Source organism: Prauserella oleivorans, from assembly GCF_042685745.1.
GTDB classification, from domain to species: Bacteria; Actinomycetota; Actinomycetes; order Mycobacteriales; family Pseudonocardiaceae; genus Prauserella_A; species Prauserella_A oleivorans.
Window position 1 is genome coordinate 2,642,692 of the sequence record NZ_JBHUNT010000001.1, and the last position, 56,211, is coordinate 2,698,902.

At 71.1% G+C, this 56,211-nt stretch carries 51 protein-coding genes (2 of these 51 cut by a window edge); 23 read left to right on the plus strand and 28 right to left on the minus strand.

Translation table 11 applies throughout. The features are described from left to right. The 3 genes in view from ACFSZT_RS13065 to ACFSZT_RS13075 are tightly spaced (at most 6 nt apart) and all read right to left on the minus strand, a layout consistent with a single transcriptional unit that may run on beyond the window. Window positions 1–5 carry the 5' portion of an ABC transporter ATP-binding protein gene (locus ACFSZT_RS13065; protein ID WP_377394113.1) on the minus strand. Its footprint begins 778 nt before the window's first position, so 5 of the gene's 783 nt are visible here — the first part of the coding sequence; the start codon lies at window positions 3–5; its stop codon lies off the left edge, out of view. Further along, complete coding sequence (locus ACFSZT_RS13070; RefSeq protein WP_377394111.1) at window positions 2–1,048, minus strand: FecCD family ABC transporter permease; 1,047 nt, start codon at window positions 1,046–1,048, stop codon at window positions 2–4. The genes ACFSZT_RS13065 and ACFSZT_RS13070 overlap by 4 nt, the downstream gene beginning before the upstream one ends. A 6-nt stretch (window positions 1,049–1,054) precedes the next feature. Continuing rightward, window positions 1,055–1,999 (minus strand): ABC transporter substrate-binding protein, encoded by a 945-nt coding sequence (locus ACFSZT_RS13075; RefSeq protein WP_377394109.1) that lies wholly within the window; start codon window positions 1,997–1,999, stop codon window positions 1,055–1,057. A 481-nt stretch (window positions 2,000–2,480) separates the two neighbouring features. Between ACFSZT_RS13075 and gltB the strand changes: the two genes are divergently transcribed. Then, window positions 2,481–7,052 (plus strand): glutamate synthase large subunit, encoded by a 4,572-nt coding sequence (gltB, locus tag ACFSZT_RS13080; protein ID WP_377394553.1) that lies wholly within the window; start codon window positions 2,481–2,483, stop codon window positions 7,050–7,052. 77 nt (window positions 7,053–7,129) lie between these two features. Then, window positions 7,130–8,638: a glutamate synthase subunit beta gene (locus tag ACFSZT_RS13085; RefSeq protein ID WP_377394107.1), complete on the plus strand. Its 1,509-nt coding sequence runs from the start codon at window positions 7,130–7,132 to the stop codon at window positions 8,636–8,638. A gap of 60 nt (window positions 8,639–8,698) precedes the next feature. On the opposite strand, the gene ACFSZT_RS13090 is transcribed toward ACFSZT_RS13085, so the two are convergent. From ACFSZT_RS13090 to ACFSZT_RS13115, 6 genes are all read right to left on the minus strand, one after another. Further along, window positions 8,699–9,337 carry a hypothetical protein gene (locus tag ACFSZT_RS13090; protein WP_377394105.1) on the minus strand — a complete coding sequence of 213 codons (639 nt, stop codon included), beginning with the start codon at window positions 9,335–9,337 and terminating at the stop codon, window positions 8,699–8,701. A gap of 4 nt (window positions 9,338–9,341) precedes the next feature. Further along, on the minus strand, window positions 9,342–9,644 hold the full coding sequence (locus ACFSZT_RS13095; protein ID WP_377394103.1) for a hypothetical protein: 303 nt from the start codon (window positions 9,642–9,644) through the stop codon (window positions 9,342–9,344). Between the two features lie 69 nt (window positions 9,645–9,713). Next, on the minus strand, window positions 9,714–10,025 hold the full coding sequence (locus ACFSZT_RS13100; protein WP_377394101.1) for a hypothetical protein: 312 nt from the start codon (window positions 10,023–10,025) through the stop codon (window positions 9,714–9,716). 1 nt (window position 10,026) lies between these two features. Further along, window positions 10,027–10,674 (minus strand): hypothetical protein, encoded by a 648-nt coding sequence (locus tag ACFSZT_RS13105; protein WP_377394099.1) that lies wholly within the window; start codon window positions 10,672–10,674, stop codon window positions 10,027–10,029. A gap of 14 nt (window positions 10,675–10,688) precedes the next feature. Beyond that, window positions 10,689–11,900, minus strand: coding sequence for a hypothetical protein (locus ACFSZT_RS13110; protein ID WP_377394097.1), 1,212 nt, complete (start codon window positions 11,898–11,900; stop codon window positions 10,689–10,691). Window positions 11,901–11,977: 77 nt separating this feature from the next. Beyond that, a complete protein-coding gene (locus ACFSZT_RS13115) occupies window positions 11,978–12,301 on the minus strand; it encodes a WXG100 family type VII secretion target (protein WP_377394095.1) in 324 nt (107 codons plus the stop codon). Between the two features lie 153 nt (window positions 12,302–12,454). On the opposite strand from ACFSZT_RS13115, the gene ACFSZT_RS13120 reads away from it, so the two are divergent. Both ACFSZT_RS13120 and ACFSZT_RS13125 read left to right on the plus strand, forming a co-directional pair. Next, complete coding sequence (locus tag ACFSZT_RS13120) at window positions 12,455–13,432, plus strand: trypsin-like serine peptidase (protein WP_377394093.1); 978 nt, start codon at window positions 12,455–12,457, stop codon at window positions 13,430–13,432. A gap of 189 nt (window positions 13,433–13,621) precedes the next feature. Beyond that, a complete protein-coding gene (locus tag ACFSZT_RS13125; RefSeq protein ID WP_377394091.1) occupies window positions 13,622–15,013 on the plus strand; it encodes a class II 3-deoxy-7-phosphoheptulonate synthase in 1,392 nt (463 codons plus the stop codon). 55 nt (window positions 15,014–15,068) lie between these two features. On the opposite strand, the gene ACFSZT_RS13130 is transcribed toward ACFSZT_RS13125, so the two are convergent. Beyond that, on the minus strand, window positions 15,069–16,388 hold the full coding sequence (locus ACFSZT_RS13130; protein WP_377394089.1) for a wax ester/triacylglycerol synthase family O-acyltransferase: 1,320 nt from the start codon (window positions 16,386–16,388) through the stop codon (window positions 15,069–15,071). A 287-nt stretch (window positions 16,389–16,675) separates the two neighbouring features. After that, complete coding sequence (locus ACFSZT_RS13135) at window positions 16,676–18,628, minus strand: Stk1 family PASTA domain-containing Ser/Thr kinase (RefSeq protein ID WP_377394087.1); 1,953 nt, start codon at window positions 18,626–18,628, stop codon at window positions 16,676–16,678. Window positions 18,629–18,737: 109 nt separating this feature from the next. Between ACFSZT_RS13135 and ACFSZT_RS13140 the strand changes: the two genes are divergently transcribed. Then, window positions 18,738–19,106: an Rv2175c family DNA-binding protein gene (locus tag ACFSZT_RS13140; RefSeq protein WP_377394085.1), complete on the plus strand. Its 369-nt coding sequence runs from the start codon at window positions 18,738–18,740 to the stop codon at window positions 19,104–19,106. Here the strand turns inward: ACFSZT_RS13140 and ACFSZT_RS13145 are convergent. Then, entirely contained in the window at window positions 19,075–20,268 is a 1,194-nt protein-coding gene (locus ACFSZT_RS13145) for an MFS transporter (RefSeq protein WP_377394083.1), read from the minus strand. The two genes, ACFSZT_RS13140 and ACFSZT_RS13145, sit on opposite strands and share 32 nt — an antisense overlap. A 23-nt stretch (window positions 20,269–20,291) precedes the next feature. On the opposite strand from ACFSZT_RS13145, the gene ACFSZT_RS13150 reads away from it, so the two are divergent. After that, window positions 20,292–20,813: a CGNR zinc finger domain-containing protein gene (locus ACFSZT_RS13150; RefSeq protein WP_377394081.1), complete on the plus strand. Its 522-nt coding sequence runs from the start codon at window positions 20,292–20,294 to the stop codon at window positions 20,811–20,813. Here ACFSZT_RS13150 and ACFSZT_RS13155 read toward each other — a convergent pair. From ACFSZT_RS13155 to ACFSZT_RS13170, 4 genes are read right to left on the minus strand one after another with little or no spacing between them, the layout of a single operon-like run. Continuing rightward, window positions 20,810–21,595, minus strand: coding sequence for an LLM class F420-dependent oxidoreductase (locus ACFSZT_RS13155; RefSeq protein WP_377394079.1), 786 nt, complete (start codon window positions 21,593–21,595; stop codon window positions 20,810–20,812). The genes ACFSZT_RS13150 and ACFSZT_RS13155 overlap by 4 nt on opposite strands. Continuing rightward, on the minus strand, window positions 21,592–22,464 hold the full coding sequence (locus tag ACFSZT_RS13160; protein ID WP_377394077.1) for a phytoene/squalene synthase family protein: 873 nt from the start codon (window positions 22,462–22,464) through the stop codon (window positions 21,592–21,594). The genes ACFSZT_RS13155 and ACFSZT_RS13160 overlap by 4 nt, the downstream gene beginning before the upstream one ends. Beyond that, window positions 22,461–23,936 carry a phytoene desaturase family protein gene (gene crtI / locus ACFSZT_RS13165; RefSeq protein ID WP_377394075.1) on the minus strand — a complete coding sequence of 492 codons (1,476 nt, stop codon included), beginning with the start codon at window positions 23,934–23,936 and terminating at the stop codon, window positions 22,461–22,463. The genes ACFSZT_RS13160 and crtI overlap by 4 nt, the downstream gene beginning before the upstream one ends. Beyond that, entirely contained in the window at window positions 23,936–25,027 is a 1,092-nt protein-coding gene (locus ACFSZT_RS13170; RefSeq protein WP_377394074.1) for a polyprenyl synthetase family protein, read from the minus strand. The genes crtI and ACFSZT_RS13170 overlap by 1 nt, the downstream gene beginning before the upstream one ends. Before the next feature lie 45 nt (window positions 25,028–25,072). Between ACFSZT_RS13170 and ACFSZT_RS13175 the strand changes: the two genes are divergently transcribed. From ACFSZT_RS13175 to ACFSZT_RS13185, 3 genes are all read left to right on the plus strand, one after another. Next, window positions 25,073–25,957 carry a methylenetetrahydrofolate reductase gene (locus tag ACFSZT_RS13175; protein ID WP_377394072.1) on the plus strand — a complete coding sequence of 295 codons (885 nt, stop codon included), beginning with the start codon at window positions 25,073–25,075 and terminating at the stop codon, window positions 25,955–25,957. A gap of 18 nt (window positions 25,958–25,975) precedes the next feature. After that, window positions 25,976–27,640, plus strand: a complete 1,665-nt coding sequence (locus ACFSZT_RS13180; RefSeq protein WP_377394070.1) for a DUF885 domain-containing protein — start codon at window positions 25,976–25,978, stop codon at window positions 27,638–27,640. Window positions 27,641–27,918: 278 nt separating this feature from the next. Then, window positions 27,919–28,821 (plus strand): DMT family transporter, encoded by a 903-nt coding sequence (locus ACFSZT_RS13185; RefSeq protein ID WP_377394068.1) that lies wholly within the window; start codon window positions 27,919–27,921, stop codon window positions 28,819–28,821. A gap of 44 nt (window positions 28,822–28,865) precedes the next feature. Here the strand turns inward: ACFSZT_RS13185 and ACFSZT_RS13190 are convergent, their stop codons facing one another. After that, window positions 28,866–29,531 carry a response regulator gene (locus ACFSZT_RS13190; RefSeq protein ID WP_377394066.1) on the minus strand — a complete coding sequence of 222 codons (666 nt, stop codon included), beginning with the start codon at window positions 29,529–29,531 and terminating at the stop codon, window positions 28,866–28,868. Further along, window positions 29,524–30,669, minus strand: coding sequence for a sensor histidine kinase (locus tag ACFSZT_RS13195; RefSeq protein ID WP_377394064.1), 1,146 nt, complete (start codon window positions 30,667–30,669; stop codon window positions 29,524–29,526). The genes ACFSZT_RS13190 and ACFSZT_RS13195 overlap by 8 nt, the downstream gene beginning before the upstream one ends. A gap of 131 nt (window positions 30,670–30,800) precedes the next feature. On the opposite strand from ACFSZT_RS13195, the gene ACFSZT_RS13200 reads away from it, so the two are divergent. Beyond that, complete coding sequence (locus ACFSZT_RS13200) at window positions 30,801–31,712, plus strand: ABC transporter ATP-binding protein (protein ID WP_377394062.1); 912 nt, start codon at window positions 30,801–30,803, stop codon at window positions 31,710–31,712. Further along, window positions 31,709–32,458 (plus strand): ABC transporter permease, encoded by a 750-nt coding sequence (locus ACFSZT_RS13205; RefSeq protein ID WP_377394061.1) that lies wholly within the window; start codon window positions 31,709–31,711, stop codon window positions 32,456–32,458. Before ACFSZT_RS13200 ends, ACFSZT_RS13205 begins: the two co-directional genes overlap by 4 nt. Before the next feature lie 25 nt (window positions 32,459–32,483). On the opposite strand, the gene ACFSZT_RS13210 is transcribed toward ACFSZT_RS13205, so the two are convergent. After that, complete coding sequence (locus ACFSZT_RS13210) at window positions 32,484–33,050, minus strand: GNAT family N-acetyltransferase (RefSeq protein WP_377394059.1); 567 nt, start codon at window positions 33,048–33,050, stop codon at window positions 32,484–32,486. Beyond that, window positions 33,047–33,571: a YbaK/EbsC family protein gene (locus ACFSZT_RS13215; protein WP_377394057.1), complete on the minus strand. Its 525-nt coding sequence runs from the start codon at window positions 33,569–33,571 to the stop codon at window positions 33,047–33,049. Before ACFSZT_RS13215 ends, ACFSZT_RS13210 begins: the two co-directional genes overlap by 4 nt. Before the next feature lie 242 nt (window positions 33,572–33,813). Here ACFSZT_RS13215 and ACFSZT_RS13220 point away from each other — a divergent pair, with 242 nt between their 5' ends. The 4 genes from ACFSZT_RS13220 (at window position 33,814) to ACFSZT_RS13235 (ending at window position 37,179) form a co-directional block, all read left to right on the plus strand. Further along, on the plus strand, window positions 33,814–34,386 hold the full coding sequence (locus tag ACFSZT_RS13220) for an SAV_6107 family HEPN domain-containing protein (protein ID WP_377394055.1): 573 nt from the start codon (window positions 33,814–33,816) through the stop codon (window positions 34,384–34,386). Then, window positions 34,386–35,153: a maleylpyruvate isomerase family mycothiol-dependent enzyme gene (locus ACFSZT_RS13225; protein ID WP_377394053.1), complete on the plus strand. Its 768-nt coding sequence runs from the start codon at window positions 34,386–34,388 to the stop codon at window positions 35,151–35,153. Before ACFSZT_RS13220 ends, ACFSZT_RS13225 begins: the two co-directional genes overlap by 1 nt. Window positions 35,154–35,205: 52 nt before the next feature. Further along, window positions 35,206–35,928 carry a VOC family protein gene (locus tag ACFSZT_RS13230; RefSeq protein ID WP_377394051.1) on the plus strand — a complete coding sequence of 241 codons (723 nt, stop codon included), beginning with the start codon at window positions 35,206–35,208 and terminating at the stop codon, window positions 35,926–35,928. A 153-nt stretch (window positions 35,929–36,081) separates the two neighbouring features. After that, window positions 36,082–37,179 carry a GNAT family N-acetyltransferase gene (locus tag ACFSZT_RS13235; protein ID WP_377394049.1) on the plus strand — a complete coding sequence of 366 codons (1,098 nt, stop codon included), beginning with the start codon at window positions 36,082–36,084 and terminating at the stop codon, window positions 37,177–37,179. A 453-nt stretch (window positions 37,180–37,632) separates the two neighbouring features. Here ACFSZT_RS13235 and ACFSZT_RS13240 read toward each other — a convergent pair whose 3' ends face one another. The 3 genes from ACFSZT_RS13240 to ACFSZT_RS13250 all read right to left on the minus strand — a co-directional run bounded on the left by ACFSZT_RS13240 (window position 37,633) and on the right by ACFSZT_RS13250 (window position 43,627). Next, complete coding sequence (locus tag ACFSZT_RS13240) at window positions 37,633–38,289, minus strand: hypothetical protein (protein ID WP_377394047.1); 657 nt, start codon at window positions 38,287–38,289, stop codon at window positions 37,633–37,635. Between the two features lie 181 nt (window positions 38,290–38,470). Next, window positions 38,471–38,971 carry a peptide deformylase gene (gene def / locus ACFSZT_RS13245; RefSeq protein WP_377394045.1) on the minus strand — a complete coding sequence of 167 codons (501 nt, stop codon included), beginning with the start codon at window positions 38,969–38,971 and terminating at the stop codon, window positions 38,471–38,473. A 48-nt stretch (window positions 38,972–39,019) separates the two neighbouring features. Next, on the minus strand, window positions 39,020–43,627 hold the full coding sequence (locus ACFSZT_RS13250; protein WP_377394043.1) for an ATP-dependent helicase: 4,608 nt from the start codon (window positions 43,625–43,627) through the stop codon (window positions 39,020–39,022). Window positions 43,628–43,765: 138 nt separating this feature from the next. Between ACFSZT_RS13250 and ACFSZT_RS13255 the strand changes: the two genes are divergently transcribed. After that, a complete protein-coding gene (locus ACFSZT_RS13255) occupies window positions 43,766–45,664 on the plus strand; it encodes an Hsp70 family protein (RefSeq protein WP_377394551.1) in 1,899 nt (632 codons plus the stop codon). Window positions 45,665–45,669: 5 nt separating this feature from the next. On the opposite strand, the gene ACFSZT_RS13260 is transcribed toward ACFSZT_RS13255, so the two are convergent. Continuing rightward, window positions 45,670–45,792, minus strand: a complete 123-nt coding sequence (locus ACFSZT_RS13260) for a hypothetical protein (RefSeq protein ID WP_377394041.1) — start codon at window positions 45,790–45,792, stop codon at window positions 45,670–45,672. Between the two features lie 42 nt (window positions 45,793–45,834). Between ACFSZT_RS13260 and ACFSZT_RS13265 the strand changes: the two genes are divergently transcribed. The 3 genes from ACFSZT_RS13265 (at window position 45,835) to ACFSZT_RS13275 (ending at window position 47,877) form a co-directional block, all read left to right on the plus strand. Then, complete coding sequence (locus ACFSZT_RS13265; RefSeq protein WP_377394039.1) at window positions 45,835–46,029, plus strand: DUF3046 domain-containing protein; 195 nt, start codon at window positions 45,835–45,837, stop codon at window positions 46,027–46,029. 214 nt (window positions 46,030–46,243) lie between these two features. Further along, complete coding sequence (gene recA, locus ACFSZT_RS13270; RefSeq protein ID WP_377394037.1) at window positions 46,244–47,284, plus strand: recombinase RecA; 1,041 nt, start codon at window positions 46,244–46,246, stop codon at window positions 47,282–47,284. Between the two features lie 80 nt (window positions 47,285–47,364). Continuing rightward, a complete protein-coding gene (locus tag ACFSZT_RS13275) occupies window positions 47,365–47,877 on the plus strand; it encodes a regulatory protein RecX (protein WP_377394549.1) in 513 nt (170 codons plus the stop codon). A 103-nt stretch (window positions 47,878–47,980) separates the two neighbouring features. Here the strand turns inward: ACFSZT_RS13275 and ACFSZT_RS13280 are convergent, their stop codons facing one another. From ACFSZT_RS13280 to edd, 3 genes are read right to left on the minus strand one after another with little or no spacing between them, the layout of a single operon-like run. Then, complete coding sequence (locus tag ACFSZT_RS13280; RefSeq protein ID WP_377394035.1) at window positions 47,981–49,432, minus strand: lipase maturation factor family protein; 1,452 nt, start codon at window positions 49,430–49,432, stop codon at window positions 47,981–47,983. Between the two features lie 25 nt (window positions 49,433–49,457). Continuing rightward, a complete protein-coding gene (eda, locus tag ACFSZT_RS13285) occupies window positions 49,458–50,084 on the minus strand; it encodes a bifunctional 4-hydroxy-2-oxoglutarate aldolase/2-dehydro-3-deoxy-phosphogluconate aldolase (RefSeq protein WP_377394033.1) in 627 nt (208 codons plus the stop codon). Beyond that, window positions 50,081–51,973 (minus strand): phosphogluconate dehydratase, encoded by a 1,893-nt coding sequence (gene edd, locus ACFSZT_RS13290; protein ID WP_377394031.1) that lies wholly within the window; start codon window positions 51,971–51,973, stop codon window positions 50,081–50,083. The genes eda and edd overlap by 4 nt, the downstream gene beginning before the upstream one ends. 213 nt (window positions 51,974–52,186) lie before the next feature. Here edd and ACFSZT_RS13295 point away from each other — a divergent pair, with 213 nt between their 5' ends. The 4 genes from ACFSZT_RS13295 to ACFSZT_RS13310 are packed head-to-tail and all read left to right on the plus strand — an operon-like array spanning window position 52,187 to window position 55,975. After that, window positions 52,187–52,456 (plus strand): hypothetical protein, encoded by a 270-nt coding sequence (locus ACFSZT_RS13295; RefSeq protein ID WP_377394547.1) that lies wholly within the window; start codon window positions 52,187–52,189, stop codon window positions 52,454–52,456. Between the two features lie 15 nt (window positions 52,457–52,471). Further along, window positions 52,472–53,281, plus strand: a complete 810-nt coding sequence (locus ACFSZT_RS13300; RefSeq protein ID WP_377394029.1) for a hypothetical protein — start codon at window positions 52,472–52,474, stop codon at window positions 53,279–53,281. An 18-nt stretch (window positions 53,282–53,299) separates the two neighbouring features. Further along, window positions 53,300–55,216 carry a fumarate reductase/succinate dehydrogenase flavoprotein subunit gene (locus ACFSZT_RS13305; RefSeq protein WP_377394027.1) on the plus strand — a complete coding sequence of 639 codons (1,917 nt, stop codon included), beginning with the start codon at window positions 53,300–53,302 and terminating at the stop codon, window positions 55,214–55,216. Window positions 55,217–55,219: 3 nt separating this feature from the next. Next, the gene (locus ACFSZT_RS13310; protein ID WP_377394025.1) at window positions 55,220–55,975 is read left to right on the plus strand and encodes a succinate dehydrogenase/fumarate reductase iron-sulfur subunit; all 756 of its coding nucleotides are present in this window, start codon (window positions 55,220–55,222) and stop codon (window positions 55,973–55,975) included. 61 nt (window positions 55,976–56,036) lie between these two features. On the opposite strand, the gene ACFSZT_RS13315 is transcribed toward ACFSZT_RS13310, so the two are convergent. Then, window positions 56,037–56,211, minus strand: the 3' portion of a protein-coding gene (locus ACFSZT_RS13315) for an amino acid ABC transporter permease (RefSeq protein ID WP_377394023.1). 698 nt of this gene lie beyond the right edge of the window; only the last 175 of its 873 coding nucleotides appear in the window; its start codon lies beyond the right edge, outside the window; the stop codon is at window positions 56,037–56,039.

Consider the following 56,211-nt stretch of genomic DNA (forward strand, 5'->3'; position numbering starts at 1 on the left):
GTCATGCCACCCGCCTCCCGCTGGTACGCAGCACTACCGCGAAGAACGGCGCACCCGCGAACGCCGTCACCACGCCGAGCGGTAGCTCTCCCGGCATGATCGTGCGTGCCACGAAGTCGGCGAGGATCAGGAACACGGCCCCGCCGATGAGCGACAGCGGCACGATGACCCGGTAGCTGGCCCCGGCGAGCAGCCGGACGAGGTGCGGCACGACGATGCCGACGAAGCCGATCAACCCGCTCACCGCCACCGCCGCCGCCGTCGCCAGCGACGCGGCCGCGAGCAGCACCAGCCGCACCCGGCCGGGATGCAGACCGAGCGAGGCGGCCTCGGCGTCGCCGAGCGTCAGGACGTCGAGCAGCCGCGAGGCCGCCGTCAGCACCACGGCTGCCAGTGCGATGTAGGGCAGGGCGAGCCAGACGTCGGTCCAGCCGGTGACGTTCAGCCCGCCGAGCGTCCACGTGTAGACCTGCTTGATCGTGTCGGTGTTGAGCTGCTGCACGAACGTCTGGATCGCGGTGAGGAAGGCCGTCACCGCGACGCCGGCGAGCAGCAGCGTCGCCGTGCCCGAGCCGCCCGCGGACCGGCCGAGCAGCCAGCTCAGCCCCACCCCCGCGAGCGCGCCCGCGAACGCGGCGAGCGGCAACGGTCCCACGAGCCAGGTCGTGACCGCGGGGGCGAACACGACGACGATCGTCGCGGCCATGCCCGCCCCGGCGGCGGCGCCGAGCAGGTAGGGGTCGGCGAGCGGGTTGCGGAACACACCCTGGAACGCCGCACCCGCACCGGCCAGCGCCGCGCCGACGAGCCCGGCGAGCAGGACGCGCGGCATGCGGAGTTCCCACACGATGGCCGCTTCGCGCTCGGACAGCGGCGATGTGCCGCCGGTGAGCTGCGCGCCGATCTCGGCGAGCACGCGCGACCAGCCAAGCTCACCCGATCCGGCCACCAGGGCGAAGACGAGCGTGGCCGCGAGGGCGGCCAGCGCCAGCACGAGGGCCAGGGGGTGCAGCCGCGTCGTCGACGGCCGGGAGCGGGCCCGCAGCATGGACCGTCACCTGCCGCTCACGGCGTCGGCCACCGTGCGCGCGAACTCCACCAGCCGAGGGCTCCAGCGCGACACGACGTCGTCGTCAAGCGCGAACACGCGGTTCTTCCGCACGGCGGTGAGGGTGTCCCAGCCGGGTCGAGCGGCGACGGTGTCCGGGTTCTGCCCGCAGCACTTGCTGTCGGCCAGGAAGATGAAGTCCGGGTCCGACCGCAGAATGTGCTCGGCCGAGAGCTGCGGGTAGCCGCCCATGGCCTTCGGGTTGCCCTGGTCGGCGATGTTGGCCAGCCCGAACCGTCCGTAGACCTCGCCGAGGAACGTCGCCGACGTGACGCTGTAGAACGTCCCGTCGAGCTCGTGGTAGTAGGTGAGCCGGCCCTCCGGGACACGCGCGCCGGCGACGAGCTTGTCGATGTCCGAGGAGACCCGGCGGGCGAGATCCTTGCCCTCCCGCGCGTGCCCGGTCGCCTGCCCGACCAGTTCGAACTGCCGGTAGGCGGCGTCGAGCGTGGTGGGCGCGGGAAGCACGAGCGTGGTGATCCCGGTCCGGCGGAGGGCGTCGGCGAGCTTGCCCTCGGTGTCCGACTCGACGATGACCAGGTCGGGATTGTGCGCGGCGATGGCCTCCGGATCCGGGTCGAGGCCGCTGAGCGCGGTCTTCGGCGCGTGGGCGGGGAAGTTCGACAGCTCGTCGACGGCCGCCACCTGCTTGCCCGCGCCGACGGCGTAGAGCGTTTCGGTGACCGAGGGGACGAGCGAGACGATGCGTTCGGGGCGCTGCTCGATGGTGACGGCGGGGGCGCCCTCGGGGCGCACCTCGACGGGGAAACCCGCCGCGGCTTCCTGCTGGCCGGACGACGCGGGCTTGCGGTCGGCGCAGCCGGTGAGGAGCAGAACACCGAGCAGGGGGAGTAGGGCGAGCAGCCGCCGGTGGCGGGACACGCGGACCATGGGGACCTCGACTGTTCGGCCGGCGCTGGGCCGCGGCCCGGCCGGTGGCCGAGGACGCCGCACCCCTGCGCCGGAGGCGGAATGGCGTCGGCGCGAGGGCAGGCGACCTGACTCGGCCCGCTCGCCCGGACCTGCCGATCACGGTCGTCGCGGGGCCATCACAGTTGCGGCACAGCGCCGGATTCCCACCGGACTTCGCTACCGCTCGCGTCGAGAGGAAACTACCAGCTCCGAACTGGGTAAACTGGAGTAACCCGGTGCGGGCTTGAACGTCGGGTAGACTGGCCCGAGAGCGACCGCTCACGAGCCCATCAAGAACACCATCGTTCCGAACCGCCGGATTGTTACAGTTCGGATGAAATTCGCACCATGACTCTGGTGCTTCCAGGTTTCCCTGATGTTAAGGTCGCGCTAATAGGCGGGCCATCGTCGTCCCGTGCCCAGCACTGAACCGAGCACGACGACGACGCAGGAGGTCCCTTTGATCTTCTCCGCGATTCCGTCTCGGCAGGGCCTGTACGACCCTGCGACGGAACAGGATTCCTGCGGTGTGGCCATGGTTGCCCACGTCCGTGGTATTCGCACCCACAGCATCGTCACCGACGGTCTGAACGCGCTCACGAATCTGGACCACCGCGGCGCCGCGGGGGCCGAGCCGACCAGCGGCGACGGCGCCGGAATCCTGGTGCAGCTCCCCGACGAGCTGCTGCGGGACGAGGTGGACTTCGAGCTGCCCCGGCCGGACGCCTTCGGGCAGCACCACTACGCGGCGGGCATCGCGTTCCTGCCCGCGGAGGCCGAGCAGCGCCGCAAGGCGGTCGAGATCATCGAGCGCATCGCGAGCGAGGAGAGCCTCAGGGTGCTCGGCTGGCGCGAGATGCCCACTGACGCCGACGCCGCCGACATCGGGCCGACGGCCCGCTCGGTGATGCCGCACTTCGCCATGCTCTACGTCGCGGGCGAGCCGGACGCCGACGGCCGCACGCCGGGCGGCATCGAGCTCGACCGGCTGGCGTTCTGTCTGCGCAAGCGTGCCGAGCACGAGAGCGAGTCGGCCGGTTGCGGCGTGTACTTCCCGTCGCTGTCGGCGCGCACGCTCGTCTACAAGGGCATGCTCACACCCGAGCAGCTGCCCCTGTTCTTCCCGGACCTGCGCGACGAGCGGCTGGTGAGCGCGATCGCGCTGGTGCACAGCCGCTTCTCCACGAACACCTTCCCGTCGTGGCCGCTGGCGCACCCGTTCCGGTTCGTCGCGCACAACGGCGAGATCAACACCATCCGCGGCAACCGCAACCGGATGAGGGCGCGCGAGGCGCTGCTGGACTCGGACCTGATCCCGGGCGACCTCACGCGGCTGTACCCGATCTGCTCGCCGGACGCCTCGGACTCCGCGTCCTTCGACGAGGTGCTCGAGCTGCTGCACCTCGGCGGCCGCAGCCTCCCGCACGCGGTGCTGATGATGATCCCGGAGGCGTGGGAGAACCACGCCACCATGGACGAGCAGCGCCGCGCCTTCTACCAGTTCCACGCGAACCTGATGGAGCCGTGGGACGGCCCCGCCTGCGTCACGTTCACCGACGGCACCCTCGTGGGCGCCGTGCTCGACCGCAACGGCCTGCGCCCCGCGCGCTGGTGGCGCACTGCCGACGACCGCGTCGTCCTCGCCAGCGAGGCCGGGGTCCTCGACGTGCCGCCGGAGGAGGTGATCGCCAAGGGCAGGCTGAAGCCGGGCCGCATGTTCCTCGTGGACACCGAGGCGGGCCGGATCGTCAACGACGACGAGATCAAGGAAACCCTGGCGAACGAGGCCCCGTACGACGAGTGGCTGCACGCCGGCCTGCTGTCGCTGTCGGAACTGCCCGACCGCGACCACATCACGCAGACGCACCAGTCCGTGCTGCGGCGCCAGCTTTCCTTCGGCTACACCGAGGAGGAGCTCAAGATCCTGCTCGGTCCGATGGCCGCCAAGGGTGCGGAGCCGGTCGGCTCGATGGGCACCGACACCCCGCCCGCCGTGCTGTCGAAGCGGCCGCGGCTGCTCTACGACTACTTCAAGCAGGGCTTCGCGCAGGTCACCAACCCGCCGTTGGACGCGATCCGCGAGGAGCTGGTCACCTCGATGAGCCGGATCATGGGGCCGGAGCAGAACCTGCTCGCGCCCGGACCGGCGTCGTGCAGGCACATCCAGCTGCAGTACCCCGTGGTCGACAACGACGAGCTGGCGAAGCTCATCCACATCAACGACGACGGCGACTTGCCGGGCTTCGCGTGCGCCGTGCTGTCCGGCCTGTTCGAAGTGGACGGTGGAGGCGCCGCGCTGGCCGAGGCGATCGAACGCGTCCGCCGCGAGGCGTCGGAGGCCATCGCCGCGGGGGCGCGCACGCTGGTGCTCTCGGACCGCGACTCCGACCACCGCATGGCGCCGATTCCGTCGCTGCTGCTGGTCTCGGCCGTGCATCACCACCTCGTGCGGACCAAGGAGCGGCTCAAGGTCGCGCTGGTCGTCGAGACCGGTGACGCCCGCGAGGTGCACCACATCGCACTGCTGCTCGGGTACGGCGCCGCCGCGGTGAACCCGTACCTGGCGTTCGAGACGATCGAGGACATGATCGCCCAGGGCGCGATCAGCGGCATCGAGCCGGGCAAGGCCGTTCGCAACTACGTGAACGCGCTCGTCAAGGGCGTCCTGAAGATCATGTCCAAGATGGGCATCTCGACCGTCGGCGCCTACACGGCGGCGCAGGTGTTCGAGTCGTTCGGCCTGTCGCAGGAGGTGCTCGACGAGTACTTCACCGGCACGGTCTCCAAGCTCGGCGGCGTCGGCCTCGACGTGCTCGCCGAGGAGGTCGCCGCCCGGCACCGGCGCGCCTACCCGGAGAATCCGACCGAGCGCGCGCACCGCGGCCTGGAGACCGGCGGCGAGTACGCCTACCGCCGCGAGGGCGAGCTGCACCTGTTCACCCCGGAGACGGTGTTCCTGCTCCAGCACGCGAGCAAGACCCGGCGCGAGGAGGCCTACCGCGCCTACACCGAGGAGGTGAACCGCCTCAACCGGGAGGGTGGCGCGCTGCGTGGCATGTTCCGCTTCCGCAAGGAGAAGCGCGAGCCGGTGCCCATCGACGAGGTGGAGTCCATCGAGTCGATCTGCAAGCGCTTCAACACCGGCGCCATGTCCTACGGCTCGATCTCGGCCGAGACGCACGAGACGCTCGCCATCGCCATGAACCGCATCGGCGGCCGGTCCAACACCGGCGAGGGTGGCGAGGATCCCGAGCGGCTCTACGACCCGGAACGGCGCAGCCGGATCAAGCAGGTCGCGAGTGGACGGTTCGGCGTGACGAGCGAGTACCTCGTCAACGCCGACGACATCCAGATCAAGATGGCGCAGGGCGCCAAGCCCGGCGAGGGCGGACAGCTGCCGCCGAACAAGGTCTACCCGTGGATCGCCAAGACCCGGCACTCCACGCCCGGGGTGGGCCTGATCTCGCCGCCGCCGCACCACGACATCTACTCGATCGAGGACCTGGCGCAGCTGATCCACGACCTGAAGAACGCCAACGAGCGGGCGCGCGTCCACGTCAAGCTCGTCAGCTCCCTCGGCGTCGGCACGGTCGCGGCGGGTGTGTCCAAGGCGCACGCCGACGTCGTGCTCATCTCCGGGCACGACGGCGGTACCGGTGCCTCGCCGCTGAACTCGCTGAAGCACGCGGGCACGCCGTGGGAGATCGGGCTGGCCGAGACGCAGCAGACGTTGCTGCTCAACGGTTTGCGCGACCGCATCACGGTGCAGGTGGACGGTGCGATGAAGACCGGCCGGGACGTGCTGGTCGCCGCGCTGCTCGGTGCCGAGGAGTACGGCTTCGCCACCGCGCCGCTCGTCGTGGCCGGCTGCATCATGATGCGCGTCTGTCACCTCGACACCTGTCCGGTGGGCGTCGCGACGCAGAATCCCGAGCTGCGCAAGCGCTACACCGGCCAGGCCGAGCACGTGGTGAACTACTTCCGGTTCGTGGCGCAGGAAGTGCGTGAGTTGCTGGCCGAGCTCGGTTTCCGGACTCTCGACGAGGCCATCGGCCGGGTGGACGTGCTCGACGTCGACGAGGCCGTGGAGCACTGGAAGGCGGAAGGGCTCGACCTGGCGCCGATCTTCGAGATGCCCACCGACACCCCGTACGGCGGGGCGCGGCGCAAGATCCGCGAGCAGGACCACGGGCTGGAGCACGCCCTGGACCGCACGCTCATCCAGCTCGCCGAGGCGGCGCTGGAGGACGCGCACCCGGTGCGGCTCGAACTGCCCGTGCGCAACGTCAACCGCACGGTCGGCACGCTGCTGGGTTCGGAGATCACGCGGCGCTACGGCAGCGCGGGCCTGCCCGACGACACCATCCGGATCCTGCTGACGGGTTCGGCGGGCCAGTCGCTCGGTGCCTTCCTGCCGCCGGGCGTGACGATCGACATGGTCGGCGACGCCAACGACTACGTCGGCAAGGGACTGTCCGGTGGGCGGATCATCGTGCGCCCGCATCCGGACTCGCCGTTCGCGGCGGAGGGCCAGGTCATCGCGGGCAACACGATCGCTTACGGGGCGACCAGCGGTGAGCTGTTCATCCGCGGCCAGGTCGGCGAAAGGTTCGGGGTGCGCAACTCGGGCGCCCTGATCGTCGCGGAAGGTGTGGGCGACCACGCCTTCGAGTACATGACCGGCGGTCGCGCCGTGGTGCTCGGCCGGACCGGGCGCAACCTCGCGGCCGGAATGTCCGGCGGCGTGGCGTACGTGCTCGATCTGGACCAGGCCCAGGTCAATCCGGGCATGGTGGAGCTGGAGCGTCCGACCGCCGACGAGCTGGCCTGGCTCAAGGACATCGTCGTCCGCCATCACGAGCTGACGCGGTCGGCGGTGGCCGCGTCCCTGCTCGGTGACTGGCCGCGCCGGTCGGCGGCGTTCACCAAGGTGATGCCGCGTGACTACAAGCGCGTTCTGGAGGCGACCAAGGCCGCGCGGGCGGCGGGTCGCGATGTGGACGAGGCGATCATGGAGGCGGCTCGTGGCTGACGATCGCGGAGCATGCGGAGCTTGGGCCATGGCTGCCGACCGGGTGCGGGTGCCCCGCAGGGAACAGGAGGCGGCTCGTGGCTGACCCGACGGGTTTCATGAAGTACGAGCGCTCCGAGCCGCCCAAGCGGCCCAAGTCCGAGCGTGTACACGACTGGCACGAGGTCTACGCCGATCAGGGCCAGGAGCAGCGCAACGAGGCGGTGCGCACGCAGGCGACGCGTTGCATGGACTGCGGTATCCCGTTCTGCCACTCGGGCAGCGCGGGCTGCCCGCTGGGCAACCTGATCCCGGAGTGGAACGACCTCGTCCGCCGCGGTGACTGGGAAGAGGCGAGCGAGCGGCTGCACGCGACCAACAACTTCCCGGAGTTCACCGGCAAGTTGTGCCCCGCGCCGTGTGAGGCCGGGTGCACGTTGTCGATCTCGCCACTGTCCGGCGGCCCGGTGACCATCAAGCGCATCGAGGAGACGATCTCGGCGCAGGCGTGGGAGTCGGGCTACGTGCAGCCGGCGATGGCGGCGGAGTCCACGGGCAGGCAGGTTGCCGTGGTCGGTTCGGGTCCGGCGGGGCTCGCCGCCGCCCAGCAGCTGACGCGCGCCGGCCACGACGTGACCGTCTTCGAGCGGGACGACCGGCTCGGCGGCCTGCTGCGGTACGGCATCCCCGAGTTCAAGATGGAGAAGAAGGTCCTCGACCGCAGGCTCGCGCAGCTGCGCAAGGAGGGCACGAAGTTCGTCACCGGCTGCGAGGTCGGTGTCGACATTACTGTCGAGGAACTTCGGGAGCGCTACGACGCCGTGGTGCTCGCGGTGGGCGCCTTGCGTGGCCGCGACGACCGGACGACTCCGGGCCGTGACCTCGGCGGGATCCACCTGGCCATGGAGCACCTCGTGCCCGCCAACCGGCAGTGCGAGGGCGACGGCCCGCCGGAGGTCGATGCCAAGGGCAAGCACGTCGTCATCATCGGCGGCGGCGACACCGGCGCGGACTGCTACGGCACCGCGATCCGGCAGGGTGCTGTGTCGGTGACGCAGCTCGACCAGTACCCCCAGCCGCCGACCACGCGTGACGACGAGCGCTCGCCGTGGCCGACGTGGCCGTACATCCTGCGTACCTACCCGGTGCACGAGGAGTTCGGTGAGCGGAAGTTCGCGGTGGCGGTGAAGCGGTTCCTCGGTGACGAGGACGGCAACGTGCGCGCGATCGAACTGCACACGGTGCGGGTGGAGAAGGATCCGGAGACGGGCCGTCGTGAGGTTGTGCCGACCAGCGATCACGTCGAGGAGCTTCCCGCCGACCTCGTGCTGTACGCGATCGGTTTCGAGGGCGTCGAGCACATGCGGCTGATCGACGACCTCGGTCTGAGGTTGAGCAAGCGCGGCACGATCTCGTGCGGCCCGGACTGGCAGACCGAGGCCCCCGGCGTGTTCGTCTGCGGTGACGCCCACCGTGGCGCGTCGCTGGTGGTGTGGGCGATCGCGGAGGGCCGCTCGGTGGCGGCCGCCGTCGACGCCTACCTCACCGGTGCCTCTGACCTGCCGAGTCCGGTGCACCCGACGGCGCTGCCGCTCGCGGTCGTCTGATGACTCAGGGCGGGCGGTGAGGGAGTCTGTCCCTTGCCGCCCGCCCTGCCACGACCTCGGTCACTGTCCACTCCGGAACACCGCTTGCACCACGTGTTCGTACGCCTGCTTGTACGGTGCGAGCGCGGCTTTTCTGGCGCGGTGCCGGCGAGTGAGGCCAATGCTGCCGACGACTGTGGCAAGCGCGAGCAGTGACCAGAGTCCAATGAGGACGATCGCGGTCGTTCCGCCGTCGGCGAGTTGTCGCCCGGTCAGGGATGCGACCGCGAGCAGGAGGAGCCCGGGCAGCGTGGCCAACGCGGCCCAGCGGTTGCAACTCTTGCTGTCCGCACGGTACCTCGATGCCGCGTCGTTGAATGCCTTCTGGGACAAGGCATTCACGCCGAATCGGCGTTCCGCCTCTGCGGCCGCTTCGTGCGCGGCGGAGTAGCGGCGCAGCTCCTCCAGGCCTGGTCCCTTGAGGAAGTAGTAGTCGTTGCGGGGTACCGTCGCGCTGCCCTGGCGGGAGAGGACGAACTGAGTCTTGCCGAGATCGCGCTCCGGGCCTCGGTACGTCCACCCGTGCGCCTCGGCGAGCCGGCGAAGCTCCTTCCATGTGGACGGGTGGAAGTCGCTGATGTCGATCCGTGCGGTGCCACTGATGTCGGGGGTGAGCTCGGCGAGCCGGGCGAGGAACCGGGATTGATCGGGCGTGGTCACGATGTCACTCCTGGCCGGGGAGTCGTCGTTGGAAGGTCAGGTGATGGCCGTCCCTGCCGGTGTAGCGGTAGCCTGCCGACTCCGCCAATTCCCGTGCGTCCTCGGGCGTGATGCCGGACAACAAGCCTCTGTGGACATACGTCGCGCCGGTTACGGTCTCGTTGTGCCGGATCTTCGCCAGAACTCGGCGCTTCCGTACCTCCAGCGGGGTGCGCTTCCGTATGATGGCGTCGTAGACGAGAGCGGCCATTGCCGCGGCACTTACTGTCGCACCCAGTCCGGCCACGATCCACAAGGCTAGTGTCATGTCACCCATTAAGCCGGCGATCATACTGGTAGGCGAGTTCGATCATTCCGAAGTCTGTCCATGTTGTCACTACTGGAATTTCGACAGTCGGCGCTGGAAGTTCAGGCGGCGATCGTTGCGCCCGGAGTAGCCGGTCCACTCGTAGCCGATTTCGCGGGCTAGTTCGCGGACCTTGTCGTCGTCGACGCCGATGAGGTGGCCCGAGAGAATCGACGTCGCGCCGCTGGACGTTTCGGATTCGCGCAATTTCTGCCTCACCTGCTCATATCGCTGTTCCATTTGTGTTCGCAGCTGCCCGATGACGCCGATCCCCGCTACCACCAGGACCGCGACGACGAGGAGCGCGACCAAGCCGCCGACAATGTAAAGTGCGATGTCCACGTCACCCGTCCAGTACGTTGCTGATGGATGAGCCGCCGGTGTCGGCCCAGCGTATCGATGTGCAGATTTCGGCCATGATTCTCACGTATTCGTCCCAATCCCGCAGGCATTCCGTGCTGATGGTGAAGAATGCCAACTGTCCTCGGTCCACGAGCGGAAAGATCAACTGCAGTTGCCGGACGTGATGAGTGACGCCGGTGTGTCGGCCCAGTAGATCGGTGAGGGTCTGGAAGCGGTTGTCCTCCATGACGGCGAGGCAGCGTCCGATCGGCAGGTCGACAAGCTGGGTGTGGGCTCGTGGTCGTTCGGAACGGAGAGCGTCCGTGATCGTTTCGAGTGGCCTGCCTCCGCGGGCGGCCGAGTCGTGAACCATCACCGTGAACTGCGCGGTCGTCGCTGTTGTCGGATTCCGGTCCGATCGACCGAGGAAGGTCGCCGCGTAGATCACGCCCTCGGTGAGCATGCGCTCAACCGCGTACTGATTCGCGAGAAGCAGGTGGAGCCGTTCGGCCTCCGACACGTTTGGCGCGGCGCTTGCGAGCTGATTATGCAGCCGTTTCATCCGGGTTTCGAAATCGGCAGAGAGGTCGATCGGGGTGAACTTGGCAGGAAGACCGAACCTGAGTGGAAACGTCATCGCGGTGGCCACTGGCCACACTCGAATCAGTTCACGGCCCTGGCGAAGTCCGCCAGCGAACGACCGAGGTTGCCGATACCGGACCTGGCGTCACTCCATTGGCCGACGCTGCCACCGGCGGCGGCTGCGCCGGCGAAGTATCCGGTGCCGTCCTTGATCGCCTTGCTCGTCTCGTTGCCGACGACGAGGTCGCCCAGAACGGGGGCCTGCACGCCGAGGTTGACGGTGTTCTGTGTTGCCACGGCGATTGTCTCGGCATTTCCGCCGATCATCTCGGCTGTCTTCCTTCCGACCCAATCGAACATCTTGGCGGGCTCGGCCACCTTGCCGACTTCGTCGAGAAATACGCGCCCGCCGGCAGCGGCGGCCGAGCCGATGCCTTCCACCGACTGCAGTGAGGCAGTTGCCATCGATCCTCCCTTGGCCACCGCTCCGACGCCGGGGAGCACGCCAAGCACATCCGTGCCCAGACCGACCCGCGCGGTCGGATCGTCCCACTTGCCTTCCTTGACCATCTCGCCACCATGCGCCAGCAAGGCGACTCCGCCGGCCGCGATCGCTATAGGTCCGGTGAAGGGCGCCAGTCCGGGAATGAACGACAGCGCGCCGGCGACCGCCGAAATCATCCCCGCCACGTCGCCGATCTTGCCGAGGTTGTTCATCACCCAGTCGCCGGCATCGGCGAAGGCGTCACCGATGGATTCGAGAAGGCCCTTGTCCGGGGCCAGTTCCGCGGCGCGGTTCAGCGCATCGGCGCAGGCGCGGGCGTCGTCCTCCCACGTCTCCTTCAGTTGCTCGGCCTGCCTGCGGATCTCGTCGACCCGCGCCCACGCCTCACCGGCCGCCCGGTTGGCCTGTGCGGCGGCGGCTTTCTGCTGCACCTCCCGCTGCGCGGCACTCACCGACGCAGGGCTGCCGTCGTGCATGACCGGTGTGTTGGCGGAGGCGTTGGCGTGTTGGGCGGCCGCATCGGCCTGCTCGGCCGCGTCGATGGCTTGGCGGGCTTGCTCCTCCAGTTCGCGGGCGCGCTTCTGGTGTGCCTCGAGCCGGTCGCCCCAGGTGTTCAGCGCCTTGCCCGCGTCACGCAGGGACGTGTGTGCGCTGTCGACGTAGCCGGGCAGCTCACCGAGCCGTTCGGCGAACGCTCTGGACGCCTCACCAGTCCAGACGTCCTTCTTGCTCTCGATGGACCTGAGGACCTCGTGCGCCTCGCGGGCGTACGTGGCGGTGTCGGACATCTGTTTCGCCAGGTTGCGGACGGTGCCGACGTTGCCGCGTGCCGGATCGAAGCCGAGAGCCGGGTAGTTCGCAGCACTCACGACTTGGCGACTCCCGCCGCCTCGAGGTCACCCGCCATCTTCGCCAGGCTGTCCTGGAGGGCAGCCTCGGCCTCGGCGTAGGCGGTCTTCGCCTTGTCGAGCCCTTCCCGGATCTCGCTCACGGCGTCGCGCAGCTTCTCCAAGCCCTCCTCCCAGTCCGACCGGAAGTCCGCGCACGCCTCGTCGAGCGTTTCGGGCCCGATCGAATCGGGTCCGGCGTCCTCGAGACGTTTCGTCGCGTTCTCGATGTTCTCGACCGTGCGATCGAGGTTCTTCCCCAGCGCGTCCAGTCCACCGATGTCCACGGTGAAATCCGGCAACAGTCCCTCCCTGACGTAGAGCGACGGACACCTTACGGATCACGGCCGCCGTCGCCAGTACGGGTTGTACACCGATTGGGCCGACTGGCGGTACACGCGCGGCTCCGGACGGTGCAACCTCGGCACGGTCGGGGTCCGGCGGAAGGAGTCGCGATGAGGCGAGGAATGTTCCGCATGACGGTGATGCTGGCGGCGAGCGTGGCCGCGGCCTCGGTCGTGACGCCCGCGGTGGCCGAGCCCGCGGACGTCGTGGTGCACGTCGCGGATGGTGGCGAGCGCCCGACGGACCACTGGACGCCGGACCGGATGCGTGCCGCGACGCCCTTGGACGACCTCCTCGCCGTGCCCGGCAACCCCGACGGCGAGGCCACCCGCGGCATGCCCGAGGTGATCCCGCCGGTGCGTGGCCGGACCGGCAAGTCGACAGGAGAGCCGTGGACCGGCGGCGGCGAGGTGACCACGACCGCCGGGCGGGTGTTCTTCACTTTCGCCGGGTCGCCGGCCTCGTGCAGCGGCAACGCGGTGACCAGCGAGAACCGCAGCGTCGTCATCACAGCGGGGCACTGCGTGAAGTACGAGGGCAGCTGGCACACCGACTGGATCTTCGTGCCCGGCTACCACGACGGCCGGGCGCCCTACGGAGAGTGGCCCGCGACCCGGACCCTCACGACGCGGGAGTGGGACGAGCGGGAGGACCTCGACTTCGACGTCGGCGCCGCGGTGGTGGAGCCGGTGCAGGGCCGCGCGCTCACCGACGTCGTCGGCGGGCAGGGCATCGCGTTCAACGGTGAGCGCAACGAGCACATGTACGCCTTCGGCTACCCGGCGGCGGCGCCCTACGACGGCAGCGAGCTTGTCTACTGCAGCGGTCCGACGTTCACCGACGTGCTCGAGACGCGCGACCACGGCATGCGGTGCGACATGACCGGCGGCTCCAGCGGCGGCCCGTGGTTCCGGAACTTCGACGAGCGCGCCGGGCTCGGGGTGCAGGCGTCGGTGAACAGCTTCGGCTACACGTTCCTGCCCGGCCACATGTTCGGCCCGTACTTCGGCACCGAGGTCCAGCAACTCCACGAGCACGCGGAGAACACCGTCCCGGAGTCTCCTGTGGACGTCGGCGCACGAGGGTGACGCCGCGGCGGCGTGGCTCCCGGCCGGGCTCGCCCCGCGGGGGACCGGGCTTGCCGGCCGGCCCGGCGAGATGCACCTCACGTCGGACCCGTCCAGGCGCCGCTGAGGCGACGGCCGACCTGCCGACCGCGTGGGCGGGCAAGCTCGGGCCGTGACCGGGGCAACTGCACGCGTTCGTATGCTGGGGTTGTGAACTGGACTGTTGACGTCCCCATCGACGCCCTGCCCTCGCTGCCTCCGCTGCCCGCCGAGCTGCGCGAACGGCTCGACGACGCGCTCTCGCGGCCTGCCGCCCAGCAGCCGGAGTGGCCGGACACCGACACCGTCGCCCGGGTGCGCACCGTGCTGGAGAGCGTTCCGCCCATCACCGTGCCCGCCGAGATCGACCGGCTGCGGCAGCGGCTGGCGATGGTCGCCCGGGGCGAGGCGTTCCTGCTCCAGGGCGGCGACTGCGCGGAGACGTTCGAGTCCAACACCGAGCCGCACATCCGCGCCAACCTGCGCACGTTGCTGCAGATGGCCGTCGTGCTCACCTACGGCGCCAGCCTTCCCGTGGTGAAGGTGGGCCGCATCGCCGGGCAGTACGCCAAACCGCGGTCCAACTCCACCGACGCGCTGGGCCTGCCGGTGTACCGGGGCGACATCGTCAATTCCCTGGCGGCCGAGCCGGAGCTGCGGGTGCCCGACCCGGGCCGTATGATCCGCGCCTACGCCAACTCGGGCGCCGCGATGAACCTCATGCGCGCCCTCACCGGCGCCGGCATGGCCGATCTCGCGCAGGTGCACGACTGGAACAAGGACTTCGTGCGCACCTCGCCGGCCGGCGAGCGGTACGAGGCCCTCGCGTCGGAGATCGACCGGGGCCTGCGGTTCATGTCGGCGTGCGGCGTCAACGACAGTTCGCTGCACTCCACCGAGATCTTCGCCAGCCACGAGGCGCTGCTGCTCGACTACGAGCGCGCCATGCTCCGCCTCGACCACCCGGGGTCGCCCGACGCGCGGCTGTACAACCTGTCATCGCACTTCCTCTGGATCGGCGAGCGCACCCGCCAGTTGGACGGCGCGCACATCGCGTTCGCCGAGCTGCTCGCCAACCCGATCGGCCTCAAGATCGGCCCGACGACCACGCCCGAGCAGGCCGTGGAGTACGTCGAGCGGCTCGACCCGCGCAACGAGCCCGGCAGGCTCACTCTGATCTCTCGCATGGGCAACGGCAAGGTCCGCGAGGTCCTGCCCGCCATCGTCGAGAAGGTCGAGAGCTCGGGTCACAAGGTCATCTGGCAGTGCGACCCGATGCACGGCAACACGCACGAGTCGTCCAACGGCTACAAGACGCGGCACTTCGACCGGATCGTCGACGAGGTGCAGGGCTTCTTCGAAGTCCACCACCGGCTGGGCAGCTATCCCGGCGGCATCCACGTCGAGCTGACCGGCGAGGATGTCACCGAATGCCTCGGCGGTGCCCAGGACATCTCCGACCTGGACCTGTCCGGGCGGTACGAGACGGCGTGCGACCCCCGGCTCAACACGCAGCAGTCGCTGGAGCTGGCCTTCCTCGTCGCCGAGATGCTGCGCTCGTAACCGCACCCGGTCTGGGATTTGCTTCGGCGCCGGCGCCGCCGTTTCTGAGACTGGCCTAGCCGCACGCCTGGTACAGGGTGGCCATCGACTTGGTCACGGCGTCGGCCAGCGAGCCGACGTCGGGCACGGCGCGGCCGTTGGCCTGCAGCCCGACGTGCACGCCGTCGCGGTAGGACGACACGGCGATGCCCACCGACTGGTGCGGCGCCAGCGGCACGAACGGATACACCTCGCGCAGCCGTGCGCCGTCCAGCGACAACGGGATCCCGGGCAACGGCACGTTGGTGACGACGGTGTCGAACAGCAGCGGTGCCGCATGTCCTGCGACCTTCGTCGCGAGCCGGTGCACGCCGGACGGCAACCGGTTGGCGAGCAGTGGCAGCGCGCCGGCGCCGCGGGACGGTCCTGCCTGCTTGTTGCGCTCCATGGCCCGGCGGACGATCCGCAGCCGTTCGAGCGGATCGTCGACCTCCACCGGCAGGTTGCACAGGTAGCCGGACAGCGCGTTGCCGTCCGCCTTCCCGGAGTCGCGTCCACGCAGGCTCACCGGGACGAGCGCACGGAGCGACCGCGCGTCGGCCCGCTGCCCGCGGTTGATCATCCACTCGCGCAGCGCACCCGCCAGCACGGCGAGCACGACGTCGTTCGTGGTGCCGCCCTGAGCCGTGCGGACCGCCCGGATGTCGGCCACGTCGAGCCGGACGAGCCCGAGCTTGCGGCTGGTCGAATTGAGGGTCGCGGTGGGAGAGAGCGGATACGGGCGGGCGGAGCGCACGATCGCGCTCGCGATGCCGGCCGACTGGGCGGCCTGCCCGATCACCGCGCCCGCGCTGTGGCGGAACAGGTCGAGCGGCGAGCGCGGTTCCGGCTCGGCTGTCCGCTTGCCACGCTGGGTGGGCAGCGCGATGTCGTCGAGCAGTCCGAAGGCGATCTCGACGGCGCGGGCTCCGTCGGCCAACGCGTGGTGGAACTTCACCAGCAGCGCGAACTCACCGCCCGGCAGGCCGGTGACGAGCTGGACATTCCACAGTGGAGCGGCGGTGTCGAGCGGTTCGGCGATCCAGTGGGCCGCGAACGCGGCGAGCGGGTCCGGGTCGTACAGGTCGTAGAGCTTGCTCACGCCGATGTGCCGGGCGGCGTCGAAGGACGGATCCTCTTCCCAGCGGGCGCCGCTGAGCGGAGTCCAGCCGGTCCGCACCCGCTTGCGCAGCTGCGGAATTCGTGCGGCGCGTTCGGCCAGCAGCGTGACGAGCCGCGCGGTGTCGAGGTCGCGGCGCGGGCCGAAGGTGGCCACCGCGCCCATGTGCATGGGTGTGCTGTCGCCTTCCAGGCACAGGAAGGCCATGTCGAGTGCGCTGAGCCGCTCCGCGGCCATAGGCAGTCTCCCGAGGTGCAGTTCGTCGATTCGCCCTTTTCGAGTGCACCAGATGTGCATGACACCGACGTGGTCGCCGTGTTACCGCCCCGCTAACCGGCTGCTTCCGTTACGGAACCCCTGCGGTGCAAGCAACCGAGTCATCGGCGCGTTCTCGTGCGGGCTTGAGGGTTTCGCGGTTCGCCCGCGTGGAAAAGAGGCGACAGCGCCGCGATCAAGGCCGTTCTTCCCTTGACATGAAAACAATTCAACAATGCCGCGACAGCGCCGCGGAAATGGTGCGGCGGTCAGGGCAGGGTCGTCAGCGTGACCGTCGTGCCCCTCGGCACCCGGCTGCCCGGCGCGGGGTCCTGGCCGACCACGAAGCTGAATCGGCCACGTCCGCTGTCACCGCCCGCCGACAAACCGGCCTCCGCCAGGATCTGCTGTGCCGCCCTCGCCGAGCGGCCCAGCACCGACGGCACCTCGACCGCGTTCGACACGTACACGCCTACGCGGTTGCCCGCCTCGATCGTCGCGCCGCCACCCGGTTCGGTCCGGACCACGTGCCCGGCCGCGACATCGGCGGAGAACTCCTCGCCCGCGTCGTACGGCTCGAAGCCGGCCGCCCGCAGTGCCTGGAACGCCTGGTCCCTCGGCATGCCCTGCACCTGGGGAACGGGGGTCGGCGGCGGACCTTTCGAGACGACGATCGTCACGGCGTCGCCGATGTTGGCCTGGCTGCCCGGCTGTGGTGACACGGTGACCACCGCACCCTGGGGAACCTCGGCGCTGAACTGGTCCGCACCGGGGTCGCGCCGGGGTTCCAGCTGCACCGCCCGGATCGCTCGTTCCGCCTGTTCGACGGACGTGCCCGGCTGGATGTCCGGCACCACCGGCCTGCCCAGCGACAGGACCACGGTGACCTGGTCGCCGCGCAAGGCGCGGGACCCGGATTCCGGATCGCTCCGGACGACCGTTCCGCTGGGCACCGTGTTGTGCCGCTCCTCCGTGAACGCGGGAGCGAGCTCGGCCTGGCGCAGCGTCTGCTCGGCCCGGGCGCGGTCCATGCCCGCGACGTCCGGGACGGCCACCCAGCGGCCGCCCGCGAACCACCACACGCCCGCACCGACGCCGCCCACCACCAGCAGGCCGACCAGCACCCACAGGGTGACCAGCAGCCCCCGGCGCCGCTGTGCGGGCTCCGGCGGGGTCGCCGGGGGCTCCGGTGGCTGGGGGCCGCGGGGCAGCGCCTGCGTGCCGCGGGGACCGCCGGCCGGCGCGTGCACGGTGACGGCCTGGAACGCGGGGACGGTCCGCTCGGCGTCGGGAATGTCGGCGCCGGAGGCCGGCTGACGCGGCACCGGCACCGGGACCGGCTGGATGCCGAGCCGGGAACGCACCTGCCGGAGCTCGGCGAGGAACGCGTTCGCGTCGGCGGGCCGGGACTCGGCGTCCCGGCGCGTGGCGCGCAGGACGAGGTCGTCGAGCGCAGCGGGCAGGTCGGAGCGCGTCGCGCTCGGAGCCGGCACGTCGTCGTTCACGTGCCGGTACGCCACCGAGAGCGCGGTGTCGGCGGTGTAGGGCACGTGCCCGGTGAGCATCTCGTACAGCAGAATGCCCGCCGAGTACACGTCGCCGCGTTCGCTCGCCGAGCCCGTGGTGACCTGCTCCGGGGAGAGGTAGGCCACGGTGCCCAGGATCACGCTGTTGCTCGTGGTGCCGGCGCTGGCGACGGCGCGGACGAGCCCGAAGTCGCCGACCTTCACCACGCCGCCCGAGGACGCACCACCGCGGCCGATGAGCACGTTCTCCGGTTTGACGTCGCGGTGCACCAGGCCGGCCGAGTGCGCGGCACCGAGCGCCGAGAGCACCTGTTCGGCGATGGTCAGCGCGAGCGGCACGTCGAGCGCGCCGCGCTGGTCGAGGAGATCACGCAGGGTGCCGCCGTCGACGAGTTCCATGACGAGGAACGCGCGCCGCTCCTCGGGCCCGGCCGAGGTGTCGAAGCCCTGGTCGTGCACGGCGACCACGTGCGGGTGGTGCAGCTTGGCGGCCGAGCGCGCCTCGCGTTCGAAGCGGTCGACGAACGCGCGGTCGTCGGCGAACCGGGAGTCCATGATCTTGATGGCGACCGGCCGGTCGAGCCGGGTGTCCAGGCCGCGGTAGACGGCCGACATCCCGCCCCTGGCCAGTAGCCCGTCGACGCGGTATCGCCGGTCGAGCAGCGCGCCTGAGAGGCTCGCGTCCGTCCGTGTCACAGCGCTGGATCCTACGGACGGCGGCGTTGGCTCCACCTACGGTGTCCCTCCGTTACGCCATTAGTTTGGTCCTGCTCCGGACGCCGTCGCATATGGCAAGGTAGTAGATGTGAGTGCGATCCCTATCGCTGACGACGTGCTCGGTGCCGACGTAGCCGTACTCCCGTTGTCGGAGGTGGCAAGGGTACTCGGGGTGTCGCTGAACAAAGTGCGGCAGATGTTGCGGGACGGCCAGCTGATCGCCGTCCGCAGGGACGGCGAGCTGGTCGTCCCGGCCGACTTCCTCGGCAAGGACCGGGTCATCAAGGGGTTGCCCGGCACGATCACCGTGTTGTCGGATGCCGGTTTCACCCCGACGGAGATGCTGCGGTGGCTGTTCTCCGAGGACGATTCGCTACCCGGCGTCACGCCCATCAACGCGTTGCGGACCAGCCATGGCACGGAGGTCAAGCGGCGCGCGCAGGCGATGGCGTTCTGATCCGGATCGCCAGGTAGGTCGCCGCGGCGGCCAGCTGCACTCCCGCTCCCGCGAGCAGACACGTGCGCGGCGACTGGGCCGCCAGCGGGCCCGCGAGTGCGGTGCCGGCAGCGAGCCCGGTGATCTTCAAGCTGGCCCCGGTGGTGAAGATCCGTGCGCGCAGCCGCTCGGGTGCTTCGCGGTGGCGGACGGCGAACAACGCCGTCAACTGCGACCCGTCGCCGAGCCCGGCGACCATGACGGCCACGACGACCAGCGCCGCGCTGGGCGCGAACGCCGCGCCGAGCGTGCCCGTGCCGAGCAGCAACGTGCTCGTGAGCACGATCGTGTCCGGGCGCGCCGGCTCCCGTCTCCTCGCCAGCACGGCGTTGGCCAGCAGCGCGGTCGCCGCGAATGCGGCCAACAGCAGTCCGCCGTGGCCGGCCTCGCCGAGCAGCCGTTCGCCGAGCAGCGGGCACGCCACGGTGAGCATGCCCACGCCCGCGGAGGAGAAGACCGATGCCGCCGTGGACCGCAGGAGCGGCCGGTTCGCGACCGTGGCCGTGAGCCCGGCGAGCGGGCCGTACCGCTGCCCGGCCGGTGCCGGCGGGCGTCCCGGCAGTGACCACGCCACCGGGACGGCCAGCGCGACCAGACCGATCGCCACGGCCAGTGCCGCGGGAGCGCCCATCCCGGCTGCCACGACCCCGGCCAGCGCGGGCCCGGCGAGGCTCGCCGCGCCGAACGTTGCCGCGTCCAGGCTGTTCGCTTTCGCGAAGGCCGCGGCGGGAACGAGGTGTGGCAGCTGGGCGGACCAGCCTCCGGACAGTGCGGGGTTCAGCAGTCCGGTGAGCGCGGCCACGCCGACCACGAGCGGCGTCGGCGCCTGCCCGGTCCCCGCGAGGACCGCGCCGAGGCCGGCCGCGTAGCCGCCGAGTGCGACCGCGAGCCACCGGCCGGGCCGCCGGCTGCGGTCGACGATCGCGCCGAGCAGCGGACCGCCGGCCGCGGCGGAGATCGTCAGGCCGGTGAGCAGGGCGGAGGCGGCCTCAACGGAACCGGTCGCGGCAAGTCCCAGGACGAGCAGGGCAGGAGTGGACATCTCGTCGCCCGTCCGTGCGCTCGCGGCTCCGGCCAGGTAGCGAGTCAACGCCCGCCTGCCGGTCATGTAACGGCTTGCCACCCGTGAGACGTTACAGTGTGGGCATGCCACCCTTCGACGTCGTCACCCGGGCGGCCGATCTGCTCGACGTGCTGCTGCGCGAGTCACCGACCGTGGCCGAGGTGTCGGCGGTCCTGGTCGACCACGGTGAGCGCGAACCACTCGGGCTCACGGAGCAGGACGTCGCGGCGATGCGTGCGGTCGCACCCGAACTGCGGGAGGTCTTCGCCGCGACCACCACGGACCAGGCGGCGGAGCGAATCAACGCACTCCTGGCGCGCTACGCGCACCCGCCGCGGCTCACCGCGCACGGCGGTTCGCACCCGTGGCACCTGCACGCCGACCGCGATGACGACGGTCCGTGGGCGGAGTGGCTGATGTCCTCGACGTGCCTGGCCATGGCGTTCGCACTCGCCGAGCGGCAGCGGCCGCCGGGTGGGGTGTGTGCCTCGGCGGCGTGCGGGCGGCCGTTCGCCGACCTCGGAGGAGGCAGCCCGCGCCGGTACTGCTCGGCGCGGTGCGCGACCCGGGAACGCGTGGCCGCGCACCGCCGACGCGGCCGTTAGCCGTTCTGGGCGTCGCGCCAGGCGATCCACTTCCGCAACTGGCTCAGGTCGTAGTCGGGGCCACCGACCCCGACGGTGAAGGTCGTGATGCCGAGGTCCAGCAGCTTCGGGCCGGATTCCGCGGGGTCACCCTGCACGCCCACCGACCGCTCGATCTCCGCCGGGTCACGTCCGACGTCGGCGCAGTGCTGGTCGAGGATCTTCAGCTTGCGCGAGGCCACCTCCACGTCGCCGAAGCCGTGCCAGATGTCGGCGTGCTTCGCGACCAGGCGCAGCGTCTTCTTCTCGCCACCACCACCGATCAGCACCGGGATCTTGCGCGTCGGCGCGGGGTTGAGCTTGGCGAGCCGGTTCTCGATCCGGGGCAGCGCCTCGCCGAGATCGGCGATCCGGCTGCCCGCGGTGCCGAAGTCGTAGCCGTACTCGACGTAGTCCTTCTCGAACCAGCCCGCGCCGATGCCCAGGATCAACCTGCCGCCGCTGATGTGGTCGACGGTGCGGGCCATGTCGGCGAGGAGATCGGGATTGCGGTAGCTGTTGCAGGTCACCAGCGCGCCGATCTCCACCCGCGAGGTCGACTCCGCCCACGCGCCGAGCATCGTCCAGCACTCGAAGTGCTTGCCCTCGGGTTCGCCGGAGAGCGGGTAGAAGTGGTCCCAGTTGAAGACGATGTCGGCGCCGAGCTCCTCCGCTTCCGACGCCGTGCGCCGGATGGCGGCGTAGTCGGCGTGCTGGGGTTGCAACTGCAGTCCGATCCGGACGGGCCTGGTGGCTTCTGTCATGGGTGCAGCCTAGCCAGGAAAGCCCTGCCCGAAACGGCGAACCGGCGAACCTTGCCGACGGCGACCCGCCGGTGCAGCACCGCGTAGTCGGCCGCGACGATCTCGTCGAGAATGGCGCGGTACAGCGTGAAGGCCGTCCGCACGCACGGCCGGGAATCCTTGCGCAGCAACGCGATGCCCGGTTCCGCCCGCCGGTAGACCGCGCGATTGCGGGCCACGAGTGCCGCCAGCGCCCGGCGGATCCGCCGGTCCGTTCCGCCCGTGGCGACGGACCACTCCAGCAGCTCTCGGTCGACGCCGAAGGCGGCCAGTTCGTCGGCGGGCAGGTACACGCGGCCGCGGCGCAGGTCCTCGCCGACGTCGCGGAGGAAGTTCGTCAGCTGGAACGCCTCGCCCAGCGCCGCCGCGTACGGCGTGGCCTCCTCCCGGGGCGCCACGGTCCCCAGCACCGGCAGCATCTGCAAGCCGATCACGCACGCCGAGCCGTACATGTACTCGCGCAACCGGGCATACGTCGGGTAGTCGCGCACGTGGAGGTCCATCCGCATCGAGTGCAGGAACGCGTCGAACAGCTCGCGGGGCAGGTCGTGGCGTCGCACCGTGTCGGCGAAGGCCGCCAGCACCGGATCGGCGGGCCGCCGCCCGGCGAAGACGTCGTCGAGCAGCCGGGAGTACTCCGCGAGCGCCGCGGCCGGGTCCGAGCCCGGGCGCGGGTTGTCCACGGCGTCGTCGACACAGCGGGCGAAGCCGTACAGGGCGTGGGTCGCCGGGCGCGCGCGGGCAGGCAGCAACAGCGTGGCGAGGTAGTAGGTGCGGCCGTGCCGGGCGGTGATTCGTCTGCAGAGGTCGTAGGCGGCGCGCAGGCTCATCGCCCGGTGATCCTCGCGGCCGCCAGCCGCCCGGAGATCAGCACGGGCGGTATCCCCACCCCCGGTGTCGTCCCGCACCCCGCGAGCACCACGTTGGCCGCGCCGCGGACCAGGTTCGCCGGCCGGAACGGTCCGGTCTGGGCGAACGTGTGCGCCAGCGAGAACGGGGTGCCCGCGGCGTGACCGAGTTCGGCCCAGTCCTGCGGTGTGACGAGCCTGCGGACCCGGAACTCGCCCGCGAACCCGGTCAACCCGCGGCCGGCCAGGGTGCGGAGCAGCTCGTCGCGGTAGGCGGGGCCGATCCGTGCCCAGTCCAGCGGGCCCGTGTGCAGGTTCGGTGCGGGCGCCAGGACGGAGAGCACCTGCCTGCCCGCGGGCGCGAGGCCCGGGTCCGTCGCCGTCGGGCGGGTCACGAGCAGCGACGGGTCGCTCATCAGCCGCCCCTCGTGGATGATCTCGGAGAAGGTGCCGTGCCAGCGCTCGCCGAAGAAAATCGTGTGGTGGTCGAGCTGGTCCCAGCTGCGTGCGCTGTCGCCGTAGAGGACCACGGCCGAGGGCGAGAAACGCAACCGCAGCGGACGCCGCGGCCGGATGCCCAGCAGCTGGTAGGCGGTGGTCAGTTCGGTCGCGAGCACCACGGCGTCACACTCGATCCGCTCGCCCTGGCTCGTGCGCACCGCCCGCACCCGCTCGCCGACGCGCTCCAGCCACGCCGCCTGCGTACCGAACCGCGCCGACGCGCCCGCCTGCTCGGCGGCGTCGGCCATCGCCCGGGCGATCCCGCCCATCCCGCCGAGCGGGTAGTAGACGCCGCCGACCGTGTCCATGAACGAGATGACGCCGTAGGCGCCGAGCGCCCGCTGCGGGTCCAGCCCGGCGTAGAGCGACTGGAACGAGAACAACCTGCGTACCCGGTCGTCGGAGAGGAACCGCGCGATCCTCGGCCCGAGCCTGCCGAACCCGCCCAGGGCCGCCAGCTTGGCCAGCTCCGGCCGCACGAGGTCCAGCGGGGAGTCGAAGTTGCCGCCGATGAAGTGGTCCTTCTGCACGGCGTAGAGGTCGGTGAGCCACTGGCGCAGCCGCCGGTAGCCGAGCGCCTCCGCCGGGCCCGCCGCCGCCCGGATCTCGGCCTCCATCGCCTCGGCGTCGGTGTGCACGGCCAGGGTGCTGCCGTCGGCGAAGTGCGCCCGGTAGGCGGGATCGAGCGGGACGAGGGTCAGCCGCTCCGCCGTCTTCTGCCCCACGGCGGCGAACGCCTCGTCGAGCAACTCCGGCATGGTGAGCACGCTGGCTCCGGTGTCCACGGTGTAGCCGTCGGCGAACTCGGTCCCGACCCGGCCGCCCGGCCGCGGATCCCGCTCGAGCAGCGTCACCTGCCTGCCCGCGCCGAGCAGGTGCAGGGTGGCGGACAGGCCGGCCAGGCCCGCGCCCACCACCACGACCCGATCGGTCGCACCGGAAACCGTCCGCATCAGTGAGTCCTCTGGGTCGCCTTGATCGCCAGCTCGGTGAGCCGCTTCGGTGCCGGGTCGGCGAGGTCGGCGGTGGTCAGGGAATCCAGCGCCGACGCGGTGAGTGTCTCGATGCGCCGCTCCACCTCGGCCACGGCGCCGAGGTCGGTGAGGACGTCCCGCACCCGCTCGACGTCGTTCCCGGTCAGGTCGGGGTTACCCACGGCGGCGGTGATGATGTCCGCGTCGTGCCCTCGGTTCCGCTCGGCGGCGAACCGCAGGCCGAGGGCCAGCAGCAGGGTGCGCTTGCCCTCGCGGAGGTCGTCGCCCGCGGGCTTGCCGGTGACCGACGGGTCGCCGAACACGCCGAGCAGGTCGTCGCGCAGCTGGAACGCCACCCCGAGGTCGCGGCCGAACGCCAGCAGCGACTCGATCAACTCCGTGCTCGCCCCCGCGAGCGCCGCGCCGAGGTGCAGCGGCCGCTGGACGGTGTAGGCGGCCGTCTTGAGCCGGTCGATCCGCAGCGCGGCCTCCACGGAGGCGTCCCCGGTCGCCTGGGTGTGGACGTCGAGGTACTGCCCGGCCAGGACCTCCGTGCGCATGGCCCGCCACGCCGGCCGGCCCGCCCGCAGCACGGCGGGCGGCAACGGAGCCTCGGAGAACATGTCGTCGGCCCACGCGAGCGCCAGGTCACCGATGAGCACGGCGGCGGCGAGCCCGAACGCGTCGGCCGAGCCCAGCCAGCCGTGCTCGGCGTGCCTGCCCGCGAACGCCACGTGCACGGTCGGTGACCCGCGGCGGGAGTCGGAGGAGTCGAGCACGTCGTCGTGGATGAGCGCGCAGGCCTGGATCAGCTCCAGGCTCGCCACCGCCCGCAGCACCCCGGGGGCGTGGTCGCCTGCCGGGTCGCCGCCCGCGCCGCGCCAGGCCCACCACGCGAACGTCGGCCGCATCCGCTTGCCGCCGCCCAGCACGAAATCGCACAGGGCGGCGGTGGCGGGCTCGAACGCCGGTTCGGTGTGCCCGATCGACTCGCTCGCCTCCCGCAGGAACTCGGCGAGGACGGTGTTGACATGGGCAGCCAGGTCGGCGTCGTAGTCGGGCTCGCTCATGCCTCCATCGTTCCAGGTCGGTATGTCGTCAGTAGCATGAGCGGCATGACGTCGGTGATCGAGCGGCTGTGTGGCGACCGCCCGGTCTTCTCCGTGGAATTCTTCCCGCCGCGGGACGACGCCGACGAGGCCGTCCTGTGGCGGTCGATCCGCGAGCTGGAGCAACTCGACCCCGCCTACATGTCGATCACCTACGGCGCCGGCGGATCCAGCCGCGACGGCACCATTCGCAGCATCGCCCGGGTCGCCACGGAGACCACGCTCGTGCCGATGGCGCATCTGACGGCCGTGAACCATTCCGTGGCGGAGCTGCGCAACGTCATCGGCTGGTACGCCGCGGTCGGGGTGCGCAACATCCTCGCGCTGCGCGGTGATCCGCCGGGCGACCCCTACGGCGAGTGGATCCCGCATCCCCACGGGCTCACCTACGCCGAGGAACTCGTGGAGCTCGTGCGCTCGCTCGGCGACTTCTGCGTCGGCGTCTCGGCGTTCCCGTACGGGCACCCGCGCTCGCCGGACCTGGAGACCGACACCAAGTACCTCGTGCGCAAGTTCCAGGCGGGCGCCGAGTTCGGGATCGCGCAACTCTTCTTTCAGGCCGAGGACTTCCTCCGGCTGCGGGACCGGGTCGCCGCCGCGGGCAGCGACGCGCTGCTGATCCCCGGCATCATGCCGCTCACCACACCGCGCACGCTCGCCAAGACCATCGAGCTCTCCGGTGCCGAGGCGCCTCGCTGGCTGCTCGACCGGCTCGAACCGCGCTCCAGCGACCCCAAGGCGTTCCGCGCGGAAGGTCTGGACATCGTCACCGAGCTGTGCGAGCGGTTGCTCGCCGAAGGCGTGCCGTCGCTGCACTTCTACACGTTCAACCGGTCGAAGGCGACACGCGAGCTGGCAGGCAGGCTCGGACTGGTCCCCGCACGCGCGTGACCCGGTAGCGTGCCTGGCATGCGTGTGCACGAGATCTGCGACCGATACGTCGACGACTACGCGGCGGCCGACCCCGTGACCGCGACGGTGGTCGGCGTCGAGGGCTACGACGACCAGCTCACCGACTACTCGCCCGAGGGCCACGCAGCCCGCGCCGCGATCACCAAGCGCGCGCTGCGGGAGGTCGAGGCCGCCGAACCCGCCGACGACGGCGAACGGGTGGCGAAGGCGGTGTTCACCGAGCGCGCCGGTCTCGACGTGGAGATCCACGAGGCCGGTCTCGACGTCGCGTCGCTGAACGTCATCGAGAGCCCGGTGCAGAACGTCCGCCAGGTCTTCGACCTGATGCCGCACGACACCGCCGAGCAGTGGGAGACCATCGCGAAGCGGATGGCGCAGGTGCCCGCCGCGCTCGACGGTGTGCGCGCCTCGTTGCTGGCCGCCGTCGAGGCGGGCCGGGCTCCTGCGCTGCGGCAGGTGAGCAAGGTCGCCGAGCAGGCGGAGACCTGGGCAGGCATGGCCGGGGACGGGTTCTTCGGCACGCTCGCGGGCACGGCGAACGACGTGCCGGAGAGCCTGCGCGCCGACCTGGACCGGGCGGCCACGGCCGCGCAGGAGGCCTACGCCGAGCTCGCCGGATTCCTGCGGGCCGAGCTCGCGCCCGAGGCGCCGACCAAGGACGCGGTCGGCGAGGACGTCTACCGCCTGTGGTCGCGCTACTTCACCGGTGCCGCGCTCGACCTGCGGGAGGCCTACGCCTGGGGCTGGGAGGAGTTCGCCCGCGTCGAACGGGAAGCCAAGGAGGTCGCCGAGCGGATCAAGCCGGGTGCCTCACTCGCGGAGGCGGCAGCGGCACTCGACGAGGACAGTCGCTACCGCGTGTCCGGCAAGCGCGCCTTCGAGGAGTGGATGCAGCGGCTGTCGGACGAGGCCCTGAAGTCCTTGCGCGGCAAGCACTTCGACATCCCCGACGAGATCATGGCGCTCGACTGCCGCATCGCGCCGCCCGGCGGCGGCGTCGGTGCCTACTACAGCGGGCCGAACGAGGACTTCTCCCGCCCGGGCACCATGTGGTGGTCGGTGCCACCGGACAAAGAGGACTTCTCCACGTGGCGTGAGGTCAGCACCGTCTACCACGAGGGCGTTCCGGGGCACCACCTGCAGATCGCGACGTCGGTGTACGAGCGGTCGCTGAACCGCTTCCAGCGGGTCATGGCGCTCACGTCCGGGCACGCCGAGGGCTGGGCGCTGTACGCGGAGCGGCTGATGCGCGACCTCGGTTACCTGGAGGACGACGGCAACCTCCTCGGCATGCTCGACGCGCACCTGTTCCGCGCCGCCCGCGTCGTCGTGGACATCGGTATGCACCTGGAGCTGGAGATCCCCGCGGGCACGGGCTTCCACGAGGGTGAGCGGTGGACTCCCGAGCTGGGCCTGGAGTTCATGCTCACCAGGACCATCACCGACGCCGACCACGTGCGTGACGAGATCGATCGCTACCTCGGCTGGCCGGGCCAGGCACCGGCGTACAAGCTCGGCGAGCGGCTGTGGCTGGAGGCGCGGGAGGACGCCCGGCGCCGGGAGGGCGACGCGTTCGACCTCAAGAACTTCCACATGCGTGCCCTGCGCATGGGCGGCATGGGTCTCGACACGCTGCGGGAGCAGCTGCTGGCCCGGCCGTGAGGCGACCTTCCGGGGGTGTGGCGCTCATCGCCGTGCCCCCGGAAGCGTCCGCCCCGGTATTCTCTGCCTCGTGCACCGACTCTTCCCGATCACTCCGCCGCCGCGCTCCGTTCGCGGGGCGTAGGTGTGAGACCTCGCCGTGCGGCCCGTCGCCGCACGGCGTTTTCCTGACCGCAGCCTGGTCGCCGCGCCTCAGCGGCTCGACCTTGTGCTGCGTTGCTGTGCCACGTCCCGCGTCGTCGTCTCGTCCATCCACTTCGACGCTGGAGCGTTCTCTCATGTCCACTGTTGTCGCCGCGCGCACGCGCGCCGGCTCGGCGAGCCTGCTGCTCGCCGGTGTCCTGTGGGGCACCGGCGGCATCGCCGGCTCGATCCTGTCCACCCAGGCGAATCTGCACCCGCTGTCCGTGGCCGCCTACCGGCTCCTGCTCGGTGGGGTGTTCACGGTGCTGGCCCTCGGGCTCGCCGGGCGGTTGCGTGGTCTGCCGCGCACCCCGGAGGCCGTTCGCAGGCTGGTGACGGCCGGAGCGTTGCTCGCGCTGTTCCAGGCGTGCTACTTCGTGTCCGTCGAGCTGACGTCGGTCAGTGTCGCGACCATGACGACGATCGGGAGCGTTCCCGTGTTCGTCGCCGTCGCAACGGCGGTGCTCGAGCGGCGCAGGCCCCATCCGGCCACTGCGCTCTCGATCGCCGGCGCGCTCGCGGGCCTGGCGCTGCTGACGTGGTCACCAGAGGGCACCGGTGACCGCTGGCGGTTCCTCGCGGGACTTGGCGTGGCACTCACCGCCGGTGCGGGTTTCGCGACCCTCACGATGGTGACCCGCAAGCCGGTCGCGGGGCTCGATCCCTTGCGTACCACCGCGTTCGGCTGCCTCATCGGTGGGCTGGCGTTGCTTCCCGTCGCCGTGTGGCTCGGTGCCGCGGCGCCGATGCGGCCGGATGTCGTCGCGGTGGCGGTGTACCTGGGGGCGGTGCCGACCGCACTGGCCTATGCCGCCTACTTCCGTGGCCTGCGGGCCGCCCAGCCCGTGCTCGCGGCGCTGTCGACGTTGCTGGAACCGCTGACCGCGGCGGTGCTGTCGGTGCTGCTGCTCGGTGACCGGCTCGGGGTGGTCGGCTGGTGCGGCGGCGCGCTGCTGCTCGCCGCGATCGGCGTCGGTTACCTGCGGCCGCAGCGCTGACCGGGGCCGGGTGGCGCCTCGGTGAGGAGGCGCCACCCGGCTCGCTAGCGTCCGGCGAGACCACTCTCGTAGGCGGCGATCACGAGCTGCGCGCGATCCCGGGCACCGAGTTTGGCGAGCAACCGCCCGATGTGGGTCTTCACCGTCGCGAGGCTCAGGTGCAGTTCCGCGGCGAGCTCCGTGTTGGACAGTCCTCGCGCGATGAGCAGGAGCACCTCTCGTTCCCGGTCGGTCACGCCGTCGAGGATCGCCGCGAGCGGCCGGTTCCCGTGCCGGGGGCGGCGCGTGAACTCGTCGATGAGCCGCCGGGTCACCTTGGGTGCCAGCAGCGCGTCGCCCGCCGCGACGATCCGGATGGCCGACAGCAGCTCGCTCGGCGGCGTGTCCTTGAGCAGGAACCCGCTGGCACCCGCGCGCAGTGCGGAGAACACGTAGTCGTCGAGGTCGAACGTGGTGAGGATCAGCACCCGTACCTCGCGCGTCTCGGGGCCGGTGCAGATGAGCCGGGTCGCCTCGATCCCGTCCATCTCCGGCATGCGGACGTCCATCAGCACGACGTCGGGCCGGTGCCGCCGGGCGGCCGCGACCGCGTCGACTCCCGTGGCGGCCTCGCCGACGACCGTGAGCCCCTCGGCGCTGTCCACGAGCATGCCGAAGCTGCCGCGCACGAGCGCCTGGTCGTCGGCCACCAGCACCCGGACATCAGCCATACGGCAGCACCGCCCTGACGGCGAACCCGCCTTCCGGCCGTGGACCCGCGTCGAACGTGCCGCCGTGGACGGCGGTCCGCTCCCGCATTCCCACGAGCCCGTGCCCGCCCTCGCCGCTGTCGCCGCCCGGGCCGTCGTCGGCGACCTCGATCTCCACGGACTCCGCGTCGGCCGCCACCCTGACGCGGCACCGTGCCGGTGCAGCGTGCTTCACCACGTTCGTCAGCGCCTCCTGCACGATCCGGAACACCGACAGCTCGACACCCTCCGGCAGGGCAACCGGAACGTCGACGGTGAGCTCGGCCTCGACGCCGCCCGCTCGAGCCCTCGTCGTGAGCTCGGACAGGCCGGCGAGCCCGGGCGAGGGCGCCAGCTCGGGCGTCGTGTCGCGTGTGGAGCGCAGCACGCCGAGCAGCTGCCGCATCTCGACGAGCGCCTCGCGGGTCGTGGTCTCGATGACGCCGAGTGCCGCGCGAGCCTCGTCCGGCCGCTGCGTGGCGATGTGGTGGGCGACGCCGGCCTTGACCGCGATCAGGCTCATGCTGTGTGCGACGACGTCGTGCAGTTCTCGCGCGATCCGCAGCCGTTCCTCGACCACGGCGTCGCGGGCGTGTCGTTCGGCCGTCAACACCGCGTAGTGCCGCCGCTCGCGACCTGCCCTGCCGAGCATCCAGGCGGCGCCGAAGAGTGTCCAGCCGAGCACGATCCCCGCCAGCGCCCACGGCCGGGACGGCACGATGTTGACCCCCAGCGCGAGCGCGAGCGCGGCACCGAGCGCGGGGAGTGAATGACGCCGCGGCGCCTCGGCCGCGACCATGTGCAACGGGAGCACCACCGCGAGATAGGTGACCTCGGCGCCGCCACCGACGGCGCACACAACCGACAGCACGAGGCTCGCGACGAACGTGGCGACGGGATGGAAGCGTCTTGCGAGGGTCGGCAGGCCTGCGCAGGCCGCGGCGGTCCAGGCCAGCCACGCCGGCAGGATCGTCACGCTCCACGCACCGATCGCCAGGTTGGCCATCGCCGCGAAGGTCATGGCGGCCGCGGCGAGCGCGTCGAGCGCGACGAGATGACCGAAGCGCAGCCTGCCGGTGAGGAGCGCGCGGCCGTCGGCGTCGGGAGGTCGGTCGGGCACACGGCGACGCTAGCGGGTCGCCCGCCCTCGCGCGTCCTGCCCTGGGCCGTCATACCCAGGTCCGACCTGACGGGCCCGGTCCACACCACGGTCGGATGTGCGTCCGCCCCGGTGCGGGGACCGTTGTCCCCATGATCGAAGTGAGCGGACTGACGAAGCGATACGGGAGAACCCTTGCCGTGGACGGGCTGACCTTCACGGTGCGGCCAGGCCAGGTGACCGGCTTTCTCGGCCCGAACGGGGCGGGCAAGTCGACGACGATGCGGGCCGTTCTCGGCCTCGACCGGCCGGACGCGGGCGAGACGCGCGTCAACGGGCGTTCGTACTTACGGTCAGAGCATCCGATGCGGGAGGTGGGCGCGCTGCTCGACGCGGGCGCGGTGCACGGTGGCCGCACAGCGTTCGACCACCTGCGCTGTGTCGCGCGCAGCAACCGCATCGGTGTCACCCGGGTGCGTGAGGTCCTGGAGCGGGTGGGCCTCGCCGAGGTCGCGCGCAAACGGGTGGGTGGGTTCTCGCTGGGCATGAAGCAGCGGCTGGGGATCGCCACGGCTCTGCTCGGCGACCCCGGCGTGCTGCTGTACGACGAGCCGGTCAACGGTCTTGACCCGGAGGGCATCCGGTGGGTACGCGAGCTCATGCGCTCACTGGCTGCCGACGGTCGCACCGTGCTCGTGTCGAGTCACCTGATGAGCGAGATGGCGCTGACCGCCGACCGCGTGCTCGTGGTCGGCCGGGGCCGGCTCATCGCCGACGCGCCGATCGACGAGCTGGCGGCTCGCCACCGCCGTGAGGTGTTCGTGCGGGCCCCGCGCGAGAGCGAACTGGCCCGGCTCCTCGAAGAGGGCGGTGCACGGGTGCTGGCGCAGCCGGACGGGGGCCTGGTCGTCACCGGGCCGCCACCGTCGGCGATCGCCGAACTGGCCTATGCCAACGAGATCGTGGTGCACGAGCTGACGCCACGGAGCGCGTCGCTCGAGGACGCGTACCTCGAACTGACCGACGAGGCCGTGGAGTACCGGGCCGGGGGTGCGCTGCGATGAACGACGTGATCGCGTCGGAGTGGCTGAAGGTGCGCACGGTGCGCTCGACACTCTGGTTGCTCGCCGCCATGCTCGTCACGCTGGGCTTCGGGTGTGTCGTGGCGATCCTGATGGCGGAGTCCTGGGACGGTGCGCCACCGGGGGCCAAGAGCGGTTTCGAGCCCGCCGATCCGTCCGTGGTGGTGCTGCCGTTCGTGATGTTCTGCCTGGCCGCGTTCAGTGGGCTCAACGTGACGTCGGAGTACGGCACCGGGATGATCCGGACCACCCTCACCACGGTGCCGCGGCGCATGCGGCTGTTCTTCGGCAAGGCCGTCGTGATCGGTGGCGCTGCACTGGCGACGGGGCTTGCGTTCGCGTTCGCGGCGCTGGGCGCGGCGGGGCTGATCGTCGGTGACCGGCCCCGCCCGATCGCCCCGTGGCCGTCCGTTGTGGACGGCATACCCGACGCCCTGGCGGCGGCGGTCACGGTGACGGTGGTGGCGCTCGTCGCCTACGGGCTGGGGACGGTGATCCGTTCGGCGGCCGGCACGCTCGTGGCCATGACCGGGTGGATGTTCGTGCTGCCTGCACTCGCCCTGATGTTGCCGGCTCCGTGGAACGTCCGCGTCGTGGAGGTGCTTCCGCTGAGCCTGGCGCCGCGGTTGGCCGGCGAGGCGCCCGTGGGCGCAGCGGTGGCCTTGGCGGTGTACGTCGTGGTGGCGCTCGGTGCGGGTGCATGGACGCTGTCGCGACGCGACGCCTGAGCGGGCGTCCGCGCTCGCGAATGCGCTAGTCGAGCGGCAGGGCGCGGCCGAGGATCGCGAACGGGCGGGGGTCCCCGGCGAAGCGGTAGTCGCGCAGGACGTCGACGAAGCCGAGCCTGCGGTAGAGCTTCCATGCGCGGCTCGTGCCCTCCGGCGTGGAGAGCAGCACGTGGCGGTCGGTCAGGCCGTCGACGAGCCGGCGCAGCAGCTCCTCGCCGGTCCCGTGGCCCTGGCTCTCCGGCCGGACGTGGATCTCGGTGAGCTCGAAGTAGTCCTCGAGCCAGGCGTCGGCCGCCTGCTCGCCCTCGCGGCCGGCGAGCCCGCGCCGGACCTGTTCGTGCCACCACTGGCCCGGCCTGCCGCGGTAGCCGTACGCGAGGCCGACGAGCCGGTCGTCGCCGTCGAGGGCGGCGACACAGCGCCAGCCCTCGCGCAGGGCGTGGGTCAGCCACATGGGTGCTCGCTGCTCGGCCGTGCCCTCGGGGTAGTTCATCGCGGCGACGTAGAGCGAGAGCGCCTCGGGCAGGCGGGCGCGGAACTCGTCGGCGGAGAACCGGGCGAACCGCTGGGCGCCGGAGGACATCGCGGTCATCGTGCGCCGGTGCCGGGAGCCGTGGCGACGTCCGCCGCCCTGCCGCCCGTCGCGGCGAGCAACCCGTCGAACGTCGTCGGATACACCGATTTGGGGTGTCCCGCGGCCGCCCACACGACGTCGTAACGGGCGAGCGCGGTGTCGACGAGAGTCAGCAGCGGCTCGGGATGGCCGACGGGGGCGACCCCGCCGATCGTCTGGCCGGTGTGCTCCTTGACGAACTCCGGGTCCGCCTTGCCGACCCGTTCGGCGCCGACGAGCTCGGCGAGCGTCCGGGTGTCCGCGCGGTGCGCGCCCGAGGTCAGCGCGAGCAGCGCCCGGTCCTGGCCGTCGGCGAACGACGCACGGAACACGAGGCTGTTGGCGATCGCGCCGACCTCGACGCCGAGCGCCTCGGCGGCCAGCGCGGCGGTGCGTGCGTCGGCGGGCAGGATGCGGATTCCCTGGGCGGCGGCGTCCTGACCGGCTTCGGAGAGCGCGGCCGCGACCTTGGCGACCGCGGGGTGGTCGAAGGAGCTCATACCCGTATGAGATCACGGCCTGGGCGACGGATGCGACGCAGATCGCCCGTCGGCACCGCGGAGAGGGCTTGCCGTGCTCCGTCGCTCCGGGCTACTCTGCCCATGTTCGAACACATGTTCGACACCGGTGGAGCGATCCGGGCGGTCCCGGCGCGTGGATGGGGGAAGCATCCGCGTGGCCGGGGCCGCGGCTCCGCTGTCACGACCGGAGAGCTGTCACGACCAGAGAGGGAGAGCGGGCCATGTCCGTCGCAGTCGCTTCGCATGGTGGCGCGGGTTCGCGTCGTGGTCCGGCGTCCCACGGCTCGCGTGGTGGCTCGGTGGCGAGCGGCGGCCACGAGAATGGCCGCGCGGCCCAGCCGGCCCTGCCGATCGAGCTTCGTCCACCCGCCGTGCCCGCGGCCGTGGCGTTGCTGACGCAGGCGCGGCACGGCGTCGACGAGGCGAGCCGGGAGACCGACCCCGTGGAGCGGTTCATCGCCGCCTACCTGTCGGCGTTGCGTGCCGCCGCGGCCGTCCTCGCCGCACGCGGGCGGCCGCACCGAGGGCGGGCCAAGCCGGAGAGCGTGTGGACGCTGCTGGAGTCGGGTGCTCCGGAGCTCGCCGAGTGGGCCGCGTACTTCGCCGCGCAGTCGGCCCGGCATGCCGCGGCGCAGGCGGGAGTCACCCGGGGTGTCGGCCGGGAGTCGGCGGCGGAGCTGGCCGACCGAGCGGCTCAGTTCGTGGCGCTCGCGGGCCGGGTCGTACACGGGCATGGTGACCGGGTCGGTCAGTGCGGTGCGCGTCCGCACCTGACGCGACGGCGGAGGAGTTGATGGCCGGTCAGGCGTTGATCGACCACGGCCGGCTGCTGGATGCGTTCGGCCAGGAGGTCGAGTTGCTGGTCGAGGCCGCCCGGATCGTTCCGGCGGACACCCCTGTGCCCACGTGCCCGGGTTGGGTGGTCGGTGACGTGGTGCGGCACGTGGGAAGCGTCTACCGGGCAGCGCTGGGCTGGCTGGTCGAGGGCCGGCGACCATACGAGTGGCAGCGGGACCCGGCGCCCGGGCAAACGGACGAGAGCTATGTGCGGCAGGGTTTCGCCGATTTGCGGGAAGTGCTGGAGTGGCACGACCCGGCGGAGCGGGCCGCGTCGTGGTGGCCGGCGGACGAGACGTACGGGTTCTGGTGCCGCCGGATGGCACACGACACCACGGTTCACCGCGTGGACGTCGAGAGCGCGGGTGGTCTGGAACCCACCGGCATTCCTGACGACGTGGCCATCGACGGTGTCGACGAGGCGCTGACGTTGTGGTTCGGCCACCGGTTGCCGATGCTCGGATTGAGCGGCACGAGGGCTGGTTCTGTGGCGGTGCACACCGGGGACCACAGCTGGATCGCCCGCGCCGGGCCGGCGGAGACGGTCGCGCGCCGGTGTTCGGAGGACGACGTCAAGGGCGCCGATGTGGTCGTCACGCAGGCGCCCGCGACGGTCTACCTATGGCTGTGGGGCAGGCAGCGGCTCGGCGCGGTGGACGTGGACGGCGACGATGACGACGCGGTCGGGCAGTTGTGGGCACTCATGCGCCTGGCGACACGGTGACGAGCTTGTGGGGAAGCAACGTTCGTCACTCCGGCGTGGCCAGGGTGCGCGCATGGTGACCCGTCTGTCCGGTGTGGTGGCCGAGGCGCGAGATCCATCGCTGGTGGCGCGGTTCTGGGCGGAGCTGCTCGGGTGGCGCCGGATGCCCGGAGAGTCCGGGGCGGTGCGGGTCTCGCCCACGGAGGGTGACGCGTCCGTGTGGGACCTCGTCGTCGTCCCGTCGCCCCGTGAGAAGCAGGCCAAGAACCGGATCCACGTCGACCTCGCCAGCGCCTCGGCGGGCGAGCAGCGGTCCTTGGTGGACAGAGCGCTGCGTATCGGGGCGACGCGCGCCGACATCGGGCAGGGCGACCTGCCGTGGGAGGTGCTCGCCGACCCGGAGGGCAACGAGTTCTGCGTGCTCGAGCCTCGGCCGGAGTATGCCGACACGGGACCCGTGGCGGCGGTCGTTCTCGATGCCCGGGATCCGCACCGCCTGGGTCGCTTCTGGGCGGCCGTGACGGGCTGGGAGATCGTTCGACAGGAAACGGAGTTCGTCAGCCTGGGCGCACCGGGCGGCCGGGGACCGTGGCTGGAGATGTTGCGGAACGAGCAGGCGCCTCCGCCGCTGAACCGCTGGTGGTTCGAACTGGCCACGGACAACGGGGCCGACCGGGAGGCCCGACGGTTGCGGGAGCTGGGTGCCGAGCCGGCCGGCGCGGACGATTCGGTGTCACCGCGGTTCACCGATCCCGAAGGCAACGCCTTCAGCGTAGTCGCGCTTGTACCACGTTGAGCGTCGGCACGCAGGGTAGTTGATGGAGCGGAAAGCACCGTCACATCTGCCCCAGAGCTGGTGTTTCGGTTGCGTTGCGTGACCTTTCCAGTCCTGACACGCGTGAAACACCCATGCCGCTGACCAGCAACAAGGGTTCGGGACGTTGGGTGCATGGACATTGGCCGTAGACGCGCGACCGCGCGTGCGGAGATCCCGGGTGCCTGGCTGGACGAAGTGGCCGAGGCCGATCAGGCCACGGCGACGTGGCGGCTGCGGGTACGGATGGACGATCGTCCGGGCACCCTGGCCAGGGTCGCGATCCGGCTGGCGGACCTCGAGTGCAACATCCTCGGGCTGGCCGTGCTGCCGATTCCCGGCGCGGTGCTCGACGAGATCGTCATCCGGCCTGCCGTGGGCCTCACGCGGGCACACCTGGTGCGGGCGATCGAGGACGAGGATTGCGAGTGCCTGGGCATCACCGACGCCGACGTGCGCGAGCTCGTCGACTCGTCCGCGGCGAGCCTGGCGGCCGCGGGCCGCGTGGTCGCCGCGCCGGACACGTGTGCCGATGCCGTGCGCGAGATCCTCGCCGCCGACATGGTCACCGTCGTGCCCGCCGCCGAGGCCAACCCGGGCCGGACCGAGGGCGGTCACCGCGCCGTTTTCGCCGTCCCCGACGGCATGGCACTGGTCGCGAGGCGACTGTGGGCGCCGTTCCTGCGGCAGGAGCTGGCCCGAGTGGAGGCGTTGCTGCACCTGCTCGGCACCGTGCGTGCCAACGTGTCGGGGCCCGCCGCGGTCACCTGCACCGACGGCGCGGCGGTGGTACTGCGCGAGGGCACGCCGGGAGACACGGAGGCGCTGGCCGCGTTGCACGAACGCTGCTCGGCGGAGACGCTGGTCCGCCGTTATCGCGCCGGGGCGCGGGACCTGCCTCGGCGCCAGGTGCGCCGGCTGCTAGCGCCGCCACACGGCAGCAGCGTGGTCGCGGTGTGTGGCCGCGAGCTCGTGGCTCTCGGTCAGCTGATCGAGAACCCGGACGAGGCGACCGCGCGGTTCTCCTTGCTCGTCGAGGACGCCTGGCAGCGCAACGGACTGGGCACCGCCCTCCTGCAGCGCCTCGCCGCGCTGGCGACCGGCCGGGGGCACGAGGAGCTTGTAGTCAGTGCGTTGCTGCCCGAGCAGGAGGCCGTTCGCCGCACCGCACTCCGGGCCGGCCTTACCCTGGCCGGCGTCGACGACGAGGGATTCCTGCACGTCCGGCTGTGAGGCCGTTCCCGGCCTCGGCGACGGGCACCCCTGGGGCCGGTCTCGCTCAGCCCGCCGCCTGGGAAGTGCCTGCCTGAGCTACGTCCGGCTCGTCGTCGATCGGCGGGCGCGAGGGCGCCGCGGGGCGAGCGCACCGGCCGAAAGTGCTCGCCCGCGCCAACCCGGCGCGTCGTCGATCGGCGGGCATGTGGGCGGCTGGTGCGCGGAGGGCACCGCGGGCGGCGTTTGAGCAGCTACCCGCGCGCCGGGCACGGCGGCGGCAACGCACACCTCACCCGGCCGGTGGTAAGGCACCCGCTGCCGAGCACCGCGGCGGTCGGCCGCCTGGCAACGCCGGCGCCGGGTGCCATCCGCCAGGCCGCCTGGCCGCCCCGGTGCGATCCGGCTGGTGAACCACCGCAGCGCACCGCCTGAGACGTACCCGCAGGCGAATCGCCGTGGGCGGTCGTCGGCTCAGCAGGTGACGGAGACGTCGGCGCTGTCCTCGAACGACACGTGCACGTGGTCGTAGTGGTTGGCCGTGGCGCTGCCGCGGTCCTCCATCATCGACCAGCCGCTGCCGTCGTTGTACTGCTGCTCCCAGATCACGTAGGTCACGCCGAACTCGGACTGGTTCGCGAGCACGTAATCCGCGAGCTCGTCACCGGTGGACGAGTCCACCATGAAGTCGAGCGCGAGGCCCGATGGGTGGTCGCTCGCGCCGGACCGGCTCGCCACGCCGCCGACGGAGTCGACGTCGAACTTGGTCAGGATGTGATTGCCGACCTGTGCCACGTGCGGCTGTGTGCCTTCCAGCTCCGTCGAGCACGACTCGGGCTCGGGTGCCGGTGGCGGGGGAGGCGGCTCCTCTGTGGTGCTCTCCGTCGTCTCCGTCGTGGTCGTGGTGGAACTCGTCGTCGGAGGCGGGGGAGGTGGAGGCGGCGTGGTGGTGCTGGTCGGCCTCGGCTTCCGCGTCGTGGTGGACGTCGGCGGCGTCGTGACCTTCTTCGACGTCGTGCGGTTGGACATCGCCAGCGCGGCACCCTGCGTCTCGCCACCCCGGTTCCACAGGTCTCCGGTGAACCAGACCGTGAACCCCAGCAGAGCCGCAGCGACGATGCCGAGCGCCATAGGTATGCGCCACGACGATTTCCTCACACGATGTCGGCCAGCCATCTCGTCCTCGAATCGACTTGGGTCAGGGCCCGGTCAGATTACGAAGTGGCAACGAAGAAGTCACGGACGAGTGGTAACGGACACAGAAGGTATAGGCAACCTCGGCTGTTCACCCGTTTGGATTACTCCAGTTGGGTCAGCGTTGCCAGAACCAGTCACGCTGCCGTACCTCGCGGAAGGCGTCGCGGCGGCGTTCGGGCGTGAGGCGGTCGAGGTACAGCAGGCCGTCGAGGTGGTCGACCTCGTGCTGCAGGCACTGCGCGGTGACGCCGTCGCCCTCCACAGTCACCGGTTCGTTGCGCAGGTCCACACCTCGGACGACGGCGTACGTCGCGCGCCGCACCGGAAACCACAGCTCCGGCACCGACAGGCACCCCTCGTCGATGTGGTGGGTCGCCTCGGACAGCTCGACGATCTCCGGATTCAGCACGTAGCCGACCTTGCCCCCGAGCCGGTAGCTGAACGCACGCAGGCCGACCCCGATCTGCGGCGCGGCCAGCCCGGCGCGGCCGGGCATGTCGACCGTGTCCAGCAGATCGTCGACCAGTGCCTTCACCGAGCCGTCGAACCGGGTCACCGGGTCGGCCGGGGTCTTCAGCACCGGGTCGCCGAAGTAGCGCAGGTCGCGCACAGCCATCGTCGGGTCCTCTCCATGCGGGTCCGCGACAGCTTAGAACGTCGCTGATCAGGCCCGGAGGCGTAAGCCCTTCGGCGTCGCGCGGAAGCCGACCTCCCGCAGGACGTCCGCGAGTTCGGACGTAAGCGCCTGCTCACCGTCCGCACGTTGTACCTGCAACTGCCCGAGCCAGCCCTCCCGGACCGCCGTCGACAGCGCCTGCGCCGCCGCACGCAACGTCGCCGTGTCCTCGGTGAAGGACAGCAGCGACCGCCCTCCGCGCTCGACGTAGAGGGCGGGCGTCCCGTCGACCAGCACTGTCAAGGCTCCCGCCTTGCGCGCGGGCCGGTGCTTCGTGGTGCCGAGAACCGGCGGCCACGGCAACGCCGCGCCGTACGGCTGGGCGGGATCGCTCGCCGCGAGCACCACGGCGGCCTGCGCGGTGCGCGGGCCGCCGGTGTCGGAGAGGGCGCGCAACCGGTCGACCGCGCCTCGCGCCGCGAACTGTGCGGCGCCCAGTCCCTCGACGACGTAGCCACGGATGACCTGCCCGGAGTCCTCCATGCCACGCAGCACCTTGTAGATCCCGGAAAACCCACCGGTCACGCGCTCGGTGTCGAGTGCGCCCTTGGTGAGCACGCCGTGCCGTTCGAGGAAGGACTCCGTGCGCGCGTGGGTGCGCCGGGTGGGGTCGGGTTCCCGTTCCGGCGTCAAGGCCCACCGGCCGGCGACCGTCGGCGGGCCCGTCCGCGAGGGCATGCTGGGCCGGCCGGCCCGCAGTCGCGCGTATCGGCCCCGAGGAGTGGACCGGCGAGGCTTGTGGGCCGCACCGCGTCCGGACACCTGGGCCCGCAGCGGGCCCAAGGTGTCCCCGGTGACGATCCCCGCCCACACGAGATCCCACAGTGCCGCCACCACGTCGGCGTCGTTCGGCGGGCTCTCCAGCTGGGGCGTGACCCGGTCGACGAGCTGCCGGAAGAACAGCGCACCATGCTCCATAGTGGACACGATCGCGGTGTGCAAAGGAGTCTGGGGAACGGAATCGTCGACATCGGGCAGCAGCAGATCCGCGACGTCCGCCGGAGCGAGCGCGATCCATCCGTCCCCTCCGGACAGTGCGCCACACCCGGCCCAGACCACTTCGCCCGCTGTGGTGAGCTCGTCCAGCAACGCGGGGTAGTAGCCGGGCAGCCGGCTCGGCAGGATCAGCGACTCCAGCGCACTCGCCGGCAACGGTGCGCCCGCGAGTTGTTCGACCACCGCCAGCACGTCGTCCGCGGTCGGGGCCGACCGCATGCGCCCGCCGATGCCGTGCCAGCCCGGCAGGAACCGGCCCAGCGCCGCCTGCTCCACCGGCTCGACCTCGGCCCGCAGTTTCGCCAGCGACGCCCTGCGCAGCCGGCGCAGGACACTCGCGTCGCAGTACTCGACGCCCCCCGGCTCGTACGGCTGCGGCCGCAGCTCGCCGCGCACGAGCCTGCCCTCGGAGGTCAGCCGGTCCAGCACCCCGGCCACCACGGCCGTGCCCAGCCCGAACCGTTGCGCCACCTGAACCGCCGCGAATGGGCCTCGCGTGCGGGCGTAGCGGATCACCAGGTCGCCCAACGGGTCGGCGACCGGCTCGGTGAACGCCTCCGGCACCCCGATCGGCAGGGCCACGCCGAGTGCGTCCCGGACCCGCCCGGCGTCCTCGATGCCGAGGTAGCGCTCCTCACCAGCGATCCGGACCACGATGGCGCGCCGCTCGTCCACCAGCTGTGTCAGCCACTCCCGCTGCACACCCCGTTCGGCCGCCTCGGAGACGGTGAGGTCGCCGAGGAACCGCAACAGGTCCGCGGTGTCCTCCACCGTGCGGGCCTGACGGTCCTCGTCGAGCCGCTGCAGCGTGCGTTCCACCGACGTCACGACGTCCGGGTCGAGCAGTTCCCGGATCGCTTCCGTGCCGAGCAGCTCCGCCAGCAACGCCGAGTCGAGCGACAAGGCCGCGGCCCGCCGCTCGGCCAGCGGAGCGTCCGTCTCGTACAGGAACATTCCGACGTAGCCGAACAACAGGCTCCGCGCGAACGGCGACGCCGACGGGGTCTCGACCTCGACGACCTTGACCTTGCGCGCCCGGACGTCGGCCATGAGCTCCCGCAGCCCGCCCACGTCGTAGACGTCCTGCAGGCACTCCCGCATGGCCTCCAGCACCACCGGGAACCGCTCGTACTTCGCGGCGACACCGAGTAACTGGGCCGCGCGCTGCCGTTGCTGCCAGAGTGGTGTCCGCCTGCGCGGGTCCCGGCGCGGCAACAGCAGCGACCGGGCGGCGCATTCCCGGAACCGGGCGGCGAACAGCGCCGACCCGCCCACCTCGTTGACGATGATCGACTCCACCTCATCGGGGTCGAGCAGCACGTCGTCGGCGGTCAGCATGATCTCGCGGCCGTCGGCGTCGAGCGCCTCGGGCAGCCGCAGCACGATGCCGTCGTCGGAATGCGCCATCTGCGCGTCCACCCCGCGGGTCTCGCGCAGACGCGCCGCGATCGCCAGCGCCCACGGCGCGTTCACCTGGGCGCCGAACGGCGAGTGCACCACCACCCGCCAGTCCCCGAGTTCGTCGCGGAACCGTTCGAGCAGGACGGTGCGGTCGTTGGGGACGTGCCGGGTCGCCTCGCGTTGCTCGTCGAGGTAGCCGAGCAGGTTGGTGCACGCGAGCTCGTCCAGCCCGGCGGCCTCGGCCCGCTGCCGCGCCCGCTGGGGGTCCCATGTGGACAGTTCGCGCAGGAACGCCCCGAGTGCCCGGCCCAGTTCGAGCGGCCTGCCGGGCGCGTCGCCCTTCCAGAACGGCATCCGTGCGGGCTGACCGGGCGCGGGCACGACGATGACCCGGTCGTGGGTGATGTCGGTGATGCGCCACGACGAGGTGCCGAGCAGGATCGTGTCGCCGACGCGCGACTCGTAGACCATCTCCTCGTCCAGCTCACCGACCCGCGACCCGGGCCGGTCGCCGTCGCCGGGTGTCATCACGGTGAACAGTCCGCGATCGGGGATCGTGCCGCCCGAGGTGACCGCGAGCCGTTGCGCGCCCGGACGCCCGCGGAGCTCGCCGGTCACGCGATCCCACGTGATGCGGGCGCGCAGCTCACCGAACTCCTCACTGGGGTAGCGCCCGGCGAGCATGTCGAGCACGGCGTGCAGCGCGTCGTCCGGCAGGGCCGTGAACGGTGCCGCCCGCCGCACGGTCGCGGCGACGTCGGCCACCGTGCGGGGCTCCAGCGCCACCATCGCCACGATCTGCTGGGCGAGGACGTCGAGCGGGTTGCGCGGATACCGGATCGCCTCGATCGCGCCCGCCGCCATGCGTTCGGCCACCACCGCGCACGAGACGAGATCACCCCGGAACTTCGGGAACATCACGCCCGTCGACACGGCGCCGACGTGGTGGCCCGCGCGCCCGACCCGCTGCAGGCCGGACGAGACCGTCGGCGGTGCCTCGATCTGCACCACCAGGTCGACGGCACCCATGTCGATGCCGAGCTCCAGTGACGACGTCGCCACCACGCACGGCAGCCTGCCCGACTTCAGTTCCTCCTCCACCCGTGTGCGCTGCTCGCGCGACATCGAGCCGTGGTGGGCCTTGGCGACGGTGGGGTCCGCGCCGGTGGTGAGTCCGGACTCGCCGATCGCCTCCGCCGGGAACCGTTGTCCCGGCTCGAGTTCGGTCTGCTCGGCGGCGAGCTCGTTGAGCCGTGCGGTGAGCCGTTCGGCGAGGCGGCGGGAATTGGCGAAGACGATCGTCGACCGGTGCGCGCGCACGAGCTCCAGCACGCGTTCCTCCACCGACGGCCAGATCGACGGGCGGCGCACGGCGTTGTTCGAGATCTCCTCCTGCGTGCCGATACCACCCTCGGACGGCAACGGCACCGGCTCGGCGGGTTTCGCCGGGGCATCGAGGTCGGCCATGTCCTCGACCGGAACCTCCACGCGCACCTCGACCGTCTTGGCGAGCTTCGGCTGGATCACCCGCACCGGCCTGCCCCCGGCGAGGAACGAGCTCACCTCGTCCACCGGCCGGACGGTCGCCGAGAGCCCGATCCGCTGGGCGGGCCGGGGCAGCAGTTCGTCGAGCCGCTCCAGGGACAGCGCCAGATGCGCACCCCGCTTGCCGCCCGCGACGGCGTGCACCTCGTCGATGATCACCGTCTCGACCCCGCGCAGCGATTCCCTGGCCGCGGACGTGAGCAACAGGAACAACGACTCAGGCGTGGTCACCAGCACGTCGGGCGGGGTCCGGGCGAACGAGCGGCGTTCGGCGGGGGTGGTGTCACCGGTGCGCATGCCGACGGTGATGTCCGGCGGCTGGAGGCCGAGCCGCCTCGACGCCTGCGAGATGCCGGCCAGCGGGGCCCGCAGGTTGCGCTGGACGTCCACCGCGAGGGCCTTCAGCGGGGACACGTACAGCACCCGGCACCGGTGGGTCCGCGTCTCCGGCATCGGGGAGACGGCCAGCCGGTCGAGCGCCCACAGGAACGCGGCGAGGGTCTTGCCCGACCCCGTCGGTGCGACGACGAGCGCGTGCTCGCCCGCGTGCGCCGCCCGCCACGCACCTTCCTGCGCGGCCGTGGGTGCCGCGAACGCCCCCGCGAACCAGTCCCGGGTGGCGGGGGAGAAGAGGTCGAGCACGTTCCTGGCCACCCCACCATGATGCGTGCCCCCACCGACAATTCGTGCGGCGGTGCTCTGACCTGCGACTTCGCCGGGTCCGGTCACGTGCGCGGCGCGGCCGTGGGAACATCACCGCGGCTGTTCGGCTACATCGACAAGGGGAGCGCTGTGCGGATCCTGTCCGTGGACCTCGGTACGTCCAACACCGTCGCCGTACTGTCCGCGCACGGCCGCCCGCCGCGGGTCGTGGAGGTCGACGGATCCGCGACGATGCCCTCCGCCGTGTTCGCCGAACAGGACGGCACCCTCGTGGTCGGCCGGGACGCCGAGCGCAGGGCCCGGCTCGACCCCACCCGGTTCGAACCGAACCCGAAACGCCGCGTCGACGAGCAGACGCTGCTGCTCGGCACCGATGTCGTACCGGTCAACGAGGCACTCGCCGCGGTGCTGCGCCGCGTGTTCGAGGAGACACAGCGCCAGCTCGGTGGCGAGCCGCTCGACGAGGTCCGGCTCACCCACCCCGCGCAGTGGGGACCCGTGCGCCGCAACGTGCTGCTCTCCGCGGCGCGGCTGGCGGGCGCGACCTGTTCGCTGCTGCTGGTACCCGAGCCGGTCGCGGCGGCGGCGCACTTCGCGTCGTTCCCGGGTAAGGCGCTGGCGCCGGGACAGACGCTCGCCGTCTACGACCTCGGTGCGGGCACGTTCGACGTCGCCGTGGTCGGCGCGACGCAGAACGGCTATACGGTGCTCGCCGAGGACGGCCTGCCCGACCTGGGCGGACTCGACGTCGACCAGGCGTTGCTGGTGCACGTCGGCCGCGAGGTGTCACATCGTGACCCGCAGCAGTGGCAGCGGTTGCTGCGCCCGGAGTCGACGGCCGACCGGCGCACCCGGCGCACCCTGCAGGAGGACGTCAAGGCGGCCAAGGAGGCGCTGTCCCGGCTGCCGCAGACCGAGGTTCCCCTGCCGGAGCCGTTCACCGACGTCCTCGTCACCCGGGCCGAGCTGGAGGCACTGGTCCGGCCCGCGATGCTGCGCAGCGTGGAGCTGCTGGCCAGGACGGTGCGTGCGGCGGGACTGAGCCCGGACCGGCTGGCGGGCATCTACCTGGTCGGCGGGTCCAGCCGGTTACCGCTGGTGGGCACGCTGCTGGCGGAGAAACTCGGCGTGGTGCCCTCGAGCCTGGACCAGCCGGAGACGGCCGTCGCGCTCGGCGCGCACCATGTCGCCGCGGACGGCATCAGCATGCGGACCCAGAACGTCGAGGGCCAGGTCGCGACCACGGGCGTGCCCACGAGGACCGGCCCCCAGCCGGTGCCGCAGACGGCGACCGTGCCGCCGGCGCGGCCGCAGCCCGGCGGCTACGCCCCGCACCAGGCGTATCCGGCGAGCGGGCCGCAACCGGCGCTGGCGTTGCAGCAGCCACCGGCACCGGCGAGCTTCCCGACCTACCCGGCGCCGTCGGACAAGGGCGGTTCGGGCAGGCGCACGAAGCTGTGGGCCGGGCTGGCGATCGCCGCGGTGATCCTGCTCGGCGCGGGTGCGGCGGTGTTCCTGTTCGCCTCGCCGTCGGCCGAGACCTACACCGCCGAGGAGTGCCGCGAGCCCGGCGCCGCCGACGAGCAGGGTTTCACCGGCTGCCTGCGCCAGCTGGCGGGTGACGTGCCCGCGAACAGCCAGTGCGCGCCGGGAACGGGCACCGGACCGGCCGCGGCGGCGAACGAGAAGGAACTCGGCATCGCGGTGACCTGCTCGGCGCCCGGCCTGGCCGGGGCGCAGATCACCTACCTGCACGGGACGTCCGCCGACACGCTCAAGCTCTACACCGACGGGTTGCTGAGCCGCACCGGCGGCGGCGACCGGGTCGAGGCCGACTGGCGGGGCAACGCGCTCGACGGCCGGTACTCGGCGGCCGCGGGCCGCAACTCGTCGGTGCTGGTGTTCACCGTCAAGGACCGCCCGCTGTCCGGGTTCGTCTACCAGGTGCACTCCAGCGGGCAGGGCGAGTCGGCGGACCCGAGTGAACTCGCCGACTACTTCGAGCAGCACGTGCAGCCGGGCGAGTAGCCGCGTCACTTCCTGCGGTTGCGGCGGACGTTGATGATGAGCAGCACCAGCGCCGCGGTCACCGTCGCGATCGACGCGAGCGTCAGCGCGGTGGTGCCGAGGCCGGTGGCCTCCTGTGCGAGCTGCATGCCCCCACGGTACGGCGGCGTGGCGCGACTACGCTTGGCCCGATGCGGATCACCGTGTTTCGCCGGCTGATGGCGGAGGAGTTCGGCGCGACCCGGGCCGAGATGCTGGCCAAGGACCACGTGCTCAGTGGTCTCGGCGGGCGCACCGTGGAGCAGGCGCTCGAGGCCGGGATCCCCGCGAAGGAGATCTGGCAGGCGGTCTGCGCGGAGTTCGAGGTGCCCGCCGAACGCCGGTGACCCCGGAGACCCCGGTGATGAAGGTGGGCAGCGGGGCGGAAAATCGTAGCGGAGGGGTGTGTCACCTTCGACCTCGAACAGGTGTTCGTCTATCGTGTTGTCCACATCGGGGTCCGTTGTCCACAGATTCCGCGAAGCCGGAAGAACTGTCGGACCCCGCCCGTAACGTCGAGCCCGACAGAGCACAACCGCGACAGCCAATGAGGTGGATTCCATGCCAGCAGCACCGGACAAGGGCAAGGCGCTCGATCTAGCCCTTGCCCAGATCGACAAGCAGTTCGGCAAGGGGTCGGTGATGCGGCTCGGCGAGGAGACCCGCCCGCCGATCGAGGTGATCCCCACCGGCGCTATCGCCCTCGACATCGCGCTGGGCATCGGCGGTCTGCCTCGTGGCCGGATCGTGGAGATCTACGGCCCGGAGTCGTCGGGTAAGACCACCGTCGCCCTGCACGCCGTGGCCAACGCGCAGAAGGCGGGCGGCATCGCGGCGTTCATCGACGCCGAGCACGCGCTCGACCCCGAGTACGCCAAGACCCTGGGCGTCGACACCGACGCGCTGCTGGTCTCCCAGCCGGACACCGGTGAGCAGGCGCTGGAGATCGCGGACATGCTCATCCGCTCCGGTGCGCTCGACATCCTCGTCATCGACTCGGTCGCGGCGCTCGTGCCGAGGGCCGAGATCGAGGGCGAGATGGGTGACTCCCACGTCGGTCTGCAGGCCCGTCTGATGAGCCAGGCGCTGCGCAAGATCACCGGTGCCCTGCACAACTCGGGTACCACGGCGATCTTCATCAACCAGCTGCGCGAGAAGGTCGGCGTGATGTTCGGTTCGCCGGAGACCACCACGGGTGGCAAGGCGCTCAAGTTCTACGCCTCGGTGCGGCTCGACGTCCGCCGTATCGAGACGTTGAAGGACGGCGGCGAGCCGGTCGGCAACCGCACTCGCGTCAAGGTCGTGAAGAACAAGGTCGCTCCGCCGTTCAAGCAGGCCGAATTCGACATCCTCTACGGCGTCGGTGTCTCCCGGGAGGGCTCGCTCATCGACATGGGTGTCGACCAGGGCATTCTGCGCAAGTCCGGGGCCTGGTACACGTACGAGGGCGACCAGCTCGGCCAGGGCAAGGAGAACGCGCGGAAGTTCCTGCGCGACAACCCCGACGTCGCCGACGAGATCGAGAAGCGGATCAAGGAGAAGCTCGGCATCGGGGCTCAGCTCGACGCCGAGGAGACCGCGCCCGCGCCGGTCGACTTCTGACGCACCCGACCCCGAGGAGTGGCGTGAGCGAGCCGAACTCCGGGGGCGCGCGGAAGGAACGGCGGCGCCCGGTGTCGGAGATGACGCGCGAGGAGGCGTGGAAGAAGGCCAAGGAGATCTGCTTCGATCTCCTGGCCGTGCGTCCTCGCACCGCGGAGGAGCTCCGTGCGGCCTTGCAGCGCAAGGGCTTCGACTCCGGTATCCGCGACGAGCTGCTGAGCAAGCTCGGCAATGCCGGCCTGATCGACGACGCCGCGTTCGCGGAGATGTGGGTGCGGTCGCGACACAACCACCAGGGACTCGCGAAACGGGCGCTCGTCGCGGAACTGAAGCGCAAGGGCGTCGACGGTGACGTCGCCGCCGAGGCCGTGAGCGAGATCGACCGCGAGGCCGAGGAGCAGCGGGCCCGGCTGCTGGTGCGCAAGAAGCTCCGGACCATGGGCGGCGTGGACGAGCAGAAGGCGACCCGGCGGCTGCTGGGCATGCTCGCGCGCAAGGGGTATCCGCAAGGGCTCTCGTACGCGGTGGTCCGGGACGAACTGCGGAACGCGGGCGCCGAGTCGACCCTGCTCGACGACGTCACGCCGGAGTAGCACGCGCGCCACGGCGAACGGCTCGGCCGCGGGAGTGGTGGCGGGGGCCCATTCGCAGTGGATGCCCCGCCCAGTCGGCTCACACCGTCAGCGTGGGTTCGGGTCAGTCGGGCAGGCCCACGGGCACGGGCGTTCCGTCGTCGGCGAGCCGGCAGGTCCGGACCACCGTCCCGACGGGCTCGCGCACCCACCACGCACGGGTCTCCCGCCGCTCCTGCCACGTGGTGTATCGGTAGTGGAACAGCCGAGCCCGCACGAACCGTGGTGGTGTGTCCGGGAACGGGTTGCCACGCAACAGCTTGAGCGTCTGCCGGTCGCCACTCAGCAGACGGGTCACCAGCTCCGGCAGCCAGCGCGCTCCGTACCGCGGCGACAACGAGACGAACCACAGCATCCAGTCCAGCCGGAGGTGATACGGCGCGATCTGGCGTGGCCGCCGGTACGGGTCGCCGGGCTTTCCCTTGAACTCGTACTCCCGCCACCGTGTGTCCGGCGAGATCTCCTCGGCGTCGGTGCCTTCGATGATCACCTCGTACCGATCGCGGGTGACGCTGCCGAACGCGCCGTAGGTGTTGACCAGATGCAGCCGGTTGAAGCTGTAGTTCATCAGCTGCGTGCGGCCGACCAGGTTGCGGATCGGCCAGTAGCTCAGCACGGCCACGCCGGCGAACAGGGCGAGCACGACACCGCGGTACCACGCGGGCGGCTCGTCCAGCGTGGGTGGCGACAGCGGCAGCAGCGAACCGTCCACAGCGGACACCGCGAGAGTGATGGTGACGACGTTGAGCCAGGAGAAGTTTCCGCTCAGCACCAGCCATCCCTGCGTCGCGATGACGACGCAGGCGGCCACGGTCGCCACCGGTTGCGGCGCGAAGAGTGCGAAGGGCACGACGAGCTGCGCGACGTGGTTCGCCGCGACCTCCACCCTGTGCAACGGTTTCGGCAGGTGGTGGAAGTACCAGCTGAGCGGTCCGGGCATGGGCTGGGTCTCGTGGTGGTAGTACAGGCACGTCAGGTCGCGCCAGCAGCGGTCACCCCGCATCTTGATCATCCCGGCGCCGAACTCGAGCCGGAACAGCAACCACAGGAGCAGCCACACCATCGGCACCGCGGGCTCGATGTGCGACGGCCCGGTGAAGATCGTCAGGAAACCCGCTTCCAGCAGCAGCGACTCCCAGCCGAAGGAGTACCAGATCTGGCCCACGTTGACGATCGACAGGTACAGCACCCACGGCACCGTCCACAGCGCCATGTGCGCCCAGATCGGCAGCCCGTCCGCGAGCCCTGCCAGCAGCACCGCCGACACCAGCGCACCGGTTGCCGCGACGATGGTGAAGAACCGGTCGGAGTAGTGCAGGTGGAACAGGCTGGGCGACTCCCGGAACCGGACGCGGGCCAGGAACCGCGGCACCGGCAGCAGGCCATGTTCGCCGAGCAGGGCCCGGAACTGGTTGAGTGCCACGACGAACGCGACGAGATAGATCGCGGCCAGCATCCGCTGGTACACGAGCCGCGATGCCCAGTAGTCGGGGTCGCCGAACCAGTTCCAGTTCACAGCAGCGCTTCTCCTGCGGGGAACGTCACCGCTCGAGCGCCGAGGCCTCCTTCGCCAGCGCCTCGATGCGTGCGTAGTCCCGAGCGGCGAGCGTGTCTCTCGGGGTCAACCACGTGCCACCCACACACCCTACGTTCGGCAGGGCCAGATAGCGCGGTGCATTCTCGGCTGTGATGCCGCCGGTCGGGCAGAACAGCAGGTCGGGCAACGGCCCGCCGATCGCGGCGAGCGCGGCCGCGCCGCCGCTCGCCTCGGCCGGGAAGAACTTCAGGGTGTCGAGCCCGCGTTCGGCAAGCCGCATGGCTTCCGACACCGTGGCAGCACCTGGGAGCAGCGGCAGTCCGGTGGCGGACGCCGCGTCGAGGACGGCGTCGGTGACACCGGGCGTCACCAGGAACGCCGCACCTGCCTGCGCGGCCTGCCGGGCGTGCTCCGGCCGGGTGATGGTGCCCGCGCCGACCACGATGTCCGGCACCCGCTCGGCGATCCGGCCGATGGCGTCGAGTGCGGTCGGCGTCCGCAGGGTCACCTCGATCGCCCGGATCCCGCCCGCCAGCAGGGCCTCGGCGGCCGGCACCGCGTCCTCGGCCCGGTCGAGCACCACCACCGGCAGCACGGGGGAGAGGGCGAGCACGTCGCGCGGGGTCCTCATCGCGCACCTCCCACGGTGGCCGGGGCTCCGAAGTGCTCGGGTGTCACCGGGCCGAACACGCTGGCTCCCTGGTCGGCAGGCCCGACCGCCCGGCGCAACGCCGTGAACAGCTCGCGGCCCGTCCCGTGCCAGGCCGCGTCGTCGGGTGCGGTGTCGGTCAGCTCGCGGGCGGCGAGTTCGGCCGCGTCGACGAGCACCTCGAGCCGGCCGGCGTCGGCGTCGAGCCGCACGAGGTCGCCGTCGGCCACCTTCGCCAGCGGACCACCCGCGGCCGCCTCCGGGGTGACATGGATGACCGCCGGGATCTTGCCGGATGCGCCGGACATCCGGCCGTCGGTGACGAGCGCGACGCGATGCCCGCGGTCCATCAGCACGCCCAGCGCGGGCGTGAGGCCGTGCAGCTCGGGCATCCCGTTCGCGCGCGGGCCCTGGTTGCGCAGCACCACGACGACGTCGCGGTCGAGCTCGCCCGCGCGGAACGCCCGGTCGAACCCCGCCTGCGTGGCGAACACCCGGGCAGGCGCCTCGACGACACGGTGCTCCGGCGCGACGGCCGACACCTTGATGACCGCGCGCCCGAGGTTGCCGGTCACCATGCGCAGACCGCCGTCCGCGGTGAACGGGTTGTCCGCCGGCCGCAGCACCGAGGCGTCGAGGCTGCGCGCCGGGCCGTCCCGCCAGGTCAGGGATCCGTTGTCCAGCACCGGTTCCCGGCGGTAGCGCGACAGCCCGGGGCCGGCGACCGTCCGGACGTCCTCGTGCAGGAGCCCCGCGTCGAGCAGCGTCGCGACGAGGAACTGCACGCCACCCGCGGCGTGGAAGTGGTTGATGTCGGCACTGCCGTTCGGGTAGATGCGGGCGAGCTGCGGCACCGCAGCGGAGAGGTCGGCGAAGTCGTCCCACGTGAGCTGGATGCCGGCCGCGGCCGCGATCGCGACGAGGTGCAGCGTGTGGTTGGTGGAGCCGCCGGTCGCCAGCAGCGCGACGAGACCGTTGACGACGGACCGCTCGTCCACGACGTGGGCCAGCGGCGTGTAGTCCTCGGTCTGGGACAACGCGACGATCCGGCGCGCCGCCTCCTCGGTCAGGGCGCGGCGCAGCGGCGTACCGGGGTGCACGAAGCTCGCGCCCGGCAGGTGCAGGCCCATCACCTCGACGACGAGCTGGTTCGAGTTCGCGGTGCCGTAGAAGGTGCAGGTGCCGGGCGAGTGGTAGGACGCCGACTCGGCGTCGAGCAAGTCCTCGCGGCTGGCCTTGCCCTCGGCGAACAACTGGCGGATGCGGACCTTTTCCTTGTTCGGCAGCCCGGACTGCATGGGCCCGGCCGGGACCAGGATCGCGGGCAGGTGCCCGAAGGCGAGCGCCCCGATCAGTAGTCCGGGCACGATCTTGTCGCACACGCCCAGCAGCAGGGCGCCGTCGAAGAGGTCGTGTGACAACGCGATCCCGGTGGCCATGGCGATGACGTCCCGGCTGAACAGCGAGAGCTCCATGCCCGGGCGGCCCTGCGTGATGCCGTCGCACATCGCCGGGACGCCGCCGGCGAACTGGGCGACGCCGCCGGCCTCGCGTGCGGCGTCCTTGATCCACGCCGGGAACTCGCCGAGCGGCTGGTGTGCGGAGAGCAGGTCGTTGTAGGCGGACACGATCGCGATGCCGGGCTTGGTCGCGCCACGCAGCGCGAGCCGGTCGGGTCCGGAGCAGGCCGCGAAGCCGTGTGCGAGGTTGCCGCAGCCGAGGCCGGCGCGGGCCGGGCCCTGCCTGCGCGCGGCCGCGACGCGGGCGAGGTAGGTCTCGCGGGTCGGTGCGCTCCGGGCGGTGATGCGGGCGGTCACGTCGGCGAGGACGGGATGGACGGGTCGATCTGCGCTGGCTGGCGCTGAGTTCACGGCGGCTCCGGTCGCGTCAGGTCGGGCGGCGAGTGACTGACACGATACAGATGGCGGTGGGCGAGCTCAAAATCGATTAAGAACGTCACGATTAGTGATCTCGATCACGCCGTTTGCGCTCGGTGTGCTACTTGTCACACTCGACCCCGGCAGGCAGAGTCGGGCGTGAGCGCAGCCGAGGACTCGGAGGTGGACAACGTGTCCAGCGCAGAAATGAGCGAACTTCGCCGCACGATCGGACAGCTGCGCCAGTGCGTCGGCGCGGTCCGGGCGCGCTACGGGGAAGGGCCGGCGGTGCGCAGGCTGGTGAACGACGTCGACCGCCTCGACATCGACGCGCTCGATCTCGACCAGGCCGTGCCGGTGCCCTCACAGTCGACGGCCGCCGAGCGGGTTCCGGTACCCGACACCCCCTACGACCCGTCGTTGTGGGACGGGGCGGACGACGAGGGCGTCGGCGGCTACCACCGCGAGCAGCGGTAAGGCGGCGGTTGCAGCGTGGCAACCACGGCCGACCCCGGGACATCAGGCCGCACCCGTGCCCGTCTCGCGGCCCGGACGTTGCGCACCGATCGCTGGTGGCTGCCGCCACTGGTGACGACCCTCGGGCTGGCGACGTTCGTCATCTACGCGGGCGTGCGCTCGTTCATGCGCACCGGCTACTGGGATTCCGAGCACCACTACCTGACGCCCTTCTACTCGCCGTGCCTCAGCGATTCGTGTGTGCCCGGCTCGGCTCACTTCGGCACGCCAATCGGGGAGTTGCCAGGATTCATCCCGCTGGCGTTCCTGTCGCTGCCGTTCCTGCTCGGCTTCCGGCTGACCTGCTACTACTACCGCAAGGCCTACTACCGCTCGATCTGGCTGTCGCCGCCGGCGTGCGCGGTCACCGAACCGCACAGCCGCTACACCGGCGAGACGCGGCTGCCGCTCATCGTGCAGAACGCGCACCGCTACTTCTTCTACGCCGCGTTCGTCATCACGGTGATCAACACCTACGACGCGATCGTGGCCTTCGACGGCGAGCAGGGCTTCGGCATCGGGCTCGGCAACGTGATCCTGCTCGTCAACGTCGCGCTGCTCTGGTGCTACACGCTCTCGTGTCACTCCTGCAGGCACGTCGTGGGCGGCCGGCTCAAGCATTTCTCCCGCAATCCGGTGCGGTACTGGATCTGGACGCAGGTCAGCAAGCTGAACACGCGTCACATGCAGTTCGCGTGGATCACGCTCGGCACGCTGGTGCTGACCGACCTCTACGTGTGGCTGGTGTCCACCGACGTCATCGCCGATCTGCGTTTCGTCAACTGAATCTCGAGGTGGCAATACATGACCGAGGTCGAGCGGCACAGCTACGACGTCGTGGTGATCGGTGCCGGCGGCGCGGGGCTGCGAGCGGTGATCGAGGCCCGGCAGCGGGGCCTGAGCGTCGCGGTGGTGTGCAAGTCGCTGTTCGGCAAGGCGCACACCGTGATGGCCGAAGGCGGCTGCGCGGCCGCGATGGGCAACGCCAACCCCAACGACAGCTGGCAGGTGCACTTCCGCGACACCATGCGCGGTGGGAAGTTCCTCAACAACTGGCGCATGGCCGAGCTGCACGCGAAGGAGGCGCCCGATCGCGTGTGGGAGCTGGAGACCTACGGCGCCCTGTTCGACCGCACCGCCGACGGCCGCATCAGCCAGCGCAACTTCGGCGGGCACACCTATCCGCGGCTCGCGCATGTCGGTGACCGCACCGGGCTCGAGCTGATCCGCACGATGCAGCAGAAGATCGTCTCGCTGCAGCAGGAGGATTATCGCGAGTTCGGCGACTACGAGGCGAGGGTCAAGGTCTTCGCGGAATGCACGATCACCGAGCTGCTCAAGTCGGGCGGGCGCATCGCGGGCGCGTTCGGCTACTGGCGCGAGTCCGGGCGCTTCGTGCTGTTCGAGACGCCCGCCGTCGTGCTCGCCACGGGCGGTATCGGCAAGTCGTTCAAAGTCACGTCGAACTCGTGGGAGTACACCGGCGACGGGCACGCGCTGGCACTGCGGGCCGGGGCGAACCTGATCAACATGGAGTTCGTCCAGTTCCACCCCACGGGCATGGTGTGGCCGCCGAGCGTGAAGGGGATCCTGGTCACCGAGGGCGTACGCGGTGACGGTGGCGTGCTCAAGAACTCCCAGGGCGAGCGGTTCATGTTCCGCTACATCCCGGATGTCTTCAAGGGACAGTACGCCGACAGCGAGGAGGAGGCCGACCGCTGGTACACCGACGCCGACAAGAACCGGCGCACCCCGGACCTCCTGCCGCGCGACGAGGTGGCCAGGGCCATCAACACGGAGGTCAAGGAAGGCCGCGGTTCCCCGCACGGCGGCGTCTACCTCGACATCGCCAGCAGGCTACCGGCCGAGGAGATCAAGCGGCGGTTGCCGTCGATGTACCACCAGTTCAAGGAACTCGCCGACGTCAACATCACGCGGGAACCGATGGAGGTCGGGCCCACCTGCCACTACGTCATGGGCGGCGTGGAGGTCGACCCGGACACGGCGTCGTCGAGCGTGCCCGGCCTGTTCGCCGCCGGTGAGTGCTCGGGCGGGATGCACGGGTCCAACCGGCTCGGCGGCAACTCGCTGTCGGACCTGCTCGTGTTCGGCCGCCGCGCCGGGCTGGGTGCCGCGTCCTATGTGGAGTCACTGCGGGAGCGGCCGAGGGTCGCCGACGCCGACATCCGCACCGCGGCCGAGTTGGCCGTGAGCCCGTTCGACCCGCCGGGCGAGGGCGTCGCGGAGGAGAACGCCTACTCCCTGCACACCGAGCTGCAGCAGAGCATGAACGAGCTCGTCGGCATCATCCGCAAGGCCGATGAGATCGAGAAGGCGCTCGACAAGCTCGCCGAGATCCGCAAACGCCTGCGGGGCGTGACGGTGGAGGGGCACCGGCAGTACAACCCGGGCTGGCATCTGGCCCTCGACCTGCGGAACATGCTGCTGGTCAGCGAGTGCGTGGCGCGGTCGGCGCTGCGGCGCACCGAGAGCCGCGGCGGCCACACCCGCGACGACCATCCCCAGATGGACTCCCGGTGGCGCAACACGCTGCTGGTGTGCAGCACCGTCGGCGGGGACCCGCTCGCGCCCGAGGTCACGGTCAGCGCCAAGGAGCAGGACCCGATGCGCCAGGACCTGCTCGAGTTGTTCGAGCTGGCCGAGCTGGAGAAGTACTACACCGAGGACGAACTCGCCGAGCATCCGGAAAGGACGGCCTGACACATGAGCTACCAGGCGAAGCTCCGGGTCTGGCGCGGCGACGCGGGATCGGGCGAGCTGCGCGACTTCGACGTCGAGGCCAACGACGGCGAAGTGGTGCTCGACCTCATCCACCGGCTGCAGGCCACGCAGGCCCCCGACCTCGCCGTCCGCTGGAACTGCAAGGCGGGCAAGTGCGGGTCGTGCTCGGCGGAGGTCAACGGCAGGCCGCGGCTGCTGTGCATGACCCGGATGTCGGTGTTCGAGCCGGACGAGGTCATCACCGTCACGCCCATGCGCACGTTCCCGGTGATTCGCGACCTGGTGACCGACGTGTCGTACAACTACACCAAGGCCAGGGAGATCCCGTCGTTCACGCCGCCGCCCGAGCTGAAGCCGGGCGAGTACCGGATGCGGCAGGTCGATGTCGAGCGCTCGCAGGAGTTCCGCAAGTGCATCGAGTGCTTCCTGTGCCAGAACACCTGCCACGTCATCCGTGATCACGACGAGAACAAGGCTGCGTTCGCCGGTCCCCGGTATCTGATGCGGATCGCCGAGCTCGAGATGCACCCGCTCGACGTCGCGGACCGGCGGAACGAGGCGCAGACCGAGCACGGCCTCGGCTACTGCAACATCACGAAGTGCTGCACCGAGGTGTGCCCGGAGAACATCCACATCACCGACAACGCGCTCATCCCCATGAAGGAGCGGGTCGCCGACCGCCGCTACGACCCGATCGTCTGGCTCGGGAACAAGCTGTTCCGCCACAAAACGCCGTGACGCACGAAGGGCGCCTCCCGTGTCGAGGGAAGGCGCCCCTCGTGAGCCGCATCGGGCGAGACTATTCGCCGGTGGCCGCGGGTTCGTTGCGCACGACCGCGCCGGTGCTCTTCTTGCGCTGTCGGTTCCACTTCTCGAGCGCGCCGGCGATCGAGGTGATGATGAAGTTCAGCACGATGTAGAGCACGGCGACGACGATGAGCGTCGCGATGGTGTTCGCGCCGTAGTTGTTGGAG

What these genes read in the sequence shown, in the direction of transcription:
- ACFSZT_RS13160 (WP_377394077.1), bottom strand. Translation starts at nt 22,464, where the DNA reads ATGAGCCTGCGCGCCGCCTACGACCTCTGCAGACGAATCACCGCCCGG.
- ACFSZT_RS13200 (WP_377394062.1), top strand. Translation starts at nt 30,801, where the DNA reads ATGATCGAAGTGAGCGGACTGACGAAGCGATACGGGAGAACCCTTGCC.
- ACFSZT_RS13155 (WP_377394079.1), bottom strand. Translation starts at nt 21,595, where the DNA reads ATGACAGAAGCCACCAGGCCCGTCCGGATCGGACTGCAGTTGCAACCC.
- ACFSZT_RS13175 (WP_377394072.1), top strand. Translation starts at nt 25,073, where the DNA reads ATGACGTCGGTGATCGAGCGGCTGTGTGGCGACCGCCCGGTCTTCTCC.
- ACFSZT_RS13295 (WP_377394547.1), top strand. Translation starts at nt 52,187, where the DNA reads ATGAGCGAACTTCGCCGCACGATCGGACAGCTGCGCCAGTGCGTCGGC.
- def (WP_377394045.1), bottom strand. Translation starts at nt 38,971, where the DNA reads ATGGCTGTGCGCGACCTGCGCTACTTCGGCGACCCGGTGCTGAAGACC.
- ACFSZT_RS13215 (WP_377394057.1), bottom strand. Translation starts at nt 33,571, where the DNA reads ATGAGCTCCTTCGACCACCCCGCGGTCGCCAAGGTCGCGGCCGCGCTC.
- ACFSZT_RS13190 (WP_377394066.1), bottom strand. Translation starts at nt 29,531, where the DNA reads ATGGCTGATGTCCGGGTGCTGGTGGCCGACGACCAGGCGCTCGTGCGC.
- crtI (WP_377394075.1), bottom strand. Translation starts at nt 23,936, where the DNA reads ATGCGGACGGTTTCCGGTGCGACCGATCGGGTCGTGGTGGTGGGCGCG.
- ACFSZT_RS13120 (WP_377394093.1), top strand. Translation starts at nt 12,455, where the DNA reads ATGAGGCGAGGAATGTTCCGCATGACGGTGATGCTGGCGGCGAGCGTG.
- ACFSZT_RS13075 (WP_377394109.1), bottom strand. Translation starts at nt 1,999, where the DNA reads ATGGTCCGCGTGTCCCGCCACCGGCGGCTGCTCGCCCTACTCCCCCTG.
- ACFSZT_RS13205 (WP_377394061.1), top strand. Translation starts at nt 31,709, where the DNA reads ATGAACGACGTGATCGCGTCGGAGTGGCTGAAGGTGCGCACGGTGCGC.
- ACFSZT_RS13220 (WP_377394055.1), top strand. Translation starts at nt 33,814, where the DNA reads ATGTCCGTCGCAGTCGCTTCGCATGGTGGCGCGGGTTCGCGTCGTGGT.
- ACFSZT_RS13110 (WP_377394097.1), bottom strand. Translation starts at nt 11,900, where the DNA reads ATGTCCGACACCGCCACGTACGCCCGCGAGGCGCACGAGGTCCTCAGG.
- ACFSZT_RS13260 (WP_377394041.1), bottom strand. Translation starts at nt 45,792, where the DNA reads ATGCAGCTCGCACAGGAGGCCACCGGCCTCGGCACCACCGCGCTGACG.
- ACFSZT_RS13180 (WP_377394070.1), top strand. Translation starts at nt 25,976, where the DNA reads ATGCGTGTGCACGAGATCTGCGACCGATACGTCGACGACTACGCGGCG.
- ACFSZT_RS13130 (WP_377394089.1), bottom strand. Translation starts at nt 16,388, where the DNA reads ATGGCCGCGGAGCGGCTCAGCGCACTCGACATGGCCTTCCTGTGCCTG.
- ACFSZT_RS13305 (WP_377394027.1), top strand. Translation starts at nt 53,300, where the DNA reads ATGACCGAGGTCGAGCGGCACAGCTACGACGTCGTGGTGATCGGTGCC.
- ACFSZT_RS13265 (WP_377394039.1), top strand. Translation starts at nt 45,835, where the DNA reads ATGCGGATCACCGTGTTTCGCCGGCTGATGGCGGAGGAGTTCGGCGCG.
- eda (WP_377394033.1), bottom strand. Translation starts at nt 50,084, where the DNA reads ATGAGGACCCCGCGCGACGTGCTCGCCCTCTCCCCCGTGCTGCCGGTG.
- ACFSZT_RS13235 (WP_377394049.1), top strand. Translation starts at nt 36,082, where the DNA reads ATGGACATTGGCCGTAGACGCGCGACCGCGCGTGCGGAGATCCCGGGT.
- ACFSZT_RS13095 (WP_377394103.1), bottom strand. Translation starts at nt 9,644, where the DNA reads ATGACACTAGCCTTGTGGATCGTGGCCGGACTGGGTGCGACAGTAAGT.
- ACFSZT_RS13170 (WP_377394074.1), bottom strand. Translation starts at nt 25,027, where the DNA reads ATGAGCGAGCCCGACTACGACGCCGACCTGGCTGCCCATGTCAACACC.
- recA (WP_377394037.1), top strand. Translation starts at nt 46,244, where the DNA reads ATGCCAGCAGCACCGGACAAGGGCAAGGCGCTCGATCTAGCCCTTGCC.
- ACFSZT_RS13230 (WP_377394051.1), top strand. Translation starts at nt 35,206, where the DNA reads ATGGTGACCCGTCTGTCCGGTGTGGTGGCCGAGGCGCGAGATCCATCG.
- ACFSZT_RS13310 (WP_377394025.1), top strand. Translation starts at nt 55,220, where the DNA reads ATGAGCTACCAGGCGAAGCTCCGGGTCTGGCGCGGCGACGCGGGATCG.
- ACFSZT_RS13185 (WP_377394068.1), top strand. Translation starts at nt 27,919, where the DNA reads ATGTCCACTGTTGTCGCCGCGCGCACGCGCGCCGGCTCGGCGAGCCTG.
- ACFSZT_RS13240 (WP_377394047.1), bottom strand. Translation starts at nt 38,289, where the DNA reads ATGGCGCTCGGCATCGTCGCTGCGGCTCTGCTGGGGTTCACGGTCTGG.
- ACFSZT_RS13150 (WP_377394081.1), top strand. Translation starts at nt 20,292, where the DNA reads ATGCCACCCTTCGACGTCGTCACCCGGGCGGCCGATCTGCTCGACGTG.
- ACFSZT_RS13210 (WP_377394059.1), bottom strand. Translation starts at nt 33,050, where the DNA reads ATGACCGCGATGTCCTCCGGCGCCCAGCGGTTCGCCCGGTTCTCCGCC.
- ACFSZT_RS13070 (WP_377394111.1), bottom strand. Translation starts at nt 1,048, where the DNA reads ATGCTGCGGGCCCGCTCCCGGCCGTCGACGACGCGGCTGCACCCCCTG.
- ACFSZT_RS13275 (WP_377394549.1), top strand. Translation starts at nt 47,365, where the DNA reads ATGACGCGCGAGGAGGCGTGGAAGAAGGCCAAGGAGATCTGCTTCGAT.
- ACFSZT_RS13225 (WP_377394053.1), top strand. Translation starts at nt 34,386, where the DNA reads ATGGCCGGTCAGGCGTTGATCGACCACGGCCGGCTGCTGGATGCGTTC.